This window comes from Streptomyces sp. NPDC059037 (genome assembly GCF_042740015.1).
Classification (GTDB): Bacteria; Actinomycetota; Actinomycetes; order Streptomycetales; family Streptomycetaceae; genus Streptomyces.
Window position 1 is genome coordinate 1 of the sequence record NZ_JBHYIG010000043.1, and the last position, 41,798, is coordinate 41,798.

Here is a 41,798-nt window from a genome sequence, read left to right on the forward strand (position 1 = left end):
CAACATTCCTGTGAAATCTCTAGCCCGTCCGGCGATTGAGGACGAACTCGGCGGAGCCGGTGATCTACGGCCACCTCGCGGCCGGCGGAGCCGGAAATTTCGGGAAGGGGCGGGGTTGGGGAAAGAAGCCCCGCAGGGCCCACCCACGCACCCGCACCCAACACCCCACCGGGAGACCCACATGCACGACGACCGCACCCTCATCGAAGCCCGCCTCAAGCGTGTCCTCGACGAGCGCATCCGCCCCGCCGTATACCCGGAATCCGTCCCCCTGGACGTAGCCGTATGGACCGCCCCGGGTGAACCCGTCCCCGTCGCCGAAGGTCTCGCCGCCACCCCCGAGCCGACCACCGTCGGCGCCCGCTGGGGCGCCCCCTGGGCCACCAGCTGGTTCCGGGTGACCGGCACCGTCCCCCAGGAGTGGGCCGGGAAGACCGTCGAGGCCGTCCTCGACCTCGGCTTCGACGAGAACATGCCCGGCTTCCAGTGCGAAGGCCTCGTCTACCGCCCCGACGGCACCCCGGTGAAGGGCCTCAACCCCCGCAACCAGTGGGTCAGGATCGCCGCCCCGGCGACCGGCGGCGAGGACGTGCACCTGCACATCGAGGCCGCCTCCAACCCCGTCATCCTCGACTACCACCCCTTCCTGCCCACTCAGCTCGGCGACAAGGAGACGGCCGGCAGCGAGCCCCAGTACACCCTCGCCCGCATGGACCTCGCCGTCTTCGACGAGACGGTCTGGCAGCTCGTCATCGACCTCGAGGTCCTCGGCGAGCTGATGGCGGAGCTGCCCACCGACTCCGCACGCCGCTACGCCATCGTGCGCGCCATCGGCCGCGCCCTCGACGCCGTCGACCTCCAGGACGTCAACGGCAGCGCACCCGCCGCCCGCGCCGAACTCGAAGGCGTCCTCGCCACCCCCGCCGAGCCCTCCGCGCACCGCATCAGCGCCGTCGGCCACGCGCACATCGACTCCGCTTGGCTGTGGCCGCTGCGCGAGACGGTGCGGAAGGTCGCCCGTACGACCTCCAACATGACCGCGCTGATCGAGGACGAACCGGACTTCGTCTTCGCCATGTCGCAGGCGCAGCAGTGGGCGTGGGTGAAGGAGCACCGGCCCGAGGTGTGGGCGAAGGTCAAGAAGGCCGTCGCCGACGGGCGGTTCGTGCCGGCCGGCGGCATGTGGGTCGAGTCGGACACGAACATGCCGGGCTCCGAGGCGATGGCCCGTCAGTTCGTGCACGGCAAGCGGTTCTTCCTCGACGAGTTCGGCATCGAGAACGACGAGGCCTGGCTGCCGGACACCTTCGGGTTCGCGGCCGGGCTTCCGCAGATCATCAAGGCCGCGGGCGCCAAGTGGCTGCTCACGCAGAAGATCTCCTGGTCGCAGACCAACCGCTTCCCGCACCACACCTTCAACTGGGAGGGCATCGACGGGACCCGGATCTTCACGCACTTCCCGCCCGTCGATACGTACAACTGCTCCATGAAGGGCAGCGAGATCGCCCACGCGGCGAAGAACTTCAAGGACAAGGGCGTCGCCCGGCACTCGCTCGCGCCGACCGGCTGGGGTGACGGAGGCGGTGGCACCACGCGCGAGATGATCGCGAAGGCGGGACGGCTGCGGAACCTGGAGGGCTCGGCGACCGTCGAGTGGGAGACCCCCGCGGCCTTCTTCGAGAAGGCGGCGGCCGAGTACCCGAACGCCCCTGTCTGGGTCGGCGAGTTGTACCTCGAACTGCACCGTGCCACCCTCACCAGCCAGGCCGGCACCAAGCAGGGCAACCGCCGCAGCGAGCATCTGCTGCGGGAGGCCGAGCTGTGGGCCGCGACCGCGGCCGTGCGCGATGCCGAATTCGACTACCCCTACGAGCAGTTGGACCGGATCTGGAAGACGGTCCTGCTCCACCAGTTCCACGACATCCTGCCCGGCTCGTCCATCGCCTGGGTGCACCGGGAGGCGCGGGCCACCTACGCGGCGGTCGCCGACGAGCTGAACGGCATCATCGACGCGGCCCAGCGTGCGCTTGCGGGGGACGGCGGCACGGGAACCCTCGTCTTCAACTCCACCCCGCACACCCGCGACGGCGTCCCGGCGGGAGGCGCGCGCCCCGCCCTCGTCGACGGGCAGTCGGCGATCGCCTCGCGGGCAAACGGCGGTTACGTCCTGGACAACGGTCTGCTGCGGGTCGAGATCGACGCCCGCGGGCTCATCGTCTCGGCGTACGACATCGCCGCCGACCGGGAGACCGTCGCACCCGGCCAGGTGGCGAACCTGCCGCAGATCCACGCCGACTTCCCGAACATGTGGGACGCGTGGGACGTCGACGAGTTCTACCGCAACACCGTCACCGATCTCACCGAGGCGGATGAGGTCGTGCCGGGGGACGGCGGCGCTTCGGTCCGTGTCGTGCGCGTCTTCGGGGACTCGAAGCTCACGCAGGTCCTGTCCCTGGCGCCCGGCGCCGCGCGCCTGGACATCGACACCGAGGTCGACTGGCACGAGACGGAGAAGTTCCTGAAGCTGGCCTTTCCGCTGGACATCCACGCCGAGCGGTACGCGTCGGAGACCCAGTTCGGCCACTTCTACCGCGCCACGCACACCAACACGAGCTGGGAGGCCGCCAAGTTCGAGGCGTGCAACCACCGCTTCGTGCACCTGGAGGAGCCGGGCTGGGGTGTCGCGCTGGTCAACGACTCGACGTACGGGCATGACGTGACGCGGACGGTCCGGGAGCCGGACGCCGGGACGACCACGACCGTGCGTGTCTCGCTCCTTCGCGCCCCCCGTTTCCCCGACCCCGAGACGGACCAGGGCGTGCACCGGTTCCGGCATGCGCTGGTGCCGGGGGCGGCGATCGGCGACGCCGTGCGGGAGGGGTACCGGATCAACCTTCCGGAGCGCCGGATCGCCGGTGGCGCGGAGGTGGCCCCCTTGGTGACCGTCGACAACGACGCGGTCGTCGTCACCGCGGTCAAACTCGCCGACGACGGCAGCGGTGACGTGGTGGTCCGTTTCCATGAATCGCGCGGCGGCCGGGCGCGGGCCACGCTGACGGCGGGCTTCGGCATCGGCTCGGTGACGGTGACGGACCTGCTGGAGCGTCCGCTGGCCGACGCCCCGTCCCCGGAGCGGGCGGGCGAGGGCGTCGCGGTGCGGCTGCGGCCGTTCGAGCTGGTGACGCTGCGGCTGACCAGGGCGTGATCCGCAGGCGATCCCGCTGCTGAAGGCCGCCGGAGGGGCGGTGGCGACGACCGCCCCTCCGGCGGCCTTGGCCGGTCAGCCGGTGATGGTCACGCAGGGCAGGCCCACGCTCTCGCCGCCGCGGAAGCCCTCCGCGCACAGCCGGGTGCCCGCCGGGAAGTGGCGCTGGGGGTAGGCCTGGTCCCGGTAGGTCCGGAACGCGGCGACGTCCTCCGTCTTGGTGTTGGCGCTCCAGCCGTTGGTGGTCCAGACGCGTGCGTGGATGCGGTGCGGCTGGTTGGTGTTGATGACCGACACCTCCACCCGGCCCAGATAGGTCCCTGAGTCGTACGTCTGGATGCAGACCGAGTGGTTGCACCACTTGCCTTCGGCGACGGCCGACGGGCCCGCGGCGATGACGCAGCCGAGTGCGGCGGCCGCTGCCGCGATCCAGGTGGCGAGCTTCTTGGTGATCTCGTGCATGGTGGAAAGCCCCTCAATCCTTCGTCATGGCCCGCGACGGAATCGCCGGGCCCCGGCAGACCAACGCGAGGCAAGATCGTCAGTTACGCGCATCCCTGCTGGCGCCTCACGGTGTTCTCTGACTAAAGTCAGAGAATGGACCCAGTGGACCCAGTGGACCCAGTGGACCCGGCGGGCGCGGCGGGCGAAATGCCCCAGGGGCAGATCGAACAGGTGCGCAGGTTCAATCGCACCGTCACCGAGCGTGTGGGCGTGCTGCACGACCGCTACCTGGGCCGCGACCGGCCCATCGGCGAGGCCCGGCTGCTCTGGGAGATCGGCGCGGGCGGCCAGGACGTACGGCGGCTGCGCGAGCGCCTCGGGCTCGACTCCGGTTACGTGAGCCGGCTGCTGCGCTCACTGGAGGCCGACGGGCTCGTGGCGGTGGAGCCGCAGCCCCGGGACAGGCGGGTGCGCACCGTCCGGCTCACCGAAGCGGGCCTCGCGGAACGTGCCCTGCTCGACGACAGCAGCGACGAGCTTGCGGGCGCCATCCTGGAGCCGCTCAACGCCGATCAGCGCGCCCGTCTTGTGGCCGCCATGGCTGAGGTCGACCGCTTGCTGACCGCCGGCACGGTCACGCTCGACGTCGTCGACCCGGACCACCCGGACGCCCGGCACTGCCTGCTGTCCTACTTCGCCGAGCTGCGGGAGCGCTTCGACACGGGCTTCGACCCCGAGCGGAGCCTGCTGCCCGATGCCGGTGAACTCCGGCCGCCGCACGGCCTGTTCCTCGTCGCGCGGACGCACGGCGAGCCCGTCGGCTGCGCCGGTCTGAAGCTGCCGCCCGGCGCCCCGGCCGAGATCAAACGCATGTGGGTCGCGCCGCACGCGCGGGGGCTCGGCCTCGCCCGCCGGTTCCTCGCCGACCTGGAGGCGCGGGCCGTCCGGCACGGCTGTGAAGCGCTGCGCCTGGACACCAACAAGGCACTCAGTGCCGCGATCGGCCTGTACCGTTCCTCCGGTTTCCAGGAGGTCGCCGCCTTCAACGACGAGCCGTACGCCCATCACTGGTTCGAGAAGCCCTTGCCGGTCACGGACTCTTCTCAGGACCCCAGGCCTGCGGCCCGGCCCCGCGCCACTCGATGAGCTCCGGGTCGTCGATCGCCGTGTCGGCCTCGGGCAGGCCCGCCCGGCGCAGGAACTCCAGCACATCGAACAGGTAGAAGGCCGTTCCCACGTCTTCACCGCGGATCGTGACCCGCCGGCCACCGTCCGGCGACGGCGGGTGCACGACCACAGGGGCATGTCCTGACATATGTCAATGATGCCGCTGGCGGCGTGCCTGTGCACGCCACCGCTCGCGGACCAGCGAGACGCCGACCACCAGCACCGCGAGGAGCACGGACAGCAACACCTGGATACGACCGCCGCCCGGACTGTCGTCAGTGAGCATGTAGACCAGGATGAACGAGATCATCGCGATGGTGACCCACGTCAGATACGGGAAGAGCCACATCCGGACGATGAGCTTCTCCGGGTTCTCGCGCAGGATGATGCCGCGCATCCGCAGCTGCGAGAAGCAGATCACCAGCCAGACGAAGAGCGCGACCGCGCCGGAGGAGTTCAGCAGGAACTGGAACACCGTGTCCGGCCACAGGTAGTTGAAGCCGACCGCGACGAAGCCGAAGACGACGGAGGCCAGGATCGCGGCCTGCGGGACGCCCCGGCCGTTCGTCCGGGCGAAGGCCTTCGGGGCGTCACCGCGCCGGCTGAGGGAGAAGGCCATGCGGGACGCGGTGTAGAGCCCGGAGTTGAGACAGGAGAGCACCGCGGTCAGGACGATGACGTTCATGACCTGGCCGGCGTGCGGAATGCCGATCGAGTCGAGGGCCGCGACGTACGAGCCCTTCTTCTCGATCGAGGGGTCGTTCCAGGGGAGCAGCGAGACCACGACGAGGATCGAGCCCAGGTAGAAGACGCCGACCCGCCAGATGACGCTCTTGGTGGCCTTGGCGACGGCGCGCTGCGGGTCCTTGGACTCACCGGCGGCGAGGGTGACGATCTCGCTGCCCATGAAGGAGAAGACGACCATCAGTACGCCGGTGAGGACGGCGCTGGGGCCGTGGGGCAGGAATCCGCCGTGCGAGGTGAGATTGCCGAAGCCGGTGGCGGCGTTGTCCGAGCCGGGCAGCACACCGAAGATCGCCAGGGCGCCGAGGCCGATGAAGGCGGCGATGGCGACGACCTTGATGCCCGCGAACCAGAACTCGAACTCGCCGAAGGAGGCGACCGATGCGAGGTTGGTGGCGGTGAGGACGGTCATCACGATGAGCGCCCAGCCCCACTGAGGGACGGCCGGCATCCAGCCGTTGAGGATGACGGCACCCGCGGTGGCCTCCACCGCGAGCACGACGACCCAGAAGAACCAGTACAGCCAGCCGATGGAGAAACCGGCCCAGCGGCCGAGCGCCCGGTCCGCGTACGCCGAGAAGGACCCCGATGTCGGGTCGGCGGCGGCCATCTCGCCGAGCATCCGCATCACCATGACGACCAGGGTGCCGACCAGCGCGTACGACAGCAGGATGCCGGGACCTGCGGCGGCGATGCCGGAGGCGGAGCCCACGAACAGGCCCGCTCCGATGACACCGCCGATGGCGATCATGGACAGATGGCGGTTCTTGAGGCCGGACCGCAGCTCCGCATCGTGCGGAGCCGTGCGGTCCCCAGGGGGAGCGGGAGGGGAGTCCGCGGGGGCAGGGGGAAGTGAAGTCATCTCGACATCCAGTGAGTTGGGACGGGTCGTGCGAGGGGTGACTACGTGCTGGATCGCCTTGGCGGCACATCGCCTCGGTGACAAGGCGGGAGCGGGCCGCGCTCTCCGTGTTCCGGCGCGGGGCAGGGGGATGGGGACGTGACGGCTGCCGCGCTTGAGCCCTTCGCGCCGCCTCCTTGTGAGAGGTGAGCCGCGTCACTGGCCGGAATGGATTTGCGACAGCGTATGCGGAGAGATGAGGTGGATTATTTGTGAACGGCCACAAAACCCCCCTCGATCACTGGCCGGTCGGCCAATGCCGAATCCGGGATGCGCGGGGACCATGGGGCCGCCCGTGCGCGGGCCCCGGCCGTGACGTCAGCTGGTCGGCCGGACAGGGCCGCGGGGCATTCCTTGGCCCGCAGCACAAGGGCCTCGTCCCGGCCCCGGCCTAGCGTGAGTGGCTCCAGACCACCCCCCGAACGCGTCGATCAAGGGGGCTCCATGCACGGGGACGACATGCCGGGTCAGCCGGACGGGCCAGCGGACGAAACAGCGGACGGGACAGCCGACGGCATCGTGGTGATCGGGGCGACCCCGCTGGCCCGCCGGGTCTGCGCGGCCCTGTGGGAGAGCGGGCACCCGGTGGACCACCTCGCCGCGCCGGACGACCAGGACCTCCGGCAGGCGCTCGCCGCCCGGCCGGTCCGCGTGGCCGTCCTCGTGGGCGACGACCTCGCCGCGCTCCGCTACGCGCTTGCGGTACGGCACGTCAGCAGCACCGTCCGGATCGTCGTCACGGTCTTCGACCGGACCGTGGCGCAGCAGCTCAAGGCCCTGCTGCGCCGCTGCGAGCCGGTCTCACCCGCCGACCTCATCGCGCCGACCCTGGCCGGCCTGTGCGTCGACCCCGATGCCCGCGACGTACTCGCCGTATGGGATGACGGGAACGGCCCCGTGGCGGTCCGCCGACGCGAGGGCCGCCTTGTCGAGACGCCATGGCGGCCCTCTCCCGCGGCGCGCCGGCGAGCCCTGTCGGGGCGGCTGCGCGGTCAGCTGCAGCCCCACGACGCGGACGCCCGTCTGCTGCTCATCGGTCTGCTCGGCATCGCGACGGTCCTCACGCTGGACTGGCTGTGGCTGGTCGCCGTCTTCCACAAGCCGGCAAGTACCGCCTTCCTGGAAGCCGCCCGGGTCGTCAGCGGCGTCGGCCCGGCAGCCCCGCACGACGGCCATCCCGTCTACGAGTGGGTCTCCGGGGCGGCGATGCTGATCACGGTGGGTTTCACCGCCCTGCTGACCGCGGGAATCGTCGACCGGCTCTTCGGGCCGCGCCTTGTCGGGGTCCTGGGGCCTCGGGTGCTGCCCCGTGCCGGGCACGTCATCGTGGTGGGGCTCGGCCAGGTCGGCCTGCGACTGTGCCAGACGCTGCGCCAGCTGGGCGTGCCGGTGATCGGGGTCGAGCGTGAGCCGGCCGCCCCGAATCTCCGCCTCGCACGGTCGATGGGCATCCCGGTGGTGCTCGCGCACGGCGAGGATCGTGCGGTGCTCGCACGGCTCGGTCTGGGGCGCGCCCAAGCACTCGCCGCGGTCGGCTCCGAGGAGTTGGACAACATCGCCGTCGCGGTCGCCGCCCATGGCGTGGCACCCGATGTCCGGGTGGTGCTCAGGGCGGGCGAGGACGAGGCGATCGCCGAGACCCGCTCGCTGCTTCCTCTCGGTCTGACCCGCGACATCACCCGGACCAGCGCGGCGTACGTGACCGCTCACCTGACCGGCGCCAGGCCCCGCCGGGTCGTGGCCGACGCCGACTGCGACCATGTCGACCTGCCCGGTCGCGGCCTTGTCGCCTGGCCGGTCCCGGCCCGGGACGACTGCGGGCGAGCCGTGCTCTGCGGCGCGCTCACACCGCGTCGTCCGGTGGAACCGTCTGCTCGGTCCAGATGATTTTGCCGGTCGACGTGTAGCGGGTGCCCCACCGCCGGGTGAGCTGCGCGACGATGAAAAGACCACGCCCGCCCTCGTCGGTGGTGCGGGCGTGCCGCAGGCGCGGTGCGGAGCTGCCGGTGTCGGAGACCTCGCAGATCAGGGCGGACTGCCGGATCAGCCGCAAGGTGATCGGTCCGGTGGCGTGCCGGATGGCGTTGGTGACCAGTTCGCTGACGATCAGCTCGGTGGTGAAGAGCAGCTCGTCCAGGCCCCACTCCGTCAGCTGCCGTCCTGCGAGGCTGCGGGCATCGGCGACCACGGCCGGGTCGGACGGCAGGTCCCAGGAGGCGACCTGGTGGGCACCGAGGGCGCGGGTCCTGGCGAGCAGCAGGGCGGCGTCGTCGGACGGCGACCGGGTGAGGAGCGCCTTGACCACGCTCCGGCCGATCTCCTCGAGGTTCGGCCCGGTCACCGCCAGGGCGTTGCTCAGCCGGGCGAGACCGACGTCGATGTCCCGGTCGCAGGTCTCGATCAGGCCATTGGTGTAGAGGGCGAGCAGGCTGCCCTCGGCCAGTTCGAGCTCGACGGATTCGAAGGGCAGCGCCCCGAGGCCGAGCGGCGGTCCCGCGGGCAGGTCGGGGAAGTCGACGGCGCCGTCGGGGGTGACGATCGCGGGCGGCAGGTGGCCGGCCCTGGCCAGCGTGCAGCGCCTCCTCACCGGGTCGTACACGGCGTACAGACACGTGGCACCCGTGAAGGTGGCGGCCACGCTCTCGTTCCCCGCACCCGCCGATTCGTCGGAGCCGTGCTGCTCGACGAGCCCGATGACCAGGTCGTCGAGGCGGGCGAGGAGTTCATCGGGCGGCAGATCCAGGTTGGCCAGCGTCTGCACGGCGGTGCGCAGGCGTCCCATGGTGGCCGCGGCGTTGATGCCGTGTCCGACGACGTCCCCCACGACCAGGGCGACGCGGGCCCCGGACAGCGGGATCACGTCGAACCAGTCCCCGCCGACACCGCTCGGGGCGTCCGCGGGGAAGTACCACGAGGCCACGTCGACGGCGGATCCCCCGGCCAGGTCGTGCGGCAGCAGATTGCGCTGCATCACACGGGCCGCGGTGCGCTCGCGGGTGAAGCGGCGGGCGTTGTCGACACACACCGCGGCGCGGGCGACGAGTTCCTCGGCGAGCTGGATGTCGCCCTCCTCGAACGGGCCGAGCCGCCGGGACCGTACGAACGTCGCGGCGCCCAGGGTGGCACCGCGCGCGAGGAGCGGCACGACGAGCACCGAGCGGAAGTCGAAGTCGCGGATGTCGGCGGCCCGCGCCGGGTCGTCGGTGACCCATCCGCTGGTGGCCGCGTCAAGGATCGGTTCGACCAGGGACCGGCTCTCCAGGAGGCAGCGGGAGATCGGCGACGAGGGCGAGCGCGGGACGGCTTCCCCCACGGCCCGGCTGGATTCCGGGCAGCCCGCACGGACCGACCCCTGGCCCGACCGGCGGAGGGCGGGTGCGCCGTCGACCGGGCCGGGCAACGGCTCCTGGCCGCTGATGACCGAGTCCAGCAGGTCGACGGTGACGAAGTCGGCCAGCGGCGGCACGCTGACATCGGCCAGTTCCTGCGCGGTCCGTGTGACATCCAGCGTGCTGCCGATCCGCGCACCGGCGTTGTTCAGCAGGGCAAGGCGCCCCTGGGCCTGCCAGCGCTCGGTGATGTCGATGACCATGTACCAGATGCCGACGCGCCGGCCGTGCGGGTCCTCCAGGCCGAAGAACGAGGCCGAGTAGACGCGCTCCTCGTGGGGGTCCGCGTACGTGGGGCTGCGGAACTCGTACTCCATGACCGGGGACCCGGTCTCCAGGACATGGCGCATCCGCGCGTCGAACGCCTCGGCCTCCAGCTTCGGCAGCACCTCGCTCACCAGCCGGCCGAGCCGGCGCTCCAGGGGGATCAGGCGTTCCAGTACGTCGTTGACCCAGACGTAGCGCAGATCGGTGTCCAGCACGGCCATGCCGACGGGTGCGTGGGCGAGGAACGGCTCCAGCATCAGCTGGTTCACCCCGCCGCCCGGCACCCGCCATTCCTTGAGCGCGAGGACGGACCAGCGCTCCCGTCCCGCCGCGTCGACGAGCGGCGTCACCTGCACCGCGAGTTGCACGCTCCGGCCGTCGCGGTGGCGCGCCGCGACCGAGCCGCTCCAACTGTCCGCGGCGCGGCACCAGTTGGCGACGGCGGCCGCGCGTGCCTCGTCCCCGGGGATCGCGAGCAGTTGGGCCGCAGGACGGTTCAGGATCTCTTCCGCCGGATGGCCGAGCAGCCGCTCGGCCGCCCTGGTCCACCCGATGACGGTTCCCGCAGCGTCCAGTTCGGCCATGGCGGCGCCGGCGATGTCGCATGCTCGGTCCGAGCCGTCCGGCAGGGCATTCTCCGAGGTCATCTTCGCCAGCCCGTCATCAGCCCGTCATCTCAACTGCGCATAGTGCACATTCTAGTGAGAATCACCCGGAAAGCCGCAGCTGCAGCATGGCGAGCAGCCGCTGATCGGGACGGCTCAGATCGAGACCGGTCAGCTGCTCGGCCCGGCCGATCCGGTAGCGCACGGTGTTGGGGTGCACATGCAGCTGGGCGGCGGCCGCCCGCACATCGCCGAAGGCGTTCAGGTACGCCAGGATCGACTCGGCAAGGCGCCCTTGATGCCGGCTGTCATGGGCGGTCACGGCGGTCAGCCGGGGGTCCCGCATGTCGGGGCGGTCGGCGAGCAGCGCGAGCACTTCGCTGACCAGGACCTCCGCCTGGATGTCCGGCAGCGCGGCGACCGTGGTGGCGACATCGGCGTTCACCATGGCGTCGAGGATCCGGTCCGCCTCCCGGCGCGACTGGGGGACCTTGCCGAGGCCAGGCACGATGCAGCCGACCGATCCGCGCAGCGCCAGGCCCAGGTGGCGGCGTGCGGTGTCGGCGATGTCCTGCCCCCAGCCGCGCAGTGTGCCGATGTCGATGCTGCGCGGCAGCTGCGGGAGCAGGACGTAGATGCGGTGATCGCCCTCCGTGACCAGGGCGGCGCGGTGCCGGGCTGCGGTGTGCACCGAGATCAGGTTGGTGACCTCGGCGCGGGCCAGCTCGGCTCCGGTGGCCTCGGTCGCCCCGTACGAGAAGCCGAGGACCGCGGCCGGGCGTGCGGCGTCGAGGCCCAGATGGGCGGCGAGCGGCTGCGGGCCGCTGCTGCCCTCCAGGAGCCCGGCCGCGAGGGTGCGGGCGAGCGTCACGTCCGCGGAGAGCTCCCGGCGGCGGCGCACCAGGTGGAGCGCGGCGACCCGGGCCGCGCCGAGCAGCGCCTGGTCCGAGCGCTCGGTCAGCGGCGTCGATCCCTCCTGGACCCAGATGGTGCCCAGCTGCCGGTCCCCTGACCGGATGGCGATCGCGAGCCGGCGGCGGATCCCCAACTCGGGGTGGCTGTCGACATTGATCACGTCGTCGGAGGTGCGAAGCCGCTGGAACACACCCCATTCGCGCAGCCGCGCCAGATACGCCTCCGGGCCCTGCCACCCCAGGATGGACTGCCGCCGCAGGTCGTCGGCCCCGTCGTGGTCGGCGGAGCGCGAGTAGGCGAGGACCCGGTTGGCGGTGTCCTCGATGCTGACGATGCCGCCGGTGAGCATGGCGGTGGTCTGGGCGAGCGAGAAGAGGTCGCCCTCATCGGCGTCCTCGGTGGAGCCGTCCACGGGTGCGTCGTCGAGGGCGGCCCTGGCGATCGCGTCCACCTGGTCCCAGCGCGCCTCGCCACGCACCGAAAGCAGCGCGACCCCCGCATCGGCTGCGGTCTCGCTGAGGGCGGCGGCCTGTCCCGGAGCGTCCACCTTGACGGCGACGGCGGCGGCTCCGTCGCGCCCGGCCGCCCGCAGCGCGGGGAAGGCGGCGCGGCCGCGGACACCGATGGCGAGCACCAGCTCCCCGGCGTGGGCGACCGGCGGATCCTCGGGATCGAGCAGGGCCACACTGCGGATCTCGACGTCAAGGCCCGCGGGTGCGGTCTGCAGCTCCACCAGGGGCTCGCCGAGCGACATCAGCAGCTGGCGCAGGCTGATGCCGGCGGTGGGTGGTCCCGCGGCGGGTGATTCCATCGTCGGCGCCTCTGCTCGGGTCGGGTTGCCTGGCCTCATGGCGAGGATGACCTGATGAGAGCACTCGCACATCACGTCACGGCAAGCATCCGATCACGTCATGACCGGCAGGGGGAATCCCGCTACTCGTCCAGCTGGGCCCGCAGCCACTCCTCGACCTCGCCCACATGCGCCGCGGCGGCGGCCCGTGCCGCCTCCGGGTCGCGGGCCACCAGCGCCCGGTGGATGCGGGCGTGCTCCCGGCGCGTCCGCTCGAACGCGCCCTCCTCCTGGTAGCCGCGCCACACCCGCGCGCGGAACGTGCGTGAGGAGAGGCCCTCCAGGATGGCGGCCATCGTGTCGTTGCCGGCCGCGAAGGCGATGGTGCGGTGGAACGCCAGATCGTGGGAGAGGATCTCCTCGGGGTCGTCGGTGGCGTTCATCGCCTCCAAGTGCTTCTCCACATCGGCCAGTTGGTCGGCCGAGATGCGCGCGGCGGCCAGCGCCGTCGCGGTGGACTCAAGGACCCGGCGGACTTCGAGGAGCTCGACGAGCCGGGGCCCGCGCGACAGATCGGCCACCACCCCGAAGGTCTCCAGGAGATCCCCGGCCTCCAGCTGGGTGACGTAGATGCCCGATCCGTGCCGGGCCTCCAGGACGCCCATCACGGTCAGGGCGCGAATCGCCTCCCGCATGGAACTGCGCGAGATGCCCAGCTGCGTCGCCAACTCCCGTTCGGTGGGCAGCCGTTCACCCGGTTCGAGCCGGCCCTCGCCGATCATGGCCTTGATCTGCTCGATGGCCCGACCGGTCACGGTGCCCTTCTGCGGGGCGGTCTGGTCCACGTGACGCTCCTCCACTGGCTGAGTGCGCCGCAGTCTAACCAGAGATGTGGTCCGACCACTACGGCCTGAAAGCGGGGAAAGTTGGCGACGAGGGGTGTTGTGAGCGCCAAGTGGTCTGATAAATATTCGCCCATCAGTCGCCAGGACTCGCAAGGACTTCGTCCGATCACGCTCGATGAGGAGCCGTCAGATGGCCGGCAGAACAGTTCGCAACAGGCCCAGCAGCTTGGGGACTTCGCGGGCGGTGCGGATCGCCGCAGCGGCCGCCTGCGCGTCCCTCGTGCTCACGGCGTGCGGCAGCACCAAGGACACCGCGTCCGGCGGTGGCGGGGGAGGCGGCGGCGAGGGCAAGGTCGGCGTGATCCTGCCCCTGCTGACCTCGCCGTTCTGGCAGTCGTACAACGACTACGTGCCGAAGATGGCGAAGTCCGAGGACGTCGACGCGATGAAGACCGTCAACTCCAACAGCGACCCGTCGCAGCAGATCACCGACATCAACAACCAGCTGAATCAAGGGGTCAAGGGCCTCGTCGTCGCGCCCCTCGACAGCGCCGCCATCTCCGCGGGACTCGACCAGGCCGAGCGCAAGGGCGTGCCCGTGGTCGCCGTCGACGTCGCCCCCGAGAAGGGCAAGGTCGCGATGGTGGTGCGGGCCAACAACGTCGCGTACGGCGAGAAGGCCTGCGCATACCTCGGCAAGCAGGTGAAGACCGGCAAGGTCGTCCAGATCATGGGAGACCTCGCCTCGGTCAACGGCCGTGAGCGCTCCGAGGCGTTCCGCACCTGCGTGAAGAAGAAGTACCCCAAGCTGAAGGTCCTGGAGATCCCCGCCAAGTGGGAGTCCGACACGGCGGCCTCCAAGCTGGACACGCTGCTCAACTCCAACCCCGACATCAAGGGCATCTACCTGCAGGCGGGCGGCGTCTATCTCGCGCCCACCCTGCAGACCCTCAAGTCCAAGAAGATGCTCAAGAAGACGGGCGAGAAGGGCCACATCACCGTCGTCTCCAACGACGGCATCCCGCAGGAGTTCGACGCCATCCGCAAGGGCCAGATCGACGCGACCGTCTCGCAGCCCGCCGACGCCTACGCCAAGTACGGCATGTACTACATCAAGGCCGCGATGAACGGAAAGAAGTTCAAGCCGGGGCCGACCGACCACGACTCCACGATCGTGAAGCTGCCCAGCGGCATCCTCGAGGACCAGCTGCCCGCACCCCTGGTCACCAAGGAGAACGTGGACGACTCCAAGCTCTGGGGCAACACGGTCAAATGAGTACGCCGATGAGCAAGCCCCCCACGACGGGGCCGACGCCGCTCGTCGAGGCGAGCGGCATCGTCAAGCGGTACGGACCCACCGTCGCCCTGCAGGACGGCCGTCTCACCGTCCTGCCCGGCGAGTCCCACGCCCTCGTCGGCCGCAACGGCGCGGGCAAGTCCACCCTGGTCACCGTCCTCACCGGACTGCAGGCCCCGGACGCGGGCACCGTCCGCTTCGACGGCGAGCCCGCGCCGCCGCTCGCCGACCGCGACGCCTGGCGCCGCAAGGTCGCCTGCGTCTACCAGAAGCCGACCGTCGTCCCCGATCTGACCGTCGCCGAGAACCTCTTCATCAACCGGCAGCCCGAGGGCCGCGGCGGCTTCATCAGCTGGCGCAGGCTGCGGGTGGAGGCGGCGCAGGTCCTCGACACCTGGGACGTGCGCGTCGACCCGGACGCGCGCACCGCCGACCTCAAGGTCGAGGACCGCCAAATGGTGGAGATCGCACGGGCGTTGAGCTTCGGCGCCCGCTTCATCGTCCTCGACGAGCCGACCGCGCAGCTCGACAACCGCGAGATCGAGCGGCTCTTCACGCGGATGCGGGCACTGCAGGAATCCGGCGTCACCTTCCTCTTCATCTCGCACCACCTCCAAGAGGTGTACGAGGTCTGCCAGACCGTCACCGTCCTGCGCGACGCCCGCTGGATCACCACCGCGCCCGTGGCCGAACTGCCGCGCGCCGCCCTCGTGGAGGCGATGGCGGGCGAGGCCCTGACGGAGCAGGCCGCGGCCGAGGAGTCCGTCGCCCGGACCGAGGTCCCCGCCGACGCCCCGGTGATGCTCGACGTCAGAGGCCTCACGAGTGAGTCGTACGCGGACGTCGACCTGACCGTCCGCAAGGGCGAGGTCGTCGGCCTCGCCGGATCCAGCGGCAGCGGCAAGATCAACCTGGCGGAGACCATCGCCGGACTGCACACGCCGACCGGCGGCACCGCTCAACTGGACGGCAGGCGACTGCCGTTCGGCGATGTGACCGCCACTCTGCGCGCCGGCGTCGGCTGTGTGCCGCGCGACCGGCACGACCAGGGCCTGGTCTTCGGCATGTCCATCGGCGACAACGCCACGATGACCGTGCTCGACCGGCTCGGGAAGTACGGCTTCGTCGGCACCGAACGCAAGCGCGGCTTCGCCGAGGAGCTGATCGACCGCCTCGACATCCACGCCGAGGGCCCCGATCAGCCCGTGTCCGACCTCTCCGGCGGCAACGCCCAGAAGGTCGTCATGGCCCGAGCGCTCGCCTCCGACCCGCGGCTTCTCGTCCTCATCAACCCGACGGCGGGCGTGGACGTGAAGTCCAAGGAGTCCCTGCTGGCCCGCATGGACAACGCCCGGGAGGACGGCACGGCCGTCCTGGTCGTCTCCGACGAACTCGACGACCTGCGCCGCTGCGACCGGGTGCTTGTCCTGTTCCACGGCCGGGTGGTGGCGGAACACGCGGCGGGTTTCAACGACCACGACCTGATCGCGTCGATCGAGGGGGTCGGCGTGACGAGCCCCGTCAGGGGCGCGGGGAACTGCGCGACCAGCCACAACGGGCCCGCAGCCGAAAATCAAGGAGACCACCATGGCTGACCTCAAGGCCCCGGCCGCGCAGGCCACTCCCGCACAGAAGACCTCCGTCGATTCCGCCTCGGCGAAGAGTATCCTTCTACGCCGCGCGCGCGAACTCGCCCTGGTTCCAGCCCTGTTGCTGCTCATACTCCTCGGCACCCTGGTCAACGACTCCTTCCTCACCGAGCGCAACCTCATCTCCATCCTCGGCGCCTCCGCGGCCCTCGCGATGGTCGTCCTCGCCGAGTCGCTGGTCCTCATCACCGGCAAGTTCGACCTCTCCCTGGAGTCGGTCGTCGGCATCGCGCCCGCCGTCGGCGCACTCCTGGTGCTGCCCGCCGCGCAGGCCGGCTTCGGCACCGAGATGCCCGCCGCGGTGGCCCTGCTCGCGATCCTCGTGGTCGGCGCGGTCATCGGCGCCTTCAACGGCATCCTCGTGGTGAAGCTCAAGCTCAACGCGTTCATCGTGACGCTCGCCATGCTGATCGTGCTGCGCGGACTGCTCGTCGGTGCCACCGAGGGCAAGACGCTCTTCGGCATGCCCGACGCCTTCTACACTCTCGCCACCTCCACCTTCCTGACCATCCCGCTCTCCGTGTGGCTCGCGGCGGCCGCCTTCGGCATCGCGGGCTTCGTCCTCAAGTACCACCGCGTGGGGCGTGCGCTGTACGCGATCGGCGGCAACGCGGACGCGGCGCGCGCCGCCGGTATCCGGGTGGAGCGCGTGATGCTCGGCGTGTTCGTCGTCGCCGGTGTGCTCGCCGCCCTCGGCGGGCTGATGCAGACCGGGTACGTCGGCGCGATCAACGCCAACCAGGGCCAGAACATGATCTTCACGGTGTTCGCGGCCGCGGTCATCGGCGGCATCAGCCTCGACGGCGGCAAGGGCACCATGTTCGGCGCCCTCACCGGCGTACTGCTGCTCGGTGTCGTCCAGAACCTGCTCACCCTCGCCCAGGTGCCGTCCTTCTGGATCCAGGCCATCTACGGCGGAATCATCCTGGTCGCCCTGATGATCGCGCGCGTCACCACGGGGCGCGCACAGGACTGACCCCGTTCTGGTTCAGCGCCTCCTTGCCCCTTTCCGGAAAGGCCTCCTGTGTCCCCGACTCCCGCCCGCATCACCGCGGTTGACACCTTCGACGTACGGTTTCCGACCTCACGGGAACTGGACGGATCCGACGCGATGAACCCGGACCCCGACTACTCCGCCGCCTACGTGGTGCTGCGCACCGACGCGGACGACGGCCTCGAAGGCCACGGCTTCACCTTCACCATCGGGCGCGGCAACGACGTCCAGGTCGCCGCCATCGCATCGCTGCGCCATCATGTGCTCGGCCGGTCCGTCGAGGAACTCTGCGCCGATCCGGGGACGTTGAACCGCGACCTGGTCGGGGACAGCCAACTGCGCTGGCTCGGCCCCGAGAAGGGCGTGATGCACATGGCCATCGGGGCCGTCGTCAACGCGCTGTGGGATCTGGCCGCCAAGCGTGCGCACAAGCCGCTGTGGCAGCTCCTCGCGGACGCCGATCCGGAGTGGCTCGTCTCGCAGGTCGACTTCCGCTACATCGCGGACGCGATATCGCCCCAAGAGGCCCTGGATCTCCTCCAGTTGGGCCGCCATGAAGCCGCCGACAGGGAAGCCCTGCTGCGGGAGCGCGGCTTCCCCGGCTACACCACCTCACCCGGCTGGCTCGGCTACAGCGACGAGAAACTCACCCGCCTCGCCCGCCAGGCCGTGGCCGACGGCTTCACCCAGATCAAGCTGAAGGTCGGCGCGGACCTGGCGGACGACATACGCCGCTGCCGCACCGCACGCGAGGCGATCGGGCCCGGCATCCGGATGGCGATCGACGCCAACCAGCGCTGGAACGTCGACGAGGCCGTCGAATGGACCCGCGCCCTCGCCGAGTTCGACCCGTACTGGGTGGAGGAGCCCACCAGCCCCGACGACGTCCTCGGCCACGCCGCGATCCGCAAGGCCGTCGCCCCCGTCAAGGTCGCCACCGGCGAGCACGTACAGAACCGCATCGTCTTCAAGCAGCTCCTCCAGGCGGGCGCCATCGACGTCCTGCAGATCGACGCGGCCCGCGTCGGCGGCGTCAACGAGAACCTCGCGATCCTGCTGCTCGCCGCCAAGTTCCGCGTCCCGGTCTGCCCGCACGCGGGCGGCGTGGGCCTGTGCGAGCTGGTCCAGCACCTGTCGATGTTCGACTACGTGGCGTTGTCAGGGACCACCGAGAACCGCGTCATCGAGTACGTCGACCACCTCCACGAACACTTCACCGACCCGGTGGTGGTGCGTGCCGGCCACTACGCGGCCCCCGGCGCGCCGGGCTTCTCCGCCACCATGCGGCCCGAGTCGCTCGCGGAGTTCACCTATCCGGACGGCGCCTTCTGGGCCGCCGACCTCGCTCAAGGATCACTCGCCCAAGGCGCCATCCCGCAAGGCAAAGGAGCAGCCGCATGACCGACTTCGAGGGGATGAAGGCCCTCGTCACCGGCGGAGCCTCCGGCATCGGCCGTGCCACCGCCGAACTGCTGGCCGCGCGCGGCGCCCAGGTGGCCGTGCTCGACCTCGACCCGAGCACCGTGGAGAAGCCGCTCACCGGCCACCGCGCCGACGTGTCGGACGACGCTTCGGTGCGCGGGGCCGTCGCCGCCGCCGTGGCCGGCCTCGGCGGACTCGACGTACTGGTCAACAACGCCGGGATCGGCGCCCAGGGGACGGTCGAGGACAACGACGACGCCCAGTGGCACACCGTCCTTGACGTCAACGTCCTCGGGATCGTCCGCACCAGCCGCGCCTGCCTGCCGCACCTCAGGGACTCCGGCCGCGCGGCGATCGTCAACACCTGCTCCATCGCCGCCACCGCCGGACTCCCGCAGCGTGCCCTGTACTCGGCGTCGAAGGGAGCGGTGCTCTCGCTGACCCTCGCGATGGCCGCCGACCACGTACGCGAAGGGGTGCGCGTCAACTGCGTCAACCCCGGCACCGTCGACACCCCGTGGATCGGCAGGCTCCTGGACGCCGCGCCCGACCCGGCCGCCGAGCGGGCCGCGCTCCAGGCCCGCCAGCCCACCGGACGCCTCGTTTCGGCGGACGAAGTCGCGGGAGCCATCGCCTACTTGGCGAGCCCCCTCTCCGGCGCCACCACCGGCACCGCGCTCGCCGTGGACGGCGGCATGCAGGGCCTGCGACTGCGGCCGGCGGGCCAGTGAGCGGCATCGCGCGGCGCACCCTGGGACCCGGCGGCGTCGAGGTGACCGAGCTGTCCTTCGGCGCCGCCGGCATCGGCAACCTCTATGCGCCCGTCACCGACGAGGAGGCGGCCGCGGCGGTCGACGCCGCGTGGGACGCGGGCATCCGCTGCTTCGACACCGCGCCGCACTACGGCATGGGCCTGTCGGAGCGCAGGCTTGGCGAGGCGCTGCGGGCGCGACCCCGTGACGCGTACGCACTCTCCACCAAGGCGGGCCGGATCCTCGAACCGGTGGCGGGGCGGCCGGTCGGCGACGACCTTGCCAACGGCTTCGCCGTGCCCGCCACCCACCGCCGCGTCTGGGACTTCAGCGCGGACGGCGTGCGCCGCTCCCTGGAGAACAGCCTCACCCGCCTGGGCCTGGACCGCGTCGACATCGTCTACCTCCACGACCCGGACGACCACGCCGAGCAGGCCTTCCGGGAGGGCTATCCGGCCCTCGAACGGCTGCGCGCGGAGGGCGTCGTCGGTGCGATCGGCGCCGGCATGAACCAGACGGCCATGCTCACCCGCTTCGTCCGCGACACGGACGTCGACGCCGTGCTGTGCGCGGGCCGCTACACACTCCTCGACCAGAGCGCGCTCACCGATCTGCTCCCTGCGGCGCAGAAGCACGGCACGGCGGTGGTGATCGGCGGGGTCTTCAACTCCGGCCTGCTCGCCGACCCCAGGCCCGGCGCCACCTACGACTACGCGGCCGCGCCCGCCGGCCTCCTGGACCGCGCCCTCCGGCTGAAGGCGATGGCCGAACGGCACGGCACCACCCTGCGCGCCGCCGCCATCGCCTTCCCGCTCGCCCACCCGTCCGTCGCCGGCGTCCTCGTCGGCGCCCGCTCGGCGTACGAAGTCCGGGACGCGGCCGAGCAGTTCGCGCGGGCGGTGCCCGACGCCTTCTGGCAGGACGTCAGGGCCGAGGGACTGCTGTCCGCCGAAGTTCCCGTCCCCCGTGAGGAGTCCGCGTGAGAGTCGCCCTGCACACCAAGGTCCGCGCCGACCGCGTAGCCGAGTACGACGCCGCCCACCGCGAGGTGCCGGACGAGCTGACCGTCGCCATCCGCGCGGCGGGCGCCACCTCCTGGACGATCTGGCGCAGCGGCACCGACCTCTTCCACGTCCTGGAGTGCGCCGACTACCCCCGTATGCTCGCCGAACTGGAGAAGCTGCCGGTCAACATCGCCTGGCAGGCACGCATGGGCGAGCTGCTCGATGTCGTGCACGACTACTCGGCCGACGGCGCGGAGGCGGGACTGCCCGTCGTATGGGAGCTGTGATGAGCGAATCGGCGTGGACCGCCGAACCGGCGGCGTGGATGGTCGACGCCCACCACCACGTGTGGGACCTCTCCGTACGCGACCAGGACTGGATCACCGGCGACGCGCTCGCCCCCATCCGCCGGGACTTCTCCCTGGCCGATCTGCTGCCCGAGGCCCGCGCCGCGAAGGTTGCGGCGACCGTCGTCGTCCAGACGGTCACCGTCGCGGAGGAGACCCCCGAACTCCTCGCCCTTGCCGCGGCGGACCCCGGGCTCGTCGCCGGTGTCGTCGGCTGGACCGACCTCACCCGCCCCGATGTCGCCGACGCGCTCGCCGAGCTGTGCGAGCTTCCCGGCAGGCAGTATCTGGTGGGCATCCGGCACCAGGTCCAGGGGGAGCCCGACCCGCGGTGGCTGCTGCGGCCCGACGTACGCCGCGGTCTGAACGCGATCGCCGACAGAGGTCTCGCCTACGACCTCGTGGTGCTGCCCCATCAACTGCCCGCCTGCGTCGAGGCGTCCCGGCAGCACCCCGAACTCACCTTCGTGCTCGACCACTTGGGCAAGCCGCCGATCGCGTCCGGTGACCTGGAACCCTGGGCCTCCGACGTCCGTGCCCTCGCCGAGCTGCCCAACACCGTCTGCAAACTCTCCGGCCTGGTGACCGAGGCGGACCCGAAGAGCTGGACGGTCGACGATCTGCGGCCTTACGCCGACACCGTCCTTGAGGCCTTCGGCCCGGACCGGCTGATGTTCGGCTCCGACTGGCCCGTCTGCACCCTGGCCGCCTCGTACGGCGAAGTCACCGACCTGGCACGGGAGTTGACCGACTCGCTGAGCGACGCGGAACGTGTCGCCGTGTTCGCCGGGACCGCCACCCGCGTCTACCGCCTCTGAGCCGCCGAGCCGACCCGCGTCGGCGGCATGAACTCACGCACATACGTCCGCTCCCAGCAGGCACCCGTCTCGCGCAGCTCCCGCCAGGTCGTGTAGCGGTAGCGGTACAGGCGCGCCCGGATGTACGCGGGCGGCGCGTCCGGCGGGAACGGGGAGCGGCGCAGCAGCCGCAGCGTGTCCCGGTCGCCGTCAAGGAGCCGCTCCACCAGCGGGCCGAACCACGGCCGGGCGTAGGCGGGGGAGAGCGCGGCGAACCACATCAACCAGTCGAGCCGCAGATGGTAGGGCGCGAACTGGCGGGGCCAGCGCCGCACATCGCCCGGCTTGCCCTTGAACTCGTACTCCAGCCAACGCGAGTCGTGACGCGGCGTGGTGTCCGCCGTGCCTTCGATCGCGACCTCCAAGCGGACGCGGCTGATGCTCCCGAACGCGCCGTAGGCGTTGACGAGATGGAGCGGGTCGAAGGCGTAGTTCATGATCTGGCGGCGCGAGACGAGGTTCCGCGCCGGGCGGTAACTCAGGCCGAGGAGCAGCGCGGTCGCGGCGATGACCACCACCTCGTACCAGAGCGGGGCGGCGGGCGGATCGGCCGGTGCGCCCACGCCCCCGAAGTCCAGGACCGACAGGGCGAGCACGATCGTGATCCAGTTCAGCCAGCTGAAGTTCCCGGACAGGACCAGCCACAGCTGGGTGGCGATCATCAGGCAGGCCGCGGCCGTCGCGATCGGCTGGGGTGTGAACAGCAGGACAGGGACGACGAGTTGGGTGAAGTGGTTCGCCGCGACCTCCATCCGGTGGACCGGCTTCGGCAGGTGATGGAAGAACCAGCTCAGCGGGCCGGGCATCGGCTGTGTCTCGTGGTGGAAGTACAGGCACGTGAGCTTGCGCCAGCAGGCGTCGCCGCGCATCTTGATCAGCCCGGCCCCGAACTCGACACGGAACAGCACCCAGCGCAGCAGGAACAGCACAAGGACCGGGGGAGCGGTCTCGTCGTTGCCGAGGAAGACGGCGAGGAAGCCCACCTCCAGGAGCAGTGACTCCCAGCCGAAGGCGTACCAGGTCTGCCCCACGTTCACGATCGACAGATAGAGCACCCAGGGCACGACCCAGAGGAGCATCCCGCCCCACAGCGGCAGCAGCCCGTCCACCCCCGCGACCAGCGCCGCCGCGCACCCGCAGCCCGCCCAGCAGACCGCGGCGAAGAAGCGGTCCGAGTAGTGCAGCTGGAAGAGGCTCGGCGCCCGGCGGAACGGCACCTGCTCCACGTAGCGCGGCACCGGCAGCATGCCGCGCTCCCCGAGCAGCGCGCGGAACTGCAGCACCGCGCTCAGGAACGCGACGAGATAGACGGCGGCCAGTGCCCGCTGGAAGACGAGTCGGGCGAGCCAGTACTGATCTGCCGTGAACCACTGCACAAGCCCATTTTGCGCCCGGACCGGGGCCTGCCACCCTTCCCCAAGCTCTCGGCTTCGCTCGAGCAGGGGAGACCCCATTGCCCGCGCGGGCCCGGCGCCTGCCACCCCTCGGCTTGCGCGTACGTCCCGACGCCCTCACAGAATGGGTGGAAAGTGCCCGAAAACAGGCGGGAGAGCACGGTGCGAGTGCCCACCAGGACCTATGCGACGGCCTTCGCGATATCCATGGCCGTCGCCGTCGCGGGATGCTCAAGCGGAGGCGAGAAGAACGCCGCCGACGGCGGGTCCGAGCTGTTCATGCAGCCCGCCGCCGCCGAGGGCCCCGACCCCTTCACCGACTCCACCGCCACGTCCACGGCGACCCCCTCGCCCGTCACCCGTTCGCCGCAGCCCGCACCGAGCGGAACGTCGTCGCCCACGGCCCACCAGGGAGCCCGCTCCTACTCGGGCAGCACACCGGGCCTCTACGGCGGCACACAGTCCGCCGGCAGCTGCGACGTCGACGCCCAGGTCCGCTTCCTCACCGCCGACCAGGGCAAGGCCCGCGCCTTCGCCCAGGTGTCGGGGATCTCCCAGGCCGACATCCCCGGCTTCCTGCGCGGCCTGACCCCCGTCGTGCTGCGGGCCGACACCCGCGTCACGAACCACGGCTACCGCAGTGGTCAGGCCACCAGCTACCAGTCGGTGCTGCAGACGGGCACCGCCGTCCTCGTCGACAACCGCGGACTGCCGCGTGTGCGGTGCGCCTGCGGGAACCCGCTGAAGCCGCCCGTCGCGCTGCAGGGCACCCCGAGCCACCAGGGGAAGCCGTGGCCCGGCTACCGCCCGACGCAGGTGATCGTCGTGACGCCGGCACCGAAGATCATCACGAACATCACCATCGTGAACATCGTCAACAACACCTGGATCGAGCGGAAGACCGGCGACCACCACGGCGACCACGACCACCGGGTGCCCCCGCCGCGCCCGACACCGACGCCGAGCAGCCCGACCCCGAGCACGCCGACGCCGAGTACGTCGCCCCCCACGCCGAGCGACTCGGAGAGCAGCGAGCCCCCCACCGACCCGGGCACCACCTCCGCGGACTGCCGGACGACCAGCCCCGCCACGGGAACAAAGCCGCCCTCCCCGCCCCCGCCCGGCTGCCCCACACCCACCCCGCCGACTCCGTCGACGGACCAGCCCAGCACACCGGAGGACGACACCCCGTCCGCGCAGCAGGACCCCGGCGACGAGACAGGACCCGACGGACCGTCCCTGCCCGACGTCCCGCTGACCAGCGATCCCGGCGCCTTCGAGAGCTGAGCGTGCGCGCTCGGGCCCGACAGCGAAGAATCATGAAGTGTCATGACGCCCACGTCACTGCCGGACGGCTGGCCAGCGGACCCGCGGCCGATCCTGGCGCTCAACCGGACAGGCTGCTTCGACTGGGACCTCGACAGCGGCCTGATGCACCTGGACGCCGCGGGCCTGGAGGTCTTCGACCTGCGGGCCGACGAGTACGACGGCCATCCGGCGACCCTGGCCGTGCGGGTTCCGCCGATCGAGGCGCACCGCCTGGACGCGTACGTCTCGCACGCGCTCAAGGACGGCAGCCGGACCTACGGCATCTACTTCCGCATCCGGCTGCGCGACGGCGGGCTGCGCTGGACGCACACCCAGGGGCACATCGAACGCGACCAGACGGGCCGCCCGCGCCGCATCGTCGGCATCGTCCGCGACGCCACCCAGGAGCTGGGCGACAGCACGGCCCGGCGCGAGCGCGCCGACGAGGAGGAGGACCGGCGGCGCCGTACGAGCATCGTGCAGGGCACCACCGCGGCCCTCGCGCACGCCCGCACCGTGCGGGACGTCATCGACGTGCTCAAGGACGCCCACGGCCTGGCCCACCTGGGCGCGTCGAACCTCGTCATGGGCCTGGTCGAGGCCGGCCGGATCCGTCTTGTCGCGGAGGGGCCGACGGGCAGCTTCGTGCCGGGCACCAAGTTCAGCCGTGTCGACGAGCCGTATCCGATGAGCGAGGTGGTGCGCACGCTCGCGCCGCGCTTCATCGAGACGGCCGCCGAGTTCGCGGCCTCGTACCCGGAGCTGTGGCCGCACATCGACGAGCTCGGCATCACCGCGGCCGCCTATCTGCCGCTGATCGCGCAGGCCAGGCCGATCGGCGTGCTCGGCCTGCTCTACCAGGAGAAGACCGGCTTCACCGAGGAGGAACGCAACGTCCTGGTCGCCCTGGGCAGCGGCATCGCGCAGAGCCTGCAGCGCGCGATGTTCTACGAGCAGGAGAAGGACCTCGCCCAGGGCCTCCAGCAGGCGATGCTGCCGCGCACCATCCCCGGCGTCCAGGGCGCCGAGATCGCGGTCCGCTACCGCTCGGCGGCGCTCGGCCGGGACATCGGCGGCGACTGGTACGACGTGATCCCGCTGCCCGGCGGCCGGGTCGGGGCCGTCATCGGCGACGTACAAGGTCATGACACACACGCCGCCGCCGTCATGGGTCAGCTGCGCATCGTCCTTCGCGCCTACGCCGCCGAGGGGCACACCCCCGCCACCGTCATGGCCCGCGCCTCGGGCTTCCTGCACGAGCTGGACACCGAGCGCTTCGCCACCTGCCTCTACGCCGAGGCCGATCTGTCGACGGGCGTCGTCCAGCTGGTGCGGGCCGGGCACATCGATCCGCTGCTACAGGAGTCCGACGGGAGCTGCCGCAGGGTGCCGGTCGAGGGTGGGCTCCCGCTGGGCCTCTCCGCCGAGTTCGGCGGTCTCGAATACCCTGTCAGCACCCTTGAACTCGACGCGGGACAGACCCTGTTGCTCTTCACCGACGGTCTCATCGAGGAGCCGGGCGCCGACCTCGACGACGGCCTCCGGGCGCTCGGCGGCCTCGCCTGCTCGGGCCCGCGCGACCTACAGGAGCTCGCCGACCGGCTCTGCTCGATCGTCGACGAGCGGGGCGGCGACGACGACGCGGCACTCCTTCTCCTGCGCCGCCGCCTCCTCGACGCGCCGCGCTCCGGAGGCCGCCTCCAGCAGCATGTCGGCCCCGGCGATCCGGAGGCGCTCGCCGAGGCCCGGCACATGATCAGGGCCGCCGTCCGCGCCTGGGGGGCCAAGGACCGCGCCGACGATGTCGAGCTGGTCGCCGACGAGGTCATCACCAACGCCCTGATGCACACCGACGGCGCGGCGATCGTGACCCTGCGCGTCCTGACCGGCCCCGACCGGCGCCTTCGCGTCGAGGTCGAGGACTCCTCAAGCGCGCTGCCCCGCCGCAGGGAGGCCGGGGATTCGGGGGTGTCGGGCCGCGGTCTGCTCCTGGTGGACATGCTCGCGGACGTGTGGGGCGTGGACTCGCGGGGGACCGGCAAGTGCGTGTGGTGCGAGTTCATCGTGCCCGAGCGGGACAGCCCGGGTCGAGGAAGCGCATGACGGTGCCGGACCAGGGTCAGGAGTGAGCGGATCCCGGAACTCCCCGAGGTCGAGGCGCTGCGCGCCTTCCTCACCGACCACCTCGTCGGCCACGAGATCGTCCGGGTGCTGCCCGTCGCGGTCAGCGTCCTCAAGACGTACGACCCCGCGCTCACCGCTCTCGAAGGCCGGCTCGTCACGGGCGTGGCGCGGCACGGCAGGTTCCTCGACATCGACGCGAACGGCCTGCACCTGGTAGCCCATCTCGCCCGCGCCGGCTGGCTGCACTGGAAGGACCGGCTGCCCGACGGCGTGCCACGCCCCGGCAAGGGCCCGCTCGCCCTGCGGGTCGCGCTGGAGACCGGCGAGGGCTTCGACCTGACGGAGGCCGGCACGCAGAAGCGCCTGGCCGTGTACGTCACCGAGGATCCGGCGCAGATCCCGGGCATCGCCCGTCTGGTCCCGACCCTCCCCCAAGGTCTTAAGGACCAGGGGGACCCCCTGCCGACGACTTCGACGAGGACCGTTTCGCGGGACTCCTGGCGGACGAACGGCGCCAGATCAAGGGCGCGTTGCGGGACCAGACCCTGATCGCCGGTGTCGGGAACGCCTAGAGCGACGAGATCCTGCACGCGGCCCGGATGTCCCCGTACAAGCTGGCTTCGAGCCTGACGAAGGAGGAGACCCATGGGCTGTATGCGGCGCTGCGGACCACGCTGAGCGAGGCGGTGGAGCGCTCGCGCGAGGTCGCGGCGGGCCGGCTCAAGGCGGAGAAGAAGAGAGGTCTGCGTGTCCACGGCCGCACGGGTGAGCCGTGCCCCGTCTGCGGCGACACCATCCGGGAGGTCTCCTTCAGTGACTCCTCGCTGCAGTACTGCCCCACCTGCCAGACGGGCGGCAAACGGCTCGCGGACCGCCGGATGTCACGGTTGCTCAAGTAGCGGGGTTCAGCAGGAGCGGGGTTCAGCGGCGGTCGAGCGTCAGGAGGTGCTTGCCCGCCGTGGTGCGCACCTCGTACCGGTCGATGTCCGCGCGGGGGAGCGCGGCGCCGCCCTGCGTCGACACCCCGTCCGACGGCGCACCGGCGGGCACCTTCCACGTGGTCACCGGCTGCTCGGAGCCGTCCGTGCCGATGGCGACGAGTTCGCAGACCCGGGAGCCCTCCGGGTCGTGGACACGGAGCCCGATGTCCGTGCCCCAGGCGCGGTCGTGCGCGGTGAGCGTCGCCGAGACGCCGGTGCGGCCGTCCCGCGCGGTGATCCGCTCGGGGCCGGGGCCGTCGGCGGTGAGGACCGCGACCGCGGGCCCCGCCACGGCGAGCACGACGCTCGCGGCGACCGCGCACAGCCACCGCCTGCGCCCGGCCGCCCTGCGCCGCAGCCGCCCGGAATCGGCGAGCAGCCGGTCGAGCAGGCCGGGTCCTGCCGTGGCCAGCGGGTCGACGCGCGGTGGCGTCACCCGGACGTATGCCGCCAACTGCCGTGCCGTGGGGGTCAGTTCGGTGACGAGATCACGGCAGACCGGGCAGTCCATGAGGTGATCGTCGAAGCGGAAGGTGTCCGCCGCGTCGAGGACACCGAGCGCGTAGGCGCCGGCGTCGCGATGCCGCTCCAGGGACCTCATGGCGTTCCTTGCGTTCTGTGTGGGTCAGGTTGCTTCTTGCCCTTCCGTACGCAGTGGACCGCCGAATCACTCAAGACGCGGCGGCAGAACAGCCATTCGTGTCGTGGCGTGGCCTCGCGGGCCACGAGGCGGCGCGGTCGGCGACGTATCAGAACGAGACCTATCAGAACAAGTGGATCGCCAGATGCCCCAGCGGCAGCCCCAGGCGCCAGGCGGCCGTCCACACCTTCGGCCCGTCGTCCTCGCTCCCGGGCGACCCGCCGCCCGGCACCGCGTCCAGGTCAGGGGCGAGCAGCTCCGTCTCCTCCAGCCACCGCCAGGCCTGGTCGGCCAGCTCCAGATCGGGCGTGGGGGCGCCGGATGCGGCCGCGTCCGCCGCGAGCCCGGCCATCCGCTCGGCGACCCAGTCCTGCCACGGCTGGTCATAGGCCGTCAGGGAGAGCCAGGTCTCCAGCTGCGAGACCACACGGATGCCCGACAGTTCGCCCCGCGTGTCGGAGAGGAAAATAGTCAGGGCCAGAGCATCACGCCCCGCTCGGTATTCGAAAGATGTCGGCGGCATCAAATCGCCGGTGCGCAGTAATTCGTCCGCGATGTACTCCGCGTACAACCAGGCCATCGGCACGGTCAGTTCGCCGCCGGGGCCCTCGGCGTTTCCTCTGCTCTCGTGCAGCATCCCGTCTCGCCTTCCTCTGTCCGTGCGCGTCGCCGGCCTCTGGCCCCCAATCCGAAGCACGGATGAGGACAGCCGATTACTCAACAGGGGTGCCGAGCAAGGCGCTTTACAGAGGTTTGACCCGGGCCCCGGTTTCGTCGCAGGTCAAATGCCCTCTGTCTTTCGTGTCACATGGCCGAAGGTTTTGAGTCCGTTTCAGGGACTATGGAGGCATTGCTGCTTGACTCGGCCTTGTGCCCGAATGTGGATTCGTTTCGCCGAATATCCCCCATTCACGGAGCCTGGTCGATGACACGCCGCACACCGCAGGGAACCACCGTTCTGGCGGCCGTAATGATCGGAGCCACTCTCGCCGGGGCCGCCGCCTGCACGGCGAATGAGGAGCCCGCGCAACAGCACAAGCCGAAGCCGCGACATGAAATGCAGCGGGACGGCGGCGACGGCGGCCCGCGCGGCGCCCATCGGGAAGTACGGCCGCCCGCGCCATCCGCGGCGGGCGGCGGCGCGGGAGCGCCCCGCGCCTTCACTCTCATCGCCTCAGGGGACGTGCTCCCGCACTCCTCGATCATCGACAAGGCGAACGCCGACGCGGGCGGCGACGGCTATGACTTCGAGCCGATGCTCGCGGGCGTCAAACCCGTAGTCTCCAAGGCGGATCTGGCGATCTGTCACATGGAGACGGTGTACGGCGCGAACGGCGACTACTCCGGATACCCCAGCTTCAAGTCCCCGCCGCAGATCGCCCGCGCCCTGAAGGCCACCGGTTACGACTCCTGCTCGACCGCCTCCAACCACACGTTCGACGACGGCGCCGCGGGGGTACGCCGAACGCTGGCCGCGCTGGACAAGGCGGGCGTCAAGCACGCGGGTTCGGGCCGCACGGCCGCCGAGGGCCGGTCCCCGGCATGGCTGCGGGCGGGCGGCGCGAAGGTCGCGCAACTGGCGTACACCTACGGCACCAACGGGTACCCGCCGCCCAAGGGCAAGCCCTGGACGGTCAACCTCATGCAGCGCGACCGGATCGTCGCGGACGCGCGGGCGGCCCGCAAGGCAGGCGCCGACGTGGTCGTGGTCTCCGTCCACTGGGGCACGGAGTGGCAGGACGCACCGGACCGCCGCCAGCTGAGCCTCGGCAAGCAGCTGACGTCCTCGCGGACGGCGGGCCGCCCCGACATCGACCTGATCCTCGGTACGCACGCGCATGTGCCGCAGGCGTACGAGAAGGTCAACGGCACCTGGGTCGTGTACGGCATGGGCGACCAGATCGCCGGCGACATGATCAACCACGACGGCGAGAACGACCCCCGGGGCAACCAGGGCACCCTGGGCCGCTTCACGTTCGCCCCGCCGACCGAGCCCGGCGCCCGCTGGGCGGTGAAGAAGGCAGAGTTCATTCCGCAGTGGTTCGACACGGACACGGGCCGGGTCGTGAATCTGAACGCCGCGTTGGCGCGCGGGGCGGACGTCGGCGACGTCCGGGACCGCATCCGCAGGGTGGTGCTGAGCCGCGGGGCGGGGAAGCAGGGCCTGGTGATGGGCCGGTAGCCGACGGACCGGACAGCGCCTGCTCAGGCAGGGACGGAGGCGGCAGCCACGAAGAACGGGATGGCGACGAGGAAGCGGCCGGTCTCGGCGCGTCGGCGCTGTTCGGCGAGCCACTCGTCCGCCCGTGCACGGTCGACGGCGCCGCTCGCGCAGGCCGGTTCGGCGAGCCTCGTGAGCAGCGACAGCATCGCGGGGTCGGTGAACACGCTGGTGTGCGCCTCGACCGTGACATCGTCGAAGCCGCCGTCCAGGAGGAGGCCGCGGTACTGGCGCCCGGCGCGGGGCGTGCCCAGGCGGTCGGCGCGGGCGTGCACGATCGTGCGGGTGAGCTCCGCGTCAGCAGAGTCGATCATGATGGCGTCCCAGTCCTGACCGACCAGGACGATCCTGCCGCCCGGACAGAGCACCCGTCGCGCCTCCGCCACCGCGCGCCCCGGCTCCCGCAGTACGTGAAAGACCTTGTCGGCACGGTAGCCGCGGACGCTGCCGTCGGCGAACGGCAGATCCTCCGCCCCCGCCTCCCGGAACTCGGCCCCCGGCCACCGCCCACGGGCCGCGGCCAGCATCTCCGGGCCGGGGTCCACCCCCACCGCGTGGACGCCGCGTTCGGCCAGCTCGGCGACGGCCCGACCACCGCCGCAGCCGACGTCCACGACGGTCGATCCCGGGACGAGAGACAGCAGCTCGTAGGAGCGGTCCCGCAGCCGAGTGGCGCTCGGCAGCCGGTCCGCGGCGTCGAGGACGGCCAGCAGGGCTTCGGTGTCGCGGCGCTCTCGCACCGCTTCCTGATTCTTGGACATGGGCGTCATGCTGCGACTTAATGTCGGCATGAAGTCAAGCGAAGACGGCTGCGGCACCGGCACGTTGAGCATCGGCGCCATCGCGGCACGGTTCGGCCTGGCCACGCATGTGCTGCGGCATTGGGAGACGGTGGGCCTGCTGCACCCCGGACGCGACGCCGGCGGGCGCCGCCGCTACGGCGCGGACGACCTCACCCGTGTGGCGACGATCCTGATCCTGAAGGAGGCAGGCCTCGGCCTGACGACCATCAGGAGTCTGTCCGCGACCGTCGACCGCCCCACCCGGCACAAGATCCTGCGCCCCGCGGCCGAAGAGCTCCGGTCGACCATCGCGGCGGCGCAGGCATCACTGGAGCTCATCGAGGATGGCCTCAACTGCGCGTACGAGGACGTCACCCAGTGCCCGAACTACCGACGGCTCATCGCCGAGCGGGTCGGCCACTGAGCGCTCCGCGGGAAGTGCAGCGAGGGTGCCGTCGCTCGTCTGCGGCTGTGTCGTGGCTGGTCGCGCAGTTCCCCGCGCCCCTTCGGGGGCGCGCCCGCACCGCACCGGACTTCGCCAAAGCCGCTTGGGCCGGCCCCCGGACGTACCCGCCCCCTACCCGATCCGCAGCAACCACCCCCGCCCGGGCGCCACCGGCACCGCCTCGCCCGCCGCGAACCTCCGCTCGGGCTGGAAGCCCTCGACCGCGGGCGCGTACGCCGCCACCGGCTGCCCGGCGGCCGACGTCAGCACGACGTCCACCGGCCCCGCCGCCCACGAGGCAACCGCCGCCACCGTCCCGCCAGGCCCCTCCCAGGTCGTGGCAAGCACGTCCTCCCGCCCCGTGCGAACGGACGGCGACGCCCACCACCCCGTCATCTCCGCCTCCGGCAGCCGAAGCTGATCGAAGGCCCGCCACAACCCCCGCACATCCACCATCGGCGCCCGCCCGGTCATCCCGAAGACCAGCCCCCGCCAGGGATTTCCCCCGCCCTCCAGCATCTCGCCCATCAGCCCGAACGGAATCCCGGAGATCTCCACGAGCCAGTAGGCGGGGTCCGCCCCGGCGCCGTCCTCGTAGTCGAAGAGCTCGCCCAGCCACAGCCGGTCCACGTACGGAAGCAGCTCCGCGTACAGATTCGCGCTGGACGCGTACCCGTCCGCCTCGCGGAACTGATTGCAGGAGTGCAGATCGACGAGCGGCGGTGACGCCCCCGCCCCGCCCAGCGCCTTCCGCACCCGCTTCATCGTCGTCCGGTCGTACGCCACGTCGTCGAGGTAGAGCCCGTCCACCCCCACCACCCGCCGCAGCCGCTCGATCCCGCACACATAGGAGTTGTGCCACCGCGAGTCGCCCGACGTGACGACCGCGACGTCTCCCACGTCGGGCGCCACCCAGCCGGGGACATAGTCACCGCCCAGATGCTCCCGCAGCCACGCGTGCCCACCCCCAGGACCCGGCGCGAAGATCTCGTCCCCGAGCCCGGCGAGGACCGGCAACTCCGGTGTGTGCCGCGTCAGTTCGCGCACCGTGTCGTACACCTTGACCCGGACCCCGAGCCGATGCGCCTCCGCCACGTACGAGCGCAGCGCGTCCGCGCCGAGCAGCGGATCGTTGATGTACGGGTTGGGCGGCGTCGCGTGGTGGAGGTTGGCGACGTTCGCGCCGTACTCGGCGATCTCCGCGGGCGACGCGTACGCGTGGAAGTAGCGCTCGGACAGCTGCCGGCCAGGCTCCAGCGGCTTGAACGGGGTCAGGAGCAGCCGGAACTCGAAGCACCGGCTCTCCCCGGCGCGCAACGTCAGCGGACCGCTGAAGGCGGTCAGCCGCCGGACTCCTTCCTCCGTGCGCAGCCGCACCCCGCCCGCCCCGTCGTCGCCCGCCCAGGAACGCGGCGTACGCAGGGGCTTCTCCCGGTAGTAGTTGGTGTTGAGCGGCCGCGCGTAGTGCTCGTCGCGCAGGCTCAGCTGGAGGCCCGCGGCCGGGTCGCCCAGCCAGAACGCGTCCTGGTTGCGGGTGGGGGTGTCCCAGTTCCAGTCGTACGCCGTCGGGCACGCCCGGCCGGTCAGGCCGAGCCCCATCGCGTACCGCGCGACCTCCTCACGGACCGGCACGTCCAGTGTCACGTCCAGCTCGGTGTCGGCGCTCGCCTCGACCGTGGCGCGTACGACGAGGAAGCCGTCCGCCTCCAACTCGCCCTGGACGGACAGGAGTACGTCCTGTCCGGTCGCCCGCGTGGACCAGCGCGCCCGTGCCGGGCCCGGCTGGTCGACGGTGAGCGGCTCCCGTTCCAGGGGGCGGCCCAGGTCGAGTGTGATCGGCGCGGCGAGCAGCTCACGCGCCGGTCCGTCGGTGCGCGTGACACTCCGGGTGTACGTGGAGACGATCCGCTGGGGGAGTCCGTCCGGGCCGAGCTCGACCGTGCGGCCGAGGATCGCCAGGCGCTGTCCGTCGGCCTCGACGGGGGTGAACGGCGCCACCACCTCGTCGTCCTGCGCGTACGCCGAGTCCAGCCAGCCGAGCCGCGCGAGCCGCCACGGCTCCCCGGCACCGCCGTCGGCGACGACGTCCTCGGCGACGGCGAGCCGCAGCGGCAGGATCCGCTCCGGGGCGCCGGACGCCTGGACGGCGATCTCGCCCTCGTACAGGCCCGGTTCAGCCTCCTCGGGCACCTCCACGCCGAACCACAGCGCGCCCGCCCGCCCCGCGTCGAGCCCGACGGGCCGCTCGAAGGCCCGGCCCCGCGCGTCGGTGCCGCCCGTGCTGAGGCACCGCGCGGCGAAGGGCAGCCCGCGGATCTCGGCGCGTACGTCCGTCAGGTCCCCGAGTGCGTACACGCCGACCTGGAGTGCGCGGAACTCGCCCCGGTCGGCCGTGACCGTGTGCGGTGCGAAGGGGGTGGCTTGTGCCCAGCGCGCGGGCAGCCGGTGGTAGCGGCCGAGCGGATGTGCCCTGTCCTCGCCGAAGAGGAGGAACTGCTCGGCGGCATGGGCCTGTTGGAGGCGATCCCGTTCTTCCGCCGTCGCCGCGAAGCCCAGCGGTGCGAACGAGTCGACCGCGCTCGCCGCCTCGTATCCGAAGGCCTCGGCGCGCGGCAGCTTCTCCCACCCGGCGGCGTCGTGCAGGCCGCAGCGGTGGACCCAGCCGGGGTCGGCGGTCCTGGTCGGCCTGCGGTAGTCGGCCTGCGGGTAGTACGGCTTGCCCGTGTGCGCGTACGGGAGATAGTGCACGGCGTAGGTGCCGGGGCCGTCCACCGGCTCGAAGGCGATGCGCCCCGCCTCGTCCGTCACCTCCAGGGCGACCGTGTTGCGCACGCGCTCTCCGGAGGGGCCCACGACGATCACGTCGACGGACGCGGGGTCCGGATCCTGGCGCCGCCACGGAAGTTCGGCCGCGACGGCGGGCGCCGCGGTGTCGGAGGCGTCGGCGCGCACGAGCAGCCGGTGGTTGCCGTAGACGTCGCTGTCCCAGGAGCCGATCCCGCATGCCAGCTCCGGATGACCGGTCTCACCCATCTGTGCTCCCCCAAGGGCGCTGTTTATTAGGTAAGTTTCTCAATCTCTCCGGGGTCACACTGGAGATCAACCGATCGCGATGTCAAGGGGGACGCCTTGAATCGGGGAGCCCAGGCGGGGGAGTCCATGAAGCAGCCGGGGGAATCCATGAAGGGGGAACCCATGAGTGGAGACCCGTCGCTGCTGCGCCGCCTGAACGCGGCCGCCGCCCTGCGCGTGCTGCGCGAGCGCGACGAGATCACCGTGCCCGAACTCGCCGCGCTGATCGGCGTCTCGCGGCCCACGGCGCAGGACCTCACGGCCCAGCTCCTGCGCGAGGGCCGTCTGGTGGAGCTGACGCCCGGCAGCGGCAGCGTGGGCAGGCCGGCCCGCAGGTTCCGCTTCCGTGCCGAGGCCGCCCATGTGCTCGGCGTGGACATCGGCGCGCACAAGATCCTGGTGCACGCGGCCGATCTGCTCGGCCGCACCGTGGCCACCCAGCGCGTCGCCGTCACGCCCGAACTGCCGGGGCCCCGGCGCCTGGACGCCGTCCGTGAGGCGATCGCGGGCTGTCTGGCCCAGCCGGCGGCGGCAGGCGTGCGCCCGCTGGCCACCGGCGTCGGCACCAGCGGCATGGTGGACGCGCGGGGACGGGTGGTGGAGAGCGACTCGCTGCCGGACTGGACGGGCCGCGACCTGACCCGCGAGCTCGCCGACGACACCCACGGCCCGGTCGTCGTGGGCAACGACATCCAGCTCGCGACCCTCGCCGAGTGCACCGGGGGAGTGTCGGTCGGCGCCCGTGACTGCGTGTACCTGTACGTCGGCAACCGCCTCGGCATCGGCCTGTGGCTGCGCGGCGAGCTGCACCGCGGACACCACGGCGCGGCGGGCGAGATGGTCGCCGGGGACGGCTGGGGGAACTGCTACCAGCGGCTTCTCGACTGGTTCGCGGGCCACGACGGCGCGGACCGGCCCACCCGCGAGAACGCGGCACGGGCGGTGGTGACCGCCGCGGCGGCCGGTGACGGCGGGGCCCGCTACACGCTGCGCGCGTTCGCCGAGGCGCTCGCCGACAGCCTGGCCCGCCATGTCGCCGTACTCGACCCGCAGTCCGTGGTGCTCGGCGGCGGCATCTCCCGCGCGGGCGCCCTGCTCAGCGAGCCGTTCGCGGAACGGCTCGGCGGGCTCAGCCCCTATGCGCCGACGGTGCAAACTTCCGTACTCGGCGAGGAATCGACCGCAATCGGGGCAGCCCGCCTCGCACTGGAACACATCGATCACGCCGCGCAGAAAAGTCCAACTCTCTAGGTCCGACAGGTGGTTGACGGAACTGAGCCGCGCTTCGATGATGTGGCTCTCATTCGGCAAGTTGGCTTCCTAATTAGCCGGATGCCGACTTCCCTATTCCGTCGTGCCGTCAGGCCAGGGAGTACGTGTGACATCCCAAGGAACGCTGCGCAGGCCCAAGGCCGCGTCGCCACCACCCGCGTCAGCCGCGACATCGAAGGGCCCGCAGCGCCACCGCCGCGTCCCGCTCCGCGTCCGATTGCGGAACAACTGGGTGATGCTCGCCCTGATGGCCCCGGGCCTGCTCTTCTTCCTGGTCTTCTTCTACGTGCCGATGCTCGGCAACATCGTCGCCTTCCAGGACTACCAGCCCTTCATCGGCTTCAAGGAAAGCCCGCTGGTGGGCCTCGCCAACTTCCAGGAGCTCTTCGCCGACCCCGCGTTCTGGGAGGCGGTCCGCAACACCCTGGCCTTCGCCGCGCTCCAGCTGATCTTCTTCTTCCCTGCACCTCTTGCCCTCGCCCTGCTTATCAACAGCCTGGTCAGCCCGCGCATCAAGAAGTTCGTGCAGAGCGTCGTCTATCTGCCGCACTTCATCTCCTGGGTGCTCGTCGTCGCGCTCTTCCAGCAAGTACTCGGCGGCGCGGGCCTGTTGAGCAACTACCTGCGCGACCACGGCATGTCGGCCCTGGAGGTGATGACCGACCCCGGCACCTTCCCGCTCCTGATCACCGGTCAGGTGATCTGGAAGGACATCGGCTGGGGCATGATCATTTACCTGGCGGCGCTCGCCAGCGTCGACCAGTCCCTGTACGAGTCGGCGGCCGTCGACGGCGCCGGACGCTGGCGCCGCATGTGGCATGTGACCCTGCCCGCGGTGCGCGGCGTCACGATCATGCTGCTCGTGCTGCGCCTCGGCGACGTACTGTCCGTCGGCTTCGAGCAGTTCCTGCTCCAGCGCGACGCGGTCGGCGCCCGCGCGGCGGAAGTCCTCGACACGTACATCTACTACCACGGCGTCGTCTACGGCGACTGGGGCGTCGGCGCCGCGGCAGGACTGGTCAAGGGAGTGGTCGGAGCCTTGATGATCTACGGCGCCAACAAGGTCGCCCACGCCTTCGGAGAGCACGGGGTGTACAGCAAATGAGCAGCTTCGGATCCCCCCTGCGCACCCGCGCGGCCCGCGAGGAGCGGCCCGCCTGGGAAGAGCCGCCGACGAAGATCGGCTCGACCGCCAAGGCCGTCGTCATCACCGTCATCTGCGCCGTGATGATCCTGCCGTTCGTCACGGTCCTCTCCACCAGCCTGGCCTCCCGCAAGGAGATAACCGCGGCGGGCGGCTTCGTCCTCTTCCCCGCGGAGCCGACCCTGGACGCGTACCGCACGATCCTCTCCGGAGGCATCGTCTCGCGCGCCGTCGTCGTCAGCGTCCTGATCACCCTGGTCGGCACGGCCCTCTCGCTCCTGACGACGATCGCCCTCGCCTACGCCCTCAGCAAGCGCGGCGTCCCCGGCAGCAAGCCGATCCTCCTGATGGTCCTGTTCACACTGCTCTTCGTGCCCGGCATGGTCCCGATGTACGTGGTGGTCAAGGAGCTCGGACTCCTGGACTCCTACTGGTCGTTGATCCTCCCCGTCATGATCAACGCCTTCAATCTGGTCGTCCTGCGCGCGTTCTTCATGAACATCCCCGAGGAGCTCTACCAGGCGGCGCGGATCGACGGCGCCGGCGACTGGCGGATCCTGACCCGCATCGTGCTCCCGCTCTCCAAGGGCGTCGTCGCCGTCGTCGGCCTCTTCTACGCGGTGACGTACTGGAACGCCTTCTTCAACGCGATGCTCTACCTCAACGACTCGGGCAAGTGGCCCATCCAACTGGTCCTGCGCACCTACGTCGTGCAGGGCAAGTCCATCACGGGCGACCAGTTGGGCGTCACGAACATGCCTCCCCAGCAGTCGATCTCCATGGCCGTCGTCATGATCGCGCTCATCCCGATCCTGCTGCTCTTCCCGTTCCTGCAGAAGTACTTCACCAAGGGCGTGCTCACCGGCGCCATCAAGGGCTGAACCCCCCGTCCGCTGCCAGACCCTGACACCCTTCGCGGAGATTCCCATGACAGGCATGTCCCGACGCACCTTCCTCAGCCTCTCCACCGCCGTCGCCGCGGGCGCGGCCGCCACCTCGCTGACGGGCTGCGGCTCCTCGACGAAGAAGACGGGCGAGGCGGCATCGTCGAAGGTGAAGCTGCCTTCGTACGTTCCCTTCGCCGGGATCAGTCCCGACCTGGCGCCGAACGCGAAGGGCCTCTCGGCGGGGTTCCTCTCGTACCCCAAGGACCTGGTGCAGAGCGTCGCCAAGACCCCGGGCGACGGCTCGAAGATCACGATGCTCACGGAGATCTGGACGCAGCCGCCGACCCCCAAGGGCTCCAACGCGTACTGGAAGAAGCTGGACAAGGAACTCGGCGTCGACCTGACCGCGATCCTGGGCACCGACCCCGGCTACGAGGAGAAGTTCTCCGCGGTCGTCGCGGGCGGCGACCTGCCCGACCTGCTGTGGATACCGCCCAACCAGGGCATCCAGCACATCGCCGAGCTGCTTGAAGCCAAGTGCGCCGACATCACCGAGTACGTCTCGGGCGACGCGGTGAAGAGGTATCCGAACCTCGCCGCGATGACGCCCGCGCACTGGAAGACGGCCGTGGTGAACGGCAAGATCTGGGGCGCGCCCGTCCCGTACCCCGCGTTCGGCCAGGTCTTCGGCGGCAATCCCAAGGTCTGGGCGAAGGCGGACGGCATCCAGGCGAGCAGTCCCGATGAGTTCCTCGCCAAGTGCAAGGAGGTCACCGGCGACAAGGTCTGGGCCCTCGAGCCGATCTACGTCAACACCGCCAGCGTGATGAGCCAGTGCTTCGGCGCTCCCAACAAGTGGCGGCAGAACAAGGACGGTTCGCTCACCTGGTTCCAGGACACGGACGAGTACCTGGAAGCCCTCAACTTCGTCCTGAAGCTGAAGAAGGCCGGGGTCTTCTACCCGGGCAACCCCAAGATGGCCGACGCGTACACCAAGATGGCGCAGGGCTCGATCGGCGCCTGCGTCTTCGCGAACCCCTTCAACGCCCGCAAGGACACCCGCGTCCAGGACCCCGGGCTTGCCGCCGAGATCCTGATCCCCTTCGCCGCGGGCGGCCGGAAGCCCAACCACCACTACCACCTGGGCACCATCGGCTACACCGCCGTCAAGAAGGGCGACGAGAAGCGGGTGCGCATGCTGCTCGACGTCCTGAACTACCTGGCGGCGCCCTTCGGCAGCAAGGAGCGCGAGTTCCTCGAATACGGCACCGAGGGCGAGGACTTCACGTACGACAAGAACGGCTTCCCCACCCGCACCAAGCAGGGCAAGCAGCAGGTCGAGGGCCTCTTCAGCGGACTGCAGACGTCGACGACCTCGCCCTTCGCGATCATCGCGTCGAGCTTCCCCGGCGACGAGCGCGCCCAGGACGTCAAGGACGTGTACGCCGCCGAGAAGAAGCTCCTTGCGACCGCCATCCAGAACCCGGTGGTCGGCCACTACTCCGACGCGTACACCCAGCACTACGGTCGCATGCAGACCGAGGCGGGGGACCTCGTCAACGACATCGTCAGCGGCCGCAAGAAGCTGAGCGAGTGGAAGCCGTTCTGGGCGGAGTGGAAGAACAAGGGCCTGGACCAGATGGCCAAGGAGTTCGCCCTCTCGATCGAGAAGAGCGCCTGATCCGCTAGAGCGTCTTGTCGCGTACGTCGGCCTTGGCGAGCTCCGACTTCCGGTACGAGTACCCGAAGTACACGACGAGGCCGACGGCGAACCACACGGCGAACCGCACCCAGGTCTGCCACTGCAGGAACGTGATCAGCCAGATGGAGAAGACGACCCCGATCGCCGGCACCACCGGCATTCCGGGGCAGCGGAACGTCCGCGGCAGATCGGGCTGCCTGTAGCGCAGCACGATCACCGCGACGCACACCACGACGAACGCGAGCAGGATGCCGATGTTCGTCAGCTCGGCCGCCTCGCCGATCGGGAGGAACCCGGCGATGGCGGCCGACGCGAACCCGACGATCCAGGTCACGCGCGTCGGCACATGGCGGGTCCGGTGCGTCTTGGCGAACCACTTCGGCAGCAGCCCGTCGCGCGACATGCTGAACCACACGCGGGTGACGCCGAGCATGAACGTGAACATCACGGTGAGGATGCCGATGATCGCGCCGACCGCGATGACATCGGCGAGACCGCCGAGCCCCACGGACTTGAAGGCGGTGGAGAACCCGCTCTCCGGGTCGATGTCCTTGTAGCTCTGCATGCCGGTGAGGACGAGGCACGCAAGCACGTACAGCACCATCGAGATGGCGAGGGAGTAGAGGATCGCCTTCGGCATGTGGCGCTGGGCGTCCTTGGACTCCTCGGCGGCGGTGCTCATCGCGTCGTACCCGAAGACCGCGAAGAAGACCGTCGCCGCACCCGTGAACGCACCGCTGACCCCGAAGGGGAAGAACGGGCTGTAGTTGTCGGTGTTGATGTGGAAGAACCCGACCGCGATCACCACGATCACGACGATGACCTTCAGGACCACGACGACCATCTCGAACCGCGCCGCGTTCTTGATGCCGAGGGTCAGCAGATACGCGATGAGCAGGCAGAGCACCGCGGCGAACAGGTCGACCTTGTGCCCGTCGCCCGTCCCCGGCGCGCCCAGCATCCAGGTGGGGAGCTCGGCGCCCATGTCGTTGAGCAGGAAGTTGAAGTAGCCGGAGATGCCGATCGCGACCACCGCCACGATCGCCGTGTACTCCAGGAGCAGGTCCCAGCCGATGAACCAGCCCGCGAGTTCGCCGAGCACCACATAGCCGTACGTGTACGCCGATCCGGCCTTCGGGATGAGGCCCGCGAACTCGGCGTACGAGAAGGCCGCGGCCGCGCTCGCGACACCGGCGATGAGGAAGGAGATCAGGACGGCCGGTCCGGCCGTGCCGTTGGCCACCGTCCCGGCGAGGGTGAAGATCCCCGCGCCGATGATGCCGCCGATACCGATCGCCGTGAGCTGCCACAGACCGAGCGACCGGGAGAGACCGCCGGCCGCTCCCGACTCGGTCTCTTCGATGTGTTCGATGGGCTTGCGGCGCAGCACGCCCTGCCCCATACGGAGTCCCGCCATGAGCTCCACCTCTTCGCGGACGGCCATGAGCTGATGGCGGATCATGATGGCGCAGGCGGGCTCGCGGCGACAGACACCACACCCCCCACATATGTGAGGGTTCAGCACTCTGGCGGGCGAGGGCCGAGGAACCACCGCTACGGCACGACGGTGACGGGCCAGCGGCCCGCCTTGACCAGGCGTACCGCGACCGATCCGACGATCCGGTGCCCGGCCTGCTCGGAGGCCCCGACGACCACGGCGTCGGCCGTGAGATCGTCCGCCGCCTTGACCAGACCGCTGTAGGGGTCGCCGCGGAAGGTGTGGAACTCCCAGCGCACGTCGAATATCCCCTTCACCCGCTCGGTCGCCGCCCGGATCTCGGCGATCAGGCCCTCGGCGATCTCGTCCGTCGTCTCGGCGACGGGGGCGCCGAGCGCGGCACCGGCGGCCATCACCGGCTGGACGTAGACGACGGCGAGCAGCGCACGCTGCCGTCGGGCGAGCCCTCCGGCGTAGGCGGCGGCCCGGAGCGAGGAGTCCGAGCCGTCGACCCCGACGACGATCACCTTCGGGCCGTCGGTACCGCGTTCGAACTGGTGGGAGTGGTCTTCGGTCACAGCGCAGAGGTTACCCACCCGGCTCTGGAGCCGTCGTCGCTGGTCGGATCGGGTGCATTCGCGGCCCGCCGTGGTGTTGCTGGTCCGCGCGGGACGTCCGCCATGCGACGGATTAGTCATGAAAAAGGATGAAATGAGTCCAGGGCGCCGCGCATTGTTGCGCGGCGCCCCGGTGTTCGGTGATTCCGCCACGGCGGGCTGTGTTGGCACCGAACGG

At 70.8% G+C, this 41,798-nt stretch carries 32 protein-coding genes and 1 pseudogene; 20 read left to right on the forward strand and 13 right to left on the reverse strand.

What is annotated here, in order from left to right; genetic code table 11:
• The first annotated feature begins 181 nt into the window (after positions 1–181).
• Complete coding sequence (locus ACFWY6_RS12125; RefSeq protein ID WP_384688146.1) at positions 182–3,205, forward strand: alpha-mannosidase; 3,024 nt, start codon at positions 182–184, stop codon at positions 3,203–3,205.
• 75 nt (positions 3,206–3,280) lie between these two features.
• Here ACFWY6_RS12125 and ACFWY6_RS12130 read toward each other — a convergent pair whose 3' ends face one another.
• Positions 3,281–3,667, reverse strand: a complete 387-nt coding sequence (locus ACFWY6_RS12130; RefSeq protein WP_384688148.1) for a hypothetical protein — start codon at positions 3,665–3,667, stop codon at positions 3,281–3,283.
• A 189-nt stretch (positions 3,668–3,856) separates the two neighbouring features.
• On the opposite strand from ACFWY6_RS12130, the gene ACFWY6_RS12135 reads away from it, so the two are divergent.
• A complete protein-coding gene (locus ACFWY6_RS12135; RefSeq protein ID WP_384688219.1) occupies positions 3,857–4,795 on the forward strand; it encodes a GNAT family N-acetyltransferase in 939 nt (312 codons plus the stop codon).
• On the opposite strand, the gene ACFWY6_RS12140 is transcribed toward ACFWY6_RS12135, so the two are convergent.
• On the reverse strand, positions 4,740–4,964 hold the full coding sequence (locus ACFWY6_RS12140) for a hypothetical protein (RefSeq protein WP_266872725.1): 225 nt from the start codon (positions 4,962–4,964) through the stop codon (positions 4,740–4,742). The genes ACFWY6_RS12135 and ACFWY6_RS12140 overlap by 56 nt on opposite strands.
• 3 nt (positions 4,965–4,967) lie before the next feature.
• On the reverse strand, positions 4,968–6,422 hold the full coding sequence (locus ACFWY6_RS12145) for an amino acid permease (RefSeq protein ID WP_384688151.1): 1,455 nt from the start codon (positions 6,420–6,422) through the stop codon (positions 4,968–4,970).
• A 483-nt stretch (positions 6,423–6,905) separates the two neighbouring features.
• Between ACFWY6_RS12145 and ACFWY6_RS12150 the strand changes: the two genes are divergently transcribed.
• Positions 6,906–8,348: an NAD-binding protein gene (locus ACFWY6_RS12150; RefSeq protein WP_384688154.1), complete on the forward strand. Its 1,443-nt coding sequence runs from the start codon at positions 6,906–6,908 to the stop codon at positions 8,346–8,348.
• On the opposite strand, the gene ACFWY6_RS12155 is transcribed toward ACFWY6_RS12150, so the two are convergent.
• The 3 genes from ACFWY6_RS12155 to ACFWY6_RS12165 all read right to left on the reverse strand — a co-directional run bounded on the left by ACFWY6_RS12155 (position 8,305) and on the right by ACFWY6_RS12165 (position 13,272).
• Positions 8,305–10,764, reverse strand: coding sequence for a SpoIIE family protein phosphatase (locus ACFWY6_RS12155; protein WP_384688157.1), 2,460 nt, complete (start codon positions 10,762–10,764; stop codon positions 8,305–8,307). The two genes, ACFWY6_RS12150 and ACFWY6_RS12155, sit on opposite strands and share 44 nt — an antisense overlap.
• 61 nt (positions 10,765–10,825) lie before the next feature.
• Positions 10,826–12,448: a PucR family transcriptional regulator gene (locus ACFWY6_RS12160; RefSeq protein ID WP_384688159.1), complete on the reverse strand. Its 1,623-nt coding sequence runs from the start codon at positions 12,446–12,448 to the stop codon at positions 10,826–10,828.
• 122 nt (positions 12,449–12,570) lie between these two features.
• The gene (locus ACFWY6_RS12165) at positions 12,571–13,272 is read right to left on the reverse strand and encodes a FadR/GntR family transcriptional regulator (RefSeq protein ID WP_384688161.1); all 702 of its coding nucleotides are present in this window, start codon (positions 13,270–13,272) and stop codon (positions 12,571–12,573) included.
• A gap of 190 nt (positions 13,273–13,462) precedes the next feature.
• Here ACFWY6_RS12165 and ACFWY6_RS12170 point away from each other — a divergent pair, with 190 nt between their 5' ends.
• Genes ACFWY6_RS12170 through ACFWY6_RS12205 form a run of 8 tightly spaced genes read left to right on the forward strand, consistent with a single transcriptional unit; the run spans position 13,463 to position 21,555 of the window.
• Complete coding sequence (locus tag ACFWY6_RS12170; RefSeq protein WP_384688164.1) at positions 13,463–14,548, forward strand: sugar ABC transporter substrate-binding protein; 1,086 nt, start codon at positions 13,463–13,465, stop codon at positions 14,546–14,548.
• A gap of 8 nt (positions 14,549–14,556) precedes the next feature.
• A complete protein-coding gene (locus ACFWY6_RS12175; protein WP_384688167.1) occupies positions 14,557–16,164 on the forward strand; it encodes a sugar ABC transporter ATP-binding protein in 1,608 nt (535 codons plus the stop codon).
• The gene (locus ACFWY6_RS12180) at positions 16,157–17,194 is read left to right on the forward strand and encodes an ABC transporter permease (protein WP_384688170.1); all 1,038 of its coding nucleotides are present in this window, start codon (positions 16,157–16,159) and stop codon (positions 17,192–17,194) included. Before ACFWY6_RS12175 ends, ACFWY6_RS12180 begins: the two co-directional genes overlap by 8 nt.
• A 48-nt stretch (positions 17,195–17,242) precedes the next feature.
• Positions 17,243–18,613, forward strand: coding sequence for an L-fuconate dehydratase (locus ACFWY6_RS12185; protein WP_384688173.1), 1,371 nt, complete (start codon positions 17,243–17,245; stop codon positions 18,611–18,613).
• Positions 18,610–19,365: an SDR family NAD(P)-dependent oxidoreductase gene (locus tag ACFWY6_RS12190; protein ID WP_384688176.1), complete on the forward strand. Its 756-nt coding sequence runs from the start codon at positions 18,610–18,612 to the stop codon at positions 19,363–19,365. Before ACFWY6_RS12185 ends, ACFWY6_RS12190 begins: the two co-directional genes overlap by 4 nt.
• Positions 19,362–20,369: an aldo/keto reductase gene (locus tag ACFWY6_RS12195; RefSeq protein WP_384688179.1), complete on the forward strand. Its 1,008-nt coding sequence runs from the start codon at positions 19,362–19,364 to the stop codon at positions 20,367–20,369. The genes ACFWY6_RS12190 and ACFWY6_RS12195 overlap by 4 nt, the downstream gene beginning before the upstream one ends.
• Positions 20,366–20,677: an L-rhamnose mutarotase gene (locus ACFWY6_RS12200; RefSeq protein WP_384688182.1), complete on the forward strand. Its 312-nt coding sequence runs from the start codon at positions 20,366–20,368 to the stop codon at positions 20,675–20,677. Before ACFWY6_RS12195 ends, ACFWY6_RS12200 begins: the two co-directional genes overlap by 4 nt.
• On the forward strand, positions 20,677–21,555 hold the full coding sequence (locus tag ACFWY6_RS12205; RefSeq protein WP_384688185.1) for an amidohydrolase family protein: 879 nt from the start codon (positions 20,677–20,679) through the stop codon (positions 21,553–21,555). The genes ACFWY6_RS12200 and ACFWY6_RS12205 overlap by 1 nt, the downstream gene beginning before the upstream one ends.
• On the opposite strand, the gene ACFWY6_RS12210 is transcribed toward ACFWY6_RS12205, so the two are convergent.
• The gene (locus ACFWY6_RS12210) at positions 21,543–22,970 is read right to left on the reverse strand and encodes a lipase maturation factor family protein (protein ID WP_384688187.1); all 1,428 of its coding nucleotides are present in this window, start codon (positions 22,968–22,970) and stop codon (positions 21,543–21,545) included. The two genes, ACFWY6_RS12205 and ACFWY6_RS12210, sit on opposite strands and share 13 nt — an antisense overlap.
• A 180-nt stretch (positions 22,971–23,150) precedes the next feature.
• Between ACFWY6_RS12210 and ACFWY6_RS12215 the strand changes: the two genes are divergently transcribed.
• From ACFWY6_RS12215 to ACFWY6_RS12225, 3 genes and pseudogenes are all read left to right on the forward strand, one after another.
• The gene (locus tag ACFWY6_RS12215) at positions 23,151–24,275 is read left to right on the forward strand and encodes a DUF6777 domain-containing protein (RefSeq protein ID WP_384688189.1); all 1,125 of its coding nucleotides are present in this window, start codon (positions 23,151–23,153) and stop codon (positions 24,273–24,275) included.
• Positions 24,276–24,317: 42 nt separating this feature from the next.
• On the forward strand, positions 24,318–26,399 hold the full coding sequence (locus ACFWY6_RS12220; RefSeq protein ID WP_384688192.1) for a SpoIIE family protein phosphatase: 2,082 nt from the start codon (positions 24,318–24,320) through the stop codon (positions 26,397–26,399).
• Positions 26,400–26,429: 30 nt separating this feature from the next.
• Positions 26,430–27,319: pseudogene (locus ACFWY6_RS12225) on the forward strand (Fpg/Nei family DNA glycosylase).
• Positions 27,320–27,341: 22 nt separating this feature from the next.
• On the opposite strand, the gene ACFWY6_RS12230 reads toward ACFWY6_RS12225, so the two are convergent.
• Complete coding sequence (locus ACFWY6_RS12230; RefSeq protein WP_384688195.1) at positions 27,342–28,001, reverse strand: zf-HC2 domain-containing protein; 660 nt, start codon at positions 27,999–28,001, stop codon at positions 27,342–27,344.
• Between the two features lie 163 nt (positions 28,002–28,164).
• The gene (locus ACFWY6_RS12235) at positions 28,165–28,677 is read right to left on the reverse strand and encodes a hypothetical protein (RefSeq protein ID WP_365502872.1); all 513 of its coding nucleotides are present in this window, start codon (positions 28,675–28,677) and stop codon (positions 28,165–28,167) included.
• 288 nt (positions 28,678–28,965) lie between these two features.
• Here ACFWY6_RS12235 and ACFWY6_RS12240 point away from each other — a divergent pair, with 288 nt between their 5' ends.
• The gene (locus tag ACFWY6_RS12240; protein ID WP_384688199.1) at positions 28,966–30,222 is read left to right on the forward strand and encodes a CapA family protein; all 1,257 of its coding nucleotides are present in this window, start codon (positions 28,966–28,968) and stop codon (positions 30,220–30,222) included.
• Between the two features lie 23 nt (positions 30,223–30,245).
• Here the strand turns inward: ACFWY6_RS12240 and ACFWY6_RS12245 are convergent, their stop codons facing one another.
• Positions 30,246–31,022: a methyltransferase domain-containing protein gene (locus ACFWY6_RS12245; protein ID WP_384688202.1), complete on the reverse strand. Its 777-nt coding sequence runs from the start codon at positions 31,020–31,022 to the stop codon at positions 30,246–30,248.
• A gap of 28 nt (positions 31,023–31,050) precedes the next feature.
• On the opposite strand from ACFWY6_RS12245, the gene ACFWY6_RS12250 reads away from it, so the two are divergent.
• Positions 31,051–31,467 (forward strand): MerR family transcriptional regulator, encoded by a 417-nt coding sequence (locus tag ACFWY6_RS12250; protein ID WP_384688205.1) that lies wholly within the window; start codon positions 31,051–31,053, stop codon positions 31,465–31,467.
• 153 nt (positions 31,468–31,620) lie between these two features.
• Here ACFWY6_RS12250 and ACFWY6_RS12255 read toward each other — a convergent pair whose 3' ends face one another.
• Positions 31,621–34,521 (reverse strand): glycoside hydrolase domain-containing protein, encoded by a 2,901-nt coding sequence (locus ACFWY6_RS12255; protein WP_384688208.1) that lies wholly within the window; start codon positions 34,519–34,521, stop codon positions 31,621–31,623.
• Between the two features lie 162 nt (positions 34,522–34,683).
• Between ACFWY6_RS12255 and ACFWY6_RS12260 the strand changes: the two genes are divergently transcribed.
• From ACFWY6_RS12260 to ACFWY6_RS12275, 4 genes are all read left to right on the forward strand, one after another.
• Positions 34,684–35,811: an ROK family protein gene (locus tag ACFWY6_RS12260; RefSeq protein WP_384688211.1), complete on the forward strand. Its 1,128-nt coding sequence runs from the start codon at positions 34,684–34,686 to the stop codon at positions 35,809–35,811.
• A gap of 127 nt (positions 35,812–35,938) precedes the next feature.
• Positions 35,939–36,937, forward strand: coding sequence for a sugar ABC transporter permease (locus tag ACFWY6_RS12265; protein WP_266872749.1), 999 nt, complete (start codon positions 35,939–35,941; stop codon positions 36,935–36,937).
• Entirely contained in the window at positions 36,934–37,857 is a 924-nt protein-coding gene (locus ACFWY6_RS12270) for a carbohydrate ABC transporter permease (protein WP_384688214.1), read from the forward strand. The genes ACFWY6_RS12265 and ACFWY6_RS12270 overlap by 4 nt, the downstream gene beginning before the upstream one ends.
• A gap of 55 nt (positions 37,858–37,912) precedes the next feature.
• Positions 37,913–39,544, forward strand: coding sequence for a hypothetical protein (locus ACFWY6_RS12275; RefSeq protein WP_384688217.1), 1,632 nt, complete (start codon positions 37,913–37,915; stop codon positions 39,542–39,544).
• A 4-nt stretch (positions 39,545–39,548) separates the two neighbouring features.
• On the opposite strand, the gene ACFWY6_RS12280 is transcribed toward ACFWY6_RS12275, so the two are convergent.
• Positions 39,549–40,982, reverse strand: coding sequence for an amino acid permease (locus tag ACFWY6_RS12280; protein ID WP_384688222.1), 1,434 nt, complete (start codon positions 40,980–40,982; stop codon positions 39,549–39,551).
• A 137-nt stretch (positions 40,983–41,119) separates the two neighbouring features.
• A complete protein-coding gene (locus tag ACFWY6_RS12285; RefSeq protein ID WP_360772867.1) occupies positions 41,120–41,581 on the reverse strand; it encodes a universal stress protein in 462 nt (153 codons plus the stop codon).
• Positions 41,582–41,798: the final 217 nt, after the last annotated feature.

Bases quoted from the DNA above. Each gene is read 5' to 3' on its own strand.
- ACFWY6_RS12280 (WP_384688222.1), bottom strand. From the start codon at position 40,982: ATGGCGGGACTCCGTATGGGGCAGGGCGTGCTGCGCCGCAAGCCCATC.
- ACFWY6_RS12125 (WP_384688146.1), top strand. From the start codon at position 182: ATGCACGACGACCGCACCCTCATCGAAGCCCGCCTCAAGCGTGTCCTC.
- ACFWY6_RS12160 (WP_384688159.1), bottom strand. From the start codon at position 12,448: ATGGAATCACCCGCCGCGGGACCACCCACCGCCGGCATCAGCCTGCGC.
- ACFWY6_RS12130 (WP_384688148.1), bottom strand. From the start codon at position 3,667: ATGCACGAGATCACCAAGAAGCTCGCCACCTGGATCGCGGCAGCGGCC.
- ACFWY6_RS12275 (WP_384688217.1), top strand. From the start codon at position 37,913: ATGTCCCGACGCACCTTCCTCAGCCTCTCCACCGCCGTCGCCGCGGGC.
- ACFWY6_RS12270 (WP_384688214.1), top strand. From the start codon at position 36,934: ATGAGCAGCTTCGGATCCCCCCTGCGCACCCGCGCGGCCCGCGAGGAG.
- ACFWY6_RS12245 (WP_384688202.1), bottom strand. From the start codon at position 31,022: ATGTCCAAGAATCAGGAAGCGGTGCGAGAGCGCCGCGACACCGAAGCC.
- ACFWY6_RS12155 (WP_384688157.1), bottom strand. From the start codon at position 10,764: ATGACCTCGGAGAATGCCCTGCCGGACGGCTCGGACCGAGCATGCGAC.
- ACFWY6_RS12205 (WP_384688185.1), top strand. From the start codon at position 20,677: ATGAGCGAATCGGCGTGGACCGCCGAACCGGCGGCGTGGATGGTCGAC.
- ACFWY6_RS12240 (WP_384688199.1), top strand. From the start codon at position 28,966: ATGACACGCCGCACACCGCAGGGAACCACCGTTCTGGCGGCCGTAATG.
- ACFWY6_RS12150 (WP_384688154.1), top strand. From the start codon at position 6,906: ATGCACGGGGACGACATGCCGGGTCAGCCGGACGGGCCAGCGGACGAA.
- ACFWY6_RS12255 (WP_384688208.1), bottom strand. From the start codon at position 34,521: ATGGGTGAGACCGGTCATCCGGAGCTGGCATGCGGGATCGGCTCCTGG.
- ACFWY6_RS12175 (WP_384688167.1), top strand. From the start codon at position 14,557: ATGAGCAAGCCCCCCACGACGGGGCCGACGCCGCTCGTCGAGGCGAGC.
- ACFWY6_RS12170 (WP_384688164.1), top strand. From the start codon at position 13,463: ATGGCCGGCAGAACAGTTCGCAACAGGCCCAGCAGCTTGGGGACTTCG.
- ACFWY6_RS12140 (WP_266872725.1), bottom strand. From the start codon at position 4,964: ATGTCAGGACATGCCCCTGTGGTCGTGCACCCGCCGTCGCCGGACGGT.
- ACFWY6_RS12190 (WP_384688176.1), top strand. From the start codon at position 18,610: ATGACCGACTTCGAGGGGATGAAGGCCCTCGTCACCGGCGGAGCCTCC.
- ACFWY6_RS12135 (WP_384688219.1), top strand. From the start codon at position 3,857: ATGCCCCAGGGGCAGATCGAACAGGTGCGCAGGTTCAATCGCACCGTC.
- ACFWY6_RS12235 (WP_365502872.1), bottom strand. From the start codon at position 28,677: ATGCTGCACGAGAGCAGAGGAAACGCCGAGGGCCCCGGCGGCGAACTG.
- ACFWY6_RS12250 (WP_384688205.1), top strand. From the start codon at position 31,051: ATGAAGTCAAGCGAAGACGGCTGCGGCACCGGCACGTTGAGCATCGGC.
- ACFWY6_RS12180 (WP_384688170.1), top strand. From the start codon at position 16,157: ATGGCTGACCTCAAGGCCCCGGCCGCGCAGGCCACTCCCGCACAGAAG.
- ACFWY6_RS12260 (WP_384688211.1), top strand. From the start codon at position 34,684: ATGAGTGGAGACCCGTCGCTGCTGCGCCGCCTGAACGCGGCCGCCGCC.
- ACFWY6_RS12220 (WP_384688192.1), top strand. From the start codon at position 24,318: ATGACGCCCACGTCACTGCCGGACGGCTGGCCAGCGGACCCGCGGCCG.
- ACFWY6_RS12230 (WP_384688195.1), bottom strand. From the start codon at position 28,001: ATGAGGTCCCTGGAGCGGCATCGCGACGCCGGCGCCTACGCGCTCGGT.
- ACFWY6_RS12145 (WP_384688151.1), bottom strand. From the start codon at position 6,422: ATGACTTCACTTCCCCCTGCCCCCGCGGACTCCCCTCCCGCTCCCCCT.